This window comes from Photobacterium sp. S4TG1 (genome assembly GCF_036040035.1).
Taxonomy (GTDB): domain Bacteria; phylum Pseudomonadota; class Gammaproteobacteria; order Enterobacterales; family Vibrionaceae; genus Photobacterium.
In genome coordinates this window covers 1-57,671 of sequence record NZ_JAYXUH010000022.1, presented here as the reverse complement: position 1 = coordinate 57,671, position 57,671 = coordinate 1, and the positions used below count along the sequence as shown (strand labels likewise).

48 protein-coding genes and 1 pseudogene (1 of these 49 running past the window's edge) are annotated in these 57,671 nt (G+C 42.1%); 25 read left to right on the top strand and 24 right to left on the bottom strand.

The annotated features are described in order from the left end of the window. Positions 1–335, top strand: partial view of a fumarate reductase subunit FrdC gene (frdC, locus tag VXS03_RS18565; protein ID WP_080158680.1) — the 3' portion only. Its footprint begins 49 nt before the window's first position; 335 of the gene's 384 nt are visible here — the last part of the coding sequence; its start codon lies beyond the left edge, outside the window; its stop codon occupies positions 333–335. Between the two features lie 10 nt (positions 336–345). Then, a complete protein-coding gene (frdD, locus tag VXS03_RS18560; protein ID WP_080158681.1) occupies positions 346–711 on the top strand; it encodes a fumarate reductase subunit FrdD in 366 nt (121 codons plus the stop codon). A gap of 140 nt (positions 712–851) precedes the next feature. Here the strand turns inward: frdD and efp are convergent, their stop codons facing one another. Further along, positions 852–1,418 carry an elongation factor P gene (efp, locus tag VXS03_RS18555; RefSeq protein WP_045038111.1) on the bottom strand — a complete coding sequence of 189 codons (567 nt, stop codon included), beginning with the start codon at positions 1,416–1,418 and terminating at the stop codon, positions 852–854. Between the two features lie 33 nt (positions 1,419–1,451). Here efp and epmB point away from each other — a divergent pair, with 33 nt between their 5' ends. The 3 genes from epmB (at position 1,452) to VXS03_RS18540 (ending at position 4,712) form a co-directional block, all read left to right on the top strand. Beyond that, positions 1,452–2,474: an EF-P beta-lysylation protein EpmB gene (gene epmB, locus VXS03_RS18550; RefSeq protein WP_327765331.1), complete on the top strand. Its 1,023-nt coding sequence runs from the start codon at positions 1,452–1,454 to the stop codon at positions 2,472–2,474. Between the two features lie 461 nt (positions 2,475–2,935). Continuing rightward, entirely contained in the window at positions 2,936–3,838 is a 903-nt protein-coding gene (gene rimK / locus VXS03_RS18545) for a 30S ribosomal protein S6--L-glutamate ligase (RefSeq protein ID WP_107277092.1), read from the top strand. 418 nt (positions 3,839–4,256) lie between these two features. Then, positions 4,257–4,712, top strand: a complete 456-nt coding sequence (locus VXS03_RS18540) for a molecular chaperone GroEL (protein ID WP_327765330.1) — start codon at positions 4,257–4,259, stop codon at positions 4,710–4,712. 927 nt (positions 4,713–5,639) lie between these two features. Here VXS03_RS18540 and groL read toward each other — a convergent pair. Both groL and VXS03_RS18530 read right to left on the bottom strand, forming a co-directional pair. Next, on the bottom strand, positions 5,640–7,283 hold the full coding sequence (gene groL, locus VXS03_RS18535; protein WP_327765329.1) for a chaperonin GroEL: 1,644 nt from the start codon (positions 7,281–7,283) through the stop codon (positions 5,640–5,642). Between the two features lie 42 nt (positions 7,284–7,325). After that, a complete protein-coding gene (locus VXS03_RS18530) occupies positions 7,326–7,616 on the bottom strand; it encodes a co-chaperone GroES (RefSeq protein WP_036788874.1) in 291 nt (96 codons plus the stop codon). Between the two features lie 207 nt (positions 7,617–7,823). Between VXS03_RS18530 and VXS03_RS18525 the strand changes: the two genes are divergently transcribed. Then, a complete protein-coding gene (locus VXS03_RS18525; protein ID WP_327765328.1) occupies positions 7,824–9,188 on the top strand; it encodes an MATE family efflux transporter in 1,365 nt (454 codons plus the stop codon). 71 nt (positions 9,189–9,259) lie between these two features. Here VXS03_RS18525 and VXS03_RS18520 read toward each other — a convergent pair whose 3' ends face one another. Then, on the bottom strand, positions 9,260–9,754 hold the full coding sequence (locus VXS03_RS18520) for an FxsA family protein (RefSeq protein ID WP_327765327.1): 495 nt from the start codon (positions 9,752–9,754) through the stop codon (positions 9,260–9,262). 446 nt (positions 9,755–10,200) lie between these two features. Between VXS03_RS18520 and aspA the strand changes: the two genes are divergently transcribed. The 4 genes from aspA (at position 10,201) to VXS03_RS18500 (ending at position 14,459) form a co-directional block, all read left to right on the top strand. Beyond that, positions 10,201–11,661 (top strand): aspartate ammonia-lyase, encoded by a 1,461-nt coding sequence (aspA, locus tag VXS03_RS18515; RefSeq protein WP_327765326.1) that lies wholly within the window; start codon positions 10,201–10,203, stop codon positions 11,659–11,661. 112 nt (positions 11,662–11,773) lie between these two features. Further along, positions 11,774–13,081, top strand: coding sequence for an anaerobic C4-dicarboxylate transporter (locus tag VXS03_RS18510; protein ID WP_327765325.1), 1,308 nt, complete (start codon positions 11,774–11,776; stop codon positions 13,079–13,081). Positions 13,082–13,200: 119 nt separating this feature from the next. Further along, positions 13,201–13,704: a thioredoxin family protein gene (locus VXS03_RS18505; protein ID WP_327765324.1), complete on the top strand. Its 504-nt coding sequence runs from the start codon at positions 13,201–13,203 to the stop codon at positions 13,702–13,704. Positions 13,705–13,826: 122 nt separating this feature from the next. After that, entirely contained in the window at positions 13,827–14,459 is a 633-nt protein-coding gene (locus tag VXS03_RS18500) for a response regulator transcription factor (protein ID WP_327765323.1), read from the top strand. Positions 14,460–14,545: 86 nt separating this feature from the next. Here VXS03_RS18500 and VXS03_RS18495 read toward each other — a convergent pair. Together VXS03_RS18495 and VXS03_RS18490 are read right to left on the bottom strand one after the other, a co-directional pair. Beyond that, positions 14,546–16,411 (bottom strand): annotated as a pseudogene (locus VXS03_RS18495) (hybrid sensor histidine kinase/response regulator); the annotation flags it as partial. 191 nt (positions 16,412–16,602) lie between these two features. Continuing rightward, the gene (locus VXS03_RS18490) at positions 16,603–17,775 is read right to left on the bottom strand and encodes a 3-phenylpropionate MFS transporter (RefSeq protein WP_327765322.1); all 1,173 of its coding nucleotides are present in this window, start codon (positions 17,773–17,775) and stop codon (positions 16,603–16,605) included. Between the two features lie 357 nt (positions 17,776–18,132). Between VXS03_RS18490 and acs the strand changes: the two genes are divergently transcribed. The 9 genes from acs (at position 18,133) to fis (ending at position 27,331) form a co-directional block, all read left to right on the top strand. Then, positions 18,133–20,082: an acetate--CoA ligase gene (acs, locus tag VXS03_RS18485; RefSeq protein ID WP_327765321.1), complete on the top strand. Its 1,950-nt coding sequence runs from the start codon at positions 18,133–18,135 to the stop codon at positions 20,080–20,082. 513 nt (positions 20,083–20,595) lie between these two features. After that, the gene (aroQ, locus tag VXS03_RS18480; RefSeq protein WP_080158695.1) at positions 20,596–21,048 is read left to right on the top strand and encodes a type II 3-dehydroquinate dehydratase; all 453 of its coding nucleotides are present in this window, start codon (positions 20,596–20,598) and stop codon (positions 21,046–21,048) included. Between the two features lie 26 nt (positions 21,049–21,074). Continuing rightward, entirely contained in the window at positions 21,075–21,536 is a 462-nt protein-coding gene (gene accB / locus VXS03_RS18475; protein ID WP_080158696.1) for an acetyl-CoA carboxylase biotin carboxyl carrier protein, read from the top strand. 15 nt (positions 21,537–21,551) lie between these two features. After that, positions 21,552–22,895 carry an acetyl-CoA carboxylase biotin carboxylase subunit gene (gene accC, locus VXS03_RS18470; protein WP_327765320.1) on the top strand — a complete coding sequence of 448 codons (1,344 nt, stop codon included), beginning with the start codon at positions 21,552–21,554 and terminating at the stop codon, positions 22,893–22,895. Between the two features lie 194 nt (positions 22,896–23,089). Continuing rightward, positions 23,090–23,371 (top strand): YhdT family protein, encoded by a 282-nt coding sequence (locus VXS03_RS18465; RefSeq protein WP_080158698.1) that lies wholly within the window; start codon positions 23,090–23,092, stop codon positions 23,369–23,371. Continuing rightward, complete coding sequence (gene panF / locus VXS03_RS18460) at positions 23,364–24,815, top strand: sodium/pantothenate symporter (protein WP_327765319.1); 1,452 nt, start codon at positions 23,364–23,366, stop codon at positions 24,813–24,815. Before VXS03_RS18465 ends, panF begins: the two co-directional genes overlap by 8 nt. 169 nt (positions 24,816–24,984) lie before the next feature. Next, entirely contained in the window at positions 24,985–25,869 is an 885-nt protein-coding gene (gene prmA / locus VXS03_RS18455) for a 50S ribosomal protein L11 methyltransferase (RefSeq protein ID WP_297476274.1), read from the top strand. Between the two features lie 176 nt (positions 25,870–26,045). Continuing rightward, positions 26,046–27,011, top strand: coding sequence for a tRNA dihydrouridine synthase DusB (dusB, locus tag VXS03_RS18450; RefSeq protein WP_327765339.1), 966 nt, complete (start codon positions 26,046–26,048; stop codon positions 27,009–27,011). 23 nt (positions 27,012–27,034) lie between these two features. Further along, positions 27,035–27,331: a DNA-binding transcriptional regulator Fis gene (gene fis, locus VXS03_RS18445; RefSeq protein WP_005372656.1), complete on the top strand. Its 297-nt coding sequence runs from the start codon at positions 27,035–27,037 to the stop codon at positions 27,329–27,331. 718 nt (positions 27,332–28,049) lie between these two features. Here fis and VXS03_RS18440 read toward each other — a convergent pair. Then, the gene (locus tag VXS03_RS18440; RefSeq protein ID WP_327765318.1) at positions 28,050–29,228 is read right to left on the bottom strand and encodes a MalY/PatB family protein; all 1,179 of its coding nucleotides are present in this window, start codon (positions 29,226–29,228) and stop codon (positions 28,050–28,052) included. Between the two features lie 66 nt (positions 29,229–29,294). Continuing rightward, positions 29,295–30,872, bottom strand: coding sequence for a maltose/glucose-specific PTS transporter subunit IIBC (gene malX, locus VXS03_RS18435; RefSeq protein WP_327765317.1), 1,578 nt, complete (start codon positions 30,870–30,872; stop codon positions 29,295–29,297). Positions 30,873–31,156: 284 nt separating this feature from the next. Here malX and malI point away from each other — a divergent pair, with 284 nt between their 5' ends. Then, positions 31,157–32,185: a Mal regulon transcriptional regulator MalI gene (malI, locus tag VXS03_RS18430; protein ID WP_327765316.1), complete on the top strand. Its 1,029-nt coding sequence runs from the start codon at positions 31,157–31,159 to the stop codon at positions 32,183–32,185. A 70-nt stretch (positions 32,186–32,255) separates the two neighbouring features. On the opposite strand, the gene ppnP is transcribed toward malI, so the two are convergent. Further along, positions 32,256–32,537 carry a pyrimidine/purine nucleoside phosphorylase gene (ppnP, locus tag VXS03_RS18425; protein WP_036788928.1) on the bottom strand — a complete coding sequence of 94 codons (282 nt, stop codon included), beginning with the start codon at positions 32,535–32,537 and terminating at the stop codon, positions 32,256–32,258. Between the two features lie 302 nt (positions 32,538–32,839). Beyond that, positions 32,840–33,310 carry a Zn(2+)-responsive transcriptional regulator gene (gene zntR / locus VXS03_RS18420; protein ID WP_327765315.1) on the bottom strand — a complete coding sequence of 157 codons (471 nt, stop codon included), beginning with the start codon at positions 33,308–33,310 and terminating at the stop codon, positions 32,840–32,842. Between the two features lie 227 nt (positions 33,311–33,537). Here zntR and purH point away from each other — a divergent pair, with 227 nt between their 5' ends. Beyond that, on the top strand, positions 33,538–35,130 hold the full coding sequence (purH, locus tag VXS03_RS18415; RefSeq protein WP_327765314.1) for a bifunctional phosphoribosylaminoimidazolecarboxamide formyltransferase/IMP cyclohydrolase: 1,593 nt from the start codon (positions 33,538–33,540) through the stop codon (positions 35,128–35,130). Between the two features lie 135 nt (positions 35,131–35,265). Next, a complete protein-coding gene (gene purD / locus VXS03_RS18410; RefSeq protein ID WP_327765313.1) occupies positions 35,266–36,552 on the top strand; it encodes a phosphoribosylamine--glycine ligase in 1,287 nt (428 codons plus the stop codon). Positions 36,553–36,635: 83 nt separating this feature from the next. Here the strand turns inward: purD and VXS03_RS18405 are convergent, their stop codons facing one another. Together VXS03_RS18405 and hupA are read right to left on the bottom strand one after the other, a co-directional pair. After that, positions 36,636–37,310 carry a DUF1481 domain-containing protein gene (locus VXS03_RS18405; RefSeq protein ID WP_327765312.1) on the bottom strand — a complete coding sequence of 225 codons (675 nt, stop codon included), beginning with the start codon at positions 37,308–37,310 and terminating at the stop codon, positions 36,636–36,638. 43 nt (positions 37,311–37,353) lie between these two features. Next, a complete protein-coding gene (hupA, locus tag VXS03_RS18400) occupies positions 37,354–37,626 on the bottom strand; it encodes a nucleoid-associated protein HU-alpha (RefSeq protein WP_036788936.1) in 273 nt (90 codons plus the stop codon). Between the two features lie 228 nt (positions 37,627–37,854). Between hupA and VXS03_RS18395 the strand changes: the two genes are divergently transcribed. Next, positions 37,855–38,913 carry a hemolysin family protein gene (locus VXS03_RS18395; RefSeq protein WP_327765311.1) on the top strand — a complete coding sequence of 353 codons (1,059 nt, stop codon included), beginning with the start codon at positions 37,855–37,857 and terminating at the stop codon, positions 38,911–38,913. An 87-nt stretch (positions 38,914–39,000) separates the two neighbouring features. Here VXS03_RS18395 and brnQ read toward each other — a convergent pair whose 3' ends face one another. Together brnQ and VXS03_RS18385 are read right to left on the bottom strand one after the other, a co-directional pair. Then, positions 39,001–40,305: a branched-chain amino acid transport system II carrier protein gene (brnQ, locus tag VXS03_RS18390; RefSeq protein ID WP_327765310.1), complete on the bottom strand. Its 1,305-nt coding sequence runs from the start codon at positions 40,303–40,305 to the stop codon at positions 39,001–39,003. A 582-nt stretch (positions 40,306–40,887) separates the two neighbouring features. After that, complete coding sequence (locus VXS03_RS18385) at positions 40,888–41,478, bottom strand: YjaG family protein (protein ID WP_327765309.1); 591 nt, start codon at positions 41,476–41,478, stop codon at positions 40,888–40,890. A 67-nt stretch (positions 41,479–41,545) separates the two neighbouring features. Between VXS03_RS18385 and VXS03_RS18380 the strand changes: the two genes are divergently transcribed. Then, positions 41,546–42,457 (top strand): D-2-hydroxyacid dehydrogenase, encoded by a 912-nt coding sequence (locus tag VXS03_RS18380; protein WP_327765308.1) that lies wholly within the window; start codon positions 41,546–41,548, stop codon positions 42,455–42,457. 198 nt (positions 42,458–42,655) lie between these two features. Here VXS03_RS18380 and hemE read toward each other — a convergent pair whose 3' ends face one another. Both hemE and nudC read right to left on the bottom strand, forming a co-directional pair. Beyond that, positions 42,656–43,723 (bottom strand): uroporphyrinogen decarboxylase, encoded by a 1,068-nt coding sequence (hemE, locus tag VXS03_RS18375; protein ID WP_327765307.1) that lies wholly within the window; start codon positions 43,721–43,723, stop codon positions 42,656–42,658. A gap of 84 nt (positions 43,724–43,807) precedes the next feature. Beyond that, on the bottom strand, positions 43,808–44,584 hold the full coding sequence (gene nudC / locus VXS03_RS18370; RefSeq protein WP_327765306.1) for an NAD(+) diphosphatase: 777 nt from the start codon (positions 44,582–44,584) through the stop codon (positions 43,808–43,810). A gap of 149 nt (positions 44,585–44,733) precedes the next feature. On the opposite strand from nudC, the gene rsd reads away from it, so the two are divergent. Continuing rightward, positions 44,734–45,213, top strand: coding sequence for a sigma D regulator (gene rsd / locus VXS03_RS18365; RefSeq protein WP_327765305.1), 480 nt, complete (start codon positions 44,734–44,736; stop codon positions 45,211–45,213). Between the two features lie 263 nt (positions 45,214–45,476). Here the strand turns inward: rsd and rpoC are convergent, their stop codons facing one another. The 8 genes from rpoC to secE all read right to left on the bottom strand — a co-directional run bounded on the left by rpoC (position 45,477) and on the right by secE (position 57,419). Further along, complete coding sequence (gene rpoC / locus VXS03_RS18360) at positions 45,477–49,694, bottom strand: DNA-directed RNA polymerase subunit beta' (RefSeq protein ID WP_080158716.1); 4,218 nt, start codon at positions 49,692–49,694, stop codon at positions 45,477–45,479. 101 nt (positions 49,695–49,795) lie between these two features. Continuing rightward, positions 49,796–53,821, bottom strand: a complete 4,026-nt coding sequence (gene rpoB / locus VXS03_RS18355) for a DNA-directed RNA polymerase subunit beta (RefSeq protein ID WP_327765304.1) — start codon at positions 53,819–53,821, stop codon at positions 49,796–49,798. A gap of 229 nt (positions 53,822–54,050) precedes the next feature. Next, positions 54,051–54,416 (bottom strand): 50S ribosomal protein L7/L12, encoded by a 366-nt coding sequence (rplL, locus tag VXS03_RS18350; protein ID WP_065168453.1) that lies wholly within the window; start codon positions 54,414–54,416, stop codon positions 54,051–54,053. A 59-nt stretch (positions 54,417–54,475) separates the two neighbouring features. Further along, positions 54,476–54,970 (bottom strand): 50S ribosomal protein L10, encoded by a 495-nt coding sequence (rplJ, locus tag VXS03_RS18345; protein ID WP_036788959.1) that lies wholly within the window; start codon positions 54,968–54,970, stop codon positions 54,476–54,478. Positions 54,971–55,221: 251 nt separating this feature from the next. Next, on the bottom strand, positions 55,222–55,926 hold the full coding sequence (gene rplA / locus VXS03_RS18340; RefSeq protein WP_327765303.1) for a 50S ribosomal protein L1: 705 nt from the start codon (positions 55,924–55,926) through the stop codon (positions 55,222–55,224). Between the two features lie 4 nt (positions 55,927–55,930). Further along, complete coding sequence (gene rplK / locus VXS03_RS18335) at positions 55,931–56,359, bottom strand: 50S ribosomal protein L11 (protein WP_080158719.1); 429 nt, start codon at positions 56,357–56,359, stop codon at positions 55,931–55,933. Positions 56,360–56,484: 125 nt separating this feature from the next. Beyond that, positions 56,485–57,030, bottom strand: a complete 546-nt coding sequence (gene nusG, locus VXS03_RS18330) for a transcription termination/antitermination protein NusG (protein WP_045038844.1) — start codon at positions 57,028–57,030, stop codon at positions 56,485–56,487. Between the two features lie 11 nt (positions 57,031–57,041). Continuing rightward, positions 57,042–57,419 (bottom strand): preprotein translocase subunit SecE, encoded by a 378-nt coding sequence (gene secE, locus VXS03_RS18325; RefSeq protein ID WP_080158720.1) that lies wholly within the window; start codon positions 57,417–57,419, stop codon positions 57,042–57,044. Between the last annotated feature and the right edge of the window lie 252 nt (positions 57,420–57,671).

Here is a 57,671-nt window from a genome sequence, read left to right as displayed (position 1 = left end):
AAGACAGTTCTTTCTACCGTTTTTACATGCTGCGTGAAGCAACTGTATTACCGCTAATTTTCTTTACTATCTGCTTAACCTTTGGCTTAGGTTGTTTGGTAAAAGGTCCTGAAGCATGGCAAGGTTGGCTAAATTTTATGGCTAACCCAATTGTGATCATTCTAAATATTATTGCGTTAGCGGGAAGCTTATTCCACGCACAAACGTTCTTTAGCATGATGCCGCAAGTGGTGCCAATTCGCATCAAAGGCAAGAAACTCGATAAGAAAATTATCGTTCTTGCACAGTGGGCAGTTGTTGCTGTCATCACTGCCATTGTTTTAGCGCTAGTTTAAGGAGCCGCTCGTGATTAATTTACATCCAAAACGTTCCGATGAGCCAGTATGGTGGAGTTTATTTGGTGCCGGTGGTACTTGGTTTGCAATGATCACGCCAGTCACTATTTTAGTGCTTGGCATCATGGTTCCACTGGGTATTATTAGCCCAGAAGCCGTTAGCTACGATCGTGCTGCAGATTTCGCAACCAGCTTTATTGGCGCATTATTTGTGATTGCAACCCTATCACTCCCAATGTGGCATGGTATGCACCGTCTACATCATGGTATGCATGACCTTAAGTTTCATACCGGTGTTGTAGGTAAAATCGCTTGTTACGCTGCTGCGTTCTTAGTGACTGCACTATCAATCATCTTTGTGTTCATGATTAAATAATCATTGATACCCAAACTAAAAAAGCACCGCTCTTTCGCGGTGCTTTTTTATGGCTGTAATTTAGTCTGCAATCATTCATGATAAATTTTAGCCAACAAAAAAGGCCGCCTAAGCGACCTTCTTTAAAGCTCAATATGAAATTACTTCACACGGCTTACGTATTCACCTGAACGAGTATCAACTTTGATAACTTCGCCAATTGCGATGAATAAAGGAACACGTACTACAGCGCCTGTAGTTAGTGTTGCTGGCTTACCACCAGTACCTTGAGTATCGCCTTTAAGACCAGGATCAGTCTCTGTTACTTCAAGCTCAACAAAGTTTTGAGGAGTAACAACGATAGGGTTACCGTTCCAAAGCGTTAGCGTACACGCATCGTTTTCTACTAACCATTTTGCATTATCACCAACCGCTTTTACATCAGCTGCGATTTGCTCAAATGTTTCATTGTTCATGAAATGGTAGAATTCACCGTCGTTGTATAGGTAATCAAGTTCAGTATCGATTACGTCCGCAGCTTCAACTGATTCGCCTGATTTAAACGTTTTTTCAAGAACTTTACCTGAAATAAGTTTACGGATTCGTACGCGGTTGAACGCTTGACCTTTACCAGGTTTAACAAATTCGTTTTCGATAATGACACACGGTTCATTATCAAGCATAATTTTCATTCCGCTGCGGAATTCATTGGTGCTGAAAGACGCCATTCTAATCCTCTTAACATCTTCGAGTTGTATTTAATGTCGCATATCATACCCCGAAACGTGCCATCTGTTGAGCAAAACTGGCTGAATGATCTAGCTAATGCGATATCTGATCCCTTAAAGCTACTCAATTGGCTTAAAATTGATCCAACACCTTGGCAAAAAGGCCTTGCTGCTAAAAATTTATTCGCGCTTCGTGTTCCTGTAAGTTTTGTCGAAAGAATGGAAGTTGGCAACCCATACGATCCATTGTTGCGCCAAGTACTGCCACTAGAGCAAGAATTTGAAGTTCATAAGGGCTACTCAACCGATCCTCTTGATGAACAAGATAACCCCATTCCAGGGCTATTACACAAATACCATAACCGCGTATTAATGATAGTTAAAGGCGGTTGTGCAGTAAATTGTCGTTATTGTTTTCGACGCCACTTTCCTTATCAAAATAACAAGGGCAATAAAGCGGTATGGCAACAAAGCCTTGATTACATCGCAACCCAACCACAAATTAACGAAGTGATCTTATCCGGTGGTGATCCACTAATGGCAAAAGATCATGAATTAACATGGTTGCTCGAACATATCGCCACTATTCCGCATATTAAACGGTTACGCATTCATAGTCGGTTACCGATAGTTATTCCACATCGCATCACACCAGCACTGTGTGAATTGTTTGCCAGCAGCCGCTTACAAATTATCATGGTGACCCATATTAACCATGCCAATGAAATCAATAATGAGCTAACCTCGGCGATGACACAGCTCAAGCTCGCTAATGTTACCCTGCTAAACCAAAGTGTACTCCTTAAAGGGGTTAATGACTCCGTCACAGCGCTAACAGACCTCAGCGAAGCCTTATTTGACGCAGGAATACTGCCTTATTACTTACACGTACTGGATCACGTACAAGGCGCTGCACACTTCTTTGTCAGTGATCAACAAGCACGCACCCTAATGGCAGGGTTAATTAACAATGTCTCAGGCTATCTAGTTCCTACATTAGCGCGTGAGATTGGTGGTAGAAACAGTAAAACACCGCTTGATCTTTACCTCGAATAATCACTATTAGTGGATATTTTCGCCTCACTAGAGCTAATTTCCCTTATTCTTTCATCTGCTTATTGCTGACTCATCATTACGAGTCAGCAATAACGCCACCTTAATATCAACGCCAATCTATAACGTACAGCTTTTCCCACTAAAAACACCAAAAACATAAACTTACTTTTATGCCTGCCATGAACCTCATAAATTTAACGCGTAAGCTGTTGTTTTATAATGAGTGTGCAGCTTGTACAGCTTTGGAGGTTATATACATCAAAAGCATTTGACCTATAATGTTACTTTTAATGTATTGCTAATTTTTTGCAGATCACCATTAAAAAAAATCATCGTGGCAGATCTCGATTTTTCCTTGATTTACGTGCATAGTCGCGCCTCATACAGCAGCCCTTTATCGTATTAGGCGTTCGCCAAACGTCGTCGCTGCTGCCAACTCGCTCCCTAACATGAGTATCGCAATGAAAATTGGCATTTTGTCACAGGACGCAAACTTATATTCAACCCGCCGTTTGCGTGAGGCTTGTCAACAACGAGGCCATGAAGCGGTTATCATCAATGCCCTTCGCTGTTATATGAATATCAACTCAGTTCAACCTTCAATTCATTTTGAAGGTACTGATCTTATTGGCTTTGATGCCATCATCCCTCGTATTGGCTCAGATATTACCTTTTATGGTTGTGCTGTATTACGTCAATTTGAAATGATGGATGTGTTTTCTGTAAATCAATCTATTGCGATTTCACGCTCTCGTGACAAACTACGTTCATTACAATTATTGAGTCGCCAAGGTGTTGGCATGCCAATTACAGGTTTTGCAAGTAAGCCTGATGATGTATTGGACTTAATTAAAATGGTTGGCGGTGCGCCATTAGTTATCAAACTATTAGAAGGCACTCAAGGCATTGGGGTCGTACTTGCAGAAACTCAAAAAGCAGCAGAAAGTGTTATTGAAGCATTTATGGGCTTAAAAGCTCACATCATGGTTCAAGAATATATAGAAGAAGCTGGCGGTGCAGATATTCGTTGTTTTGTGATTGGCGATAAAGTTATCGCTTCCATGAAACGTCAAGCAGCAGAAGGTGAGTTCCGTTCAAACTTACACCGTGGTGGTAGTGCATCATTAGTTCGCATTACACCCGAAGAACGCAAAACGGCTATTGCTGCAGCAAAAGCTATGGGGCTCAGTGTCGCTGGCGTTGATTTATTACGCTCAAAACGCGGACCACTGATCATGGAGGTAAATTCCTCTCCTGGTCTAGAAGGTATTGAAGCGGCAACAGGCAAAGATATTGCTGGTATGATCATTGATTATATTGAAAAAAATGCAGGTAAGAGCCGTCGTCATCTACAAAATCAATAAATTATAGTCATTATGAATTTAATAAGCAGCCCAGACATGGCTGCTTTTTTATCACCCAGCCAATAATGAACATATTTTTCAAAATAAGACAGCTAAAAGGTGTACATTTTTAACATTTTCTCGCAAAAGAAAATAACCAACATAAGTCATTGATATTAATACAAAAATAACCGTACAGCTTTTTTTGCTTTTTACTCGACGAACTAATGTTTTTGGATTGCCGCGTTACAAATACTCACTCTTGCGATGTTATTCAAAGTAATCCACTTCAATTCCTCCTCAAAAGAGACTGTTATCTATAATAAATGTGATCTTTAAAACACTCAGTAATCAAGGTGTTGATTAGTACTACCTCGTACAATCGAATTACGTTAACGTATAAACCATATAGTGTTCATAAAACAAGAAAGGATAAGTAATGATTGATTATAACTATGCCGTTGAAATGGTAGAAGATGAACAGGCATATAGTATGGGGCAGGTAAATACTAATGATGTTCCAGCAGAAGCGCTTACCACTTACACCCAGCTACTTTCACAATTACTGCAACAGCCAGAACAAGGTAAGCGTTATGCCGGCTTTGGCTTTGAAGGTGCAGAGAAATTAGCATTCAGTGCGTTACAAATTACAGAGCACGATCAAATTGGTGCAGGAATGGTCTATAACCCAGATGATAATGGTGACAATTTTGTTTTAATTGGCCGTGTCTTCTTTAGCATCAAAGAAAGCAAGGTTTCATTCAACATGGAGCCAAATGCTGATGATGTGCTAGTACAAGGTGATGTTGATTTACGAGGTTACATTCAATCATTTGTAATTTGCTTTATGGCTGCATGGGTCGCTTTAAATCAAGAACACCTACCTAACGAGTAAAAGCTATCTTTGCTAGCGTACATATTTAGATTGCCTCTGTTTATGACAGGGGCTTTTTTATGCCGATAAGATTGACTGTCACCGTAGAGCGAATGCCAACTGGTACGTACAGCAATGTTGTATAATATCAGCTTTTTTGTGCACATTTTTAAACACTCCAGCCCAACAACATTGCCAACCATTAAATCATTGATTATAAACAATAAAATATCCGTACAGCTTTTCGCGCTTTTTACTGTGTCAGCTATGCTTTAGACTATTGTTTTAACTTAGTCGATATTACCTCTCTGCGAAGTATTATATTTACCCCACCTTTAACCAATACTATGAAATTTTAAAGTAACGTTGTACCGCTCACCTAAGGATCAATTAGACCACTAAAAGTAGTACATAAAGCAAATTACCATTTAAAGATAAATTTATATACATTCAATCAAAAGGATCTATTTAGTAAAAAATAAAACAGATTATTAAATAGATGTAAAATTAACTTAAATAACAAAAAACAATAAAAAGACTCTATATATAGACAAAGCTGTACTTTCATTTGTTTTGTTTTTTATCCATATATTTACTCCAATCGAGATTCGTTTTAATTTATTAAAGACTTATCTCTATAGTAAATAAATATAATTACTCCAACCATTAGAAAACGATCACATTTTATTCAAAAAAACAGCTAATAGATGTACTTATTTTAAAGGTGTTACACAACGGATTTATCAAGGCTTAAGTTATTGTTTTTATTTAACTTTATTTTTGTGCAGCTTTTCAAGGAATATTCCCAGCGAACGGTACACATAAGATAGGTAACAATAAATAAAAGAAGACAAAATAATGGCAATAAAAAAGCCGAGCTATGCTCGACTTTTTATGGCGCAAATTTTTATAACAAAGAGATCTTAATCTCTCTCGTTATAAATGAATTTACATCATACCGCCCATGCCACCCATACCGCCCATACCACCCATATCAGGCATTGCAGGAGCATCAGAAGCTTTATCAGTGATCATTGCTTCTGTGGTGATCATAAGACCTGCTACAGAGGCTGCAAACTGAAGTGCAGAACGCGTTACTTTTGTTGGATCAAGAATACCCATCTCAATCATATCGCCGTATTCACCCGTTGCAGCGTTGTAACCATAGTTACCTTCACCTGCACGAACGTTATTAGCAACAACAGATTCTTCATCACCCGCATTCTTCACGATTTGACGAAGTGGTGCTTCCATTGCACGAAGTGCTACGCGGATACCCACATTTTGCTCTTCGTTATCACCAACAAGGTTAACAACTTTAGATGCAGCGCGAATAAGTGCTACACCACCACCGGCAACCACACCTTCTTCAACAGCAGCACGAGTTGCATGTAATGCATCTTCTACGCGATCTTTCTTCTCTTTCATTTCAACTTCAGTTGCTGCACCAACTTTGATAACAGCTACGCCGCCAGCAAGTTTAGCGACACGCTCTTGAAGTTTTTCTTTGTCGTAGTCAGAGGTTGCATCTTCGATTTGTTGACGAATTTGTGCAACACGACCTTGAATCATGGTTTCTTCACCAGCACCATCAATGATAGTAGTGGTTTCTTTAGTAATAGTAATACGCTTAGCTTGACCAAGATCTTCTAGTTGAACTTTCTCAAGCTCTAGACCAATCTCTTCAGAGATAACAGTACCAGATGTTAGTACCGCGATATCTTGTAGCATTGCTTTACGACGATCGCCAAAGCCAGGCGCTTTAACAGCAGCAACTTTTACGATACCGCGCATATTATTCACAACCAATGTTGCTAGCGCTTCGCCTTCAACGTCTTCTGCAACAATAAGTAGTGGACGAGAAGCTTTCGCTACGCCCTCTAATGCAGGAAGAAGTTCACGAATATTTGAAACTTTCTTATCAACCAATAGGATGAATGGGCTTTCTAAATCTACAGAGCCCGCTTCTTGGTTGTTAATGAAATATGGAGATAGGTAACCGCGGTCAAACTGCATACCTTCAACAACGTCTAATTCGTCTTGAAGTGCTTGACCTTCTTCAACCGTAATAACACCATCACGGCCTACTTTTTCCATTGCTTCTGCAATAAGGTTACCAACAGTTGTGTCAGAGTTTGCAGAGATTGTACCTACTTGCGCAATAGCTTTAGTATCAGCACAAGGAACAGATAATGCTTTTAGTTCTTCAACCGCAGCAACGACAGCTTTATCGATACCACGTTTAAGATCCATTGGGTTCATACCCGCAGCAACGGCTTTTAGACCTTCAGCAATAATTGCTTGAGCAAGTACTGTTGCTGTTGTTGTACCGTCACCCGCCGCGTCATTCGCTTGCGAAGCCACTTCTTTAACCATTTGTGCGCCCATGTTCTGGAACTTATCTTCAAGTTCAATTTCACGCGCTACAGATACACCATCTTTAGTGATAGTGGGTGCACCAAATGATTTATCAAGCACAACATTGCGACCTTTAGGCCCTAATGTTACTTTTACCGCATCAGCTAGAATGTTGACACCTTCTAGCATTTTAATTCGTGCGTCGTTACCAAACTTAACGTCTTTAGCAGCCATCTTGGGATTTCCTTTCTTAATTCTTAATTTAATGTGATCGGATTATTCAACGATTGCCATAATGTCATTTTCAGACATGATAAGAACTTCTTTACCGTCAATTTTTTCAGTCTTAGTGCCGTAGCCTTCTGCAAAAATAACCACGTCGCCCACTTGTACATCTAGTGGTTGTACGGTGCCATTTTCTAGAATGCGACCTTTACCTACAGCAAGGATTTTACCGCGAGTAGATTTTTCAGCCGCAGAACCAGTTAACACGATGCCACCGGCAGACTTAGATTCAACTTCTTGGCGTTCAACGATAACTCGGTCGTGTAAAGGACGAATGTTCATTGGTCGTCTCTCCTGATAATTAAGGTAATGTCCATGATTTGAAGCCAACAAGCACTCACTTGTATGACTTTCTATATGGTTAAGATGTTGGGTCTAATTTCTAAATCCCAAGGTTAAAGACGCTTTTTTTTGTTATTTATTTGAGAAATTTTGCCCGATCACACACTTTGCATTAGGGTATGCAGGCATCCTTATTTTGAGACCATTATGGCAACATTACCCAAGTCAGATAAACATGGATTATTATCGGCCCCCATTCATGATGCATTACGTCGTTTAACGGTGCCAATGGTGTTTGGCATGATCGCGATTTTAATGTTTAACTTAGTTGATACTTTCTTTATTTCACGATTAGGCACTAATGCTCTAGCAGCCGTCAGTTTTACCTTTCCCGTCACCTTTGGTTTGAACTGTATCACCATGGGAATGAACGTTGGCATATCAACCAGTATTGGACGCATGCTTGGTCAAGGTGATAATCACAGTGCCGCACGTATAACAACGCATGGACTATTATTGAGTCTGTTATTAATGATCATTGGATCTATTATTGGCTTGCTCACCATTAAACCGTTATTTACTTTAATGGGTGCGTCAGCTGAGTTATTGCCCATTATCGAACAATATATGACAGTGTGGTACATCGCGATTCCATTACTGGTGATCCCGATGGCTGGCAATAGTGCTATTCGTGCCACTGGCGATGCCAAAAGTCCGGCTAAGATCATGGTGATCGCGGGGGTCATGAACGGCTTATTAGATCCATTATTGATCTTTGGCTATGGCCCTTTTCCAGCATTAGGTGTAAAAGGCGCAGCCATTGCCAGCGGTATAAGTTGGATATTTGCCCTTATAGCTTCGCTACATCTGCTTTATAACCGCGAAAAATTACTGATTGTTCCTCAGTGGCGTAGATTAAAAAGCGATTGGCAACAAATCCTGCACATCGGTGTACCTGCTGGTTTATCGACAGCCCTAAATCCACTTTCTGGTGCCTTATTAATGGCGATGCTAGCAAGCCAAAGCACAGCTTCGGTGGCCGCTTATGGCGCGGCAATGCGAGTTGAATCATTATTAGTAATAGTGATGATGGCACTTAGCTCTGCATTAATGCCTTTTATGGCGCAAAACTTAGGTGCACAAAAACCACAGCGAGCATTTAGTGCACTATTTACGGCTATGCACTTTGCTATTGGCTTTCAATTATTGGTCTTTATTGCCATGGTTCCACTGAGCATGCCACTGGCAGCTCTCTTTTCAAAAGACATCACGGTCCAAAATCAGTTGTGGCATTACTTATTAGTCGTGCCCGCAAGTTATGGATTACAGGCAATTTGTACCTTGTTAATTAGCGCTCTCAACGCATTACATAAAACCATTAATGCTCTATGCTGGAATCTATTACGCCTATTTGTATTATTAGTACCTATCGCATGGATCGGCAGCCATCTTTATGGCACCAAAGGGCTCTTTCTTGGTATTGCTATCGCTAACATGATCAGCGGCATCGGTGCTTATTTATATGCTCGAAAACTACGTAAAAAACAGCTATCACTCGTCGAATTAATATGAATAGCATGAATAAAAAAAGCAGCCGAGGCTGCTTTTTTATTTCTGTTCTTTTTGTTTCTTTAATGTTGCAGTTACGGTAATCGATGATTGGAATTGTTATTGCTATGATTATCTTTACGCTCATATTCACCATCAAATACATCACCATTAGCTGCATCATCAGAATGACGGTGATGTGAAAAACCACCACCAAAATGAGTAAAATTACTTTTTAACGTAATTTTTTGCATCAAGATTTGTGCAACTTTAGCCCGTGACGGTGGTAACAATAAGATTAAACCTAACGCATCCGTCATAAATCCAGGCGTTAATAATAAAACGCCCGCAACCGCAAGTAACATCCCTTCGATAATTTCTTGAGTTGGCATTTCACCTTGTTGCAACTTGCTTTGAACCAAGGTTAATGTAGCAATACCTTGGCTTCTCACTAACGATGCACCAATCACCGCAGTAAAAAAAACGATCGCAATCGTAGGCCATAAGCCCAATAAACCGCCCACTTGAATAAATAAGCCAATTTCAACCATTGGCACCACAATAAACAGTAACATTAATAGTGGAAACACACTCTGCCCCTTATCTTTAAATGGTTTTATGCTGATGCTCTGCTATGAACATTACCTGATTATCCATTTAATTACTCATTACAAATTTTATTGGCCAATTCAAATGTGTTAACAAATAAAAAAAATACAATTTGAGTTGGCTCCAAAAAACACAAAGCCATACCTACAATTCATTCACATCTTGTCATTTTTATTCATTTTACGTGTAAAACAACGTGCTACTGTTAACAGAAAGTGTGAAAGAGATCGCGTTTCCGTGCAAAGATTAACAAGCCCTCGTAAAAAGTGATCTGGATTATGTTTTTAGCGGTTGAGGGGAGTATTATCGGCATCAATTAAGGTGTCAGGTATGATCATCTCGCCACAACTTTGCGACAATGGATTATCGCTACAACTGTTGGCTTACTTATTGATTTTAATTATGAAGTTTTGCAAAGGGCTATATTATGTCTCAGATGATTGATCTTGAAAAAAATGAAGCAACAATCAATGTCGCAACTCGTATAGAAGAAGATCTACTTGGCGAACGCCATGTTCCTGCAGATGCTTACTGGGGTATTCATACTCTACGCGCAATTGAGAACTTCAATATTTCGAACACAACAATTTCTGATGTTCCTGAATTTGTACGTGGTATGGTTTTCACCAAAAAAGCAGCAGCAATGGCCAACAAAGAGCTTGGCGCTATTCCTTCTGATATTGGTAACTACATTGTTCAAGCCTGTGATCTTATCCTTGAAAGCGGCCGTTGCATGGATCAATTCCCATCAGACGTTTTCCAAGGTGGCGCTGGCACATCTGTTAACATGAACACCAACGAAGTTATTGCTAACCTTGCACTTGAAATCATGGGTGAAGAGAAAGGTCGTTACGACATCGTTAACCCAAATGATCACGTCAATAAATCACAATCAACTAACTGTGCTTACCCAACAGGTTTCCGTGTTGCGGTTTATAACAGCATCATCAGCATGTTAGAAGCATTAGATTACTTAAAAACAGCATTTGACGTTAAAGCAACTGAATTTGCTAATGTATTGAAAATGGGCCGTACTCAACTTCAAGACGCCGTTCCTATGACGGTTGGTCAAGAATTCCATGCTTATGGTGTATTACTAAAAGAAGAAATTAAAAACCTTCAATACACAGCGCAGCTACTACTTGAAGTTAACCTTGGTGCAACAGCAATCGGTACTGGCCTAAACGCTGCAACAGGTTACCAACAGCTATCAGTGCAACGTCTTGCTGAAATTACAGGTCTACCTGTTGTTGCTGCAGAAGATTTGATCGAAGCAACATCAGATTGTGGCGCTTACGTAATGGTTCACGGCGCACTAAAACGTACAGCTGTTAAATTATCTAAAATTTGTAACGACTTACGTTTACTTTCTTCAGGCCCACGTACAGGTCTAAACGAAATTAACCTACCTGAAATGCAAGCTGGTTCTTCTATCATGCCAGCTAAAGTAAACCCAGTTATCCCTGAAGTAGTTAACCAAGTTTGCTTTAAAGTTATTGGTAATGACACCACTATCACTTTTGCAGCAGAAGCAGGTCAATTACAGTTAAACGTAATGGAACCAGTTATTGGCCAAGCGATTTTCGAATCAATCAGCTTACTTAAAAATGCATGTATCAACCTACGTGATAAGTGCATCGAAGGTATTACAGTTAACAAAGAAGTCTGTGAAAGCTACGTCTTTAATTCAATCGGTATCGTGACTTACTTAAACCCATTCATTGGCCACCACGAAGGTGACATTGTTGGTAAGATTTGTGCCGAAACAGGTAAAAGTGTACGTGAAGTCGTGCTTGAGCGTGGATTGCTGACTGAAGAGCAATTAGATGATATCTTCTCTATCGAGAACTTAATGCATCCTCAATATAAAGCGAAACGTTATAACTAAACACGTTAGCACCTGAGAATACCAGCGGATTGTCACTTGATTATCCGCTTTTTTTTTGCAAACAAATCCTCTTTTTGATTTTATCTTTTAAACTTTGGACAGGAAAAATTCTATGACTGGAATTGAACTCTTGGTCGTTCTGGGCTTTATTTATTTAGGCTCCAGAATTGGCGGTATCGGTATTGGTTTTGCCGGCGGTGCTGGTGTGTTGGTGTTATCACTCGTTTTTGGTATGCCTACCAGTGAATCATTAATCCCTATCGACGTTATTCTTATTATTATGTCAGTCATCACCGCTATTGCAGCAATGCAAGTTGCCGGTGGTATGGACTGGCTAGTAGAGCTTGCAGAAAACTTCCTTCGTAAACATCCTAAACGTATTACATTCTATGCTCCTATTGTTACTTATTTAATGACAGTGTTAGCGGGTACTGGACACACGGCTTTCTCAACACTTCCTGTTATTGCTGAAGTGGCTAAAGGCCAAGGCATTCGCCCTTCTCGCCCCCTTTCTATTGCGGTTATTGCCTCACAAATAGCGATCACAGCTTCACCAATTTCAGCGGCTGTGGTGTTTTTCTCTGGTATTTTAGAGCCAGTAGGCGTGAGCTACATTACGCTGCTTGCTATTTGTATTCCAACAACCTTCATTGCTTGTATGGTTGGCGCTTTTGTCGCTAACTTTATGGGTTGTGAACTAAAAGACGATCCTGTTTATCAAGATCGTTTAGCCAAAGGCTTAGTTAATATTGAGCAAAAAGGTAAACGTGAGATAAAACCAACAGCACGTAAAGCGACCTATATTTTTATTACCGCGATTGTACTTGTTGTATGTTATGCCGCAGCTATCTCTCACTCTATTGGTTTAATTACTGATCCAACACTGGGCCGTAACGAAGCAATTATTGCCGTAATGTTAACGTCTGCTGCTGCAACAGTATGGATCACTAAAATTGATGCCGCTGAAATTCCATCAGCCCCAACATTCCGTTCAGGTATGACTGCATGTATTTGCGTACTTGGTGTTGCATGGCTAGGTGCAACGTTCGTTAATGCGCATGTTGATGGCATTAAAGAAGTGGCTGGTTCATTACTAAGTAGCCACCCTTGGATGCTTGCATTGATTCTATTCTTTGCTTCAATGTTACTTTATTCACAAGGTGCAACTACTACCGCATTAATGCCTGCAGCTCTTGCTATTGGCGTGGCACCACTAACCATGGTAGCTTCCTTTGCGGCTGTTAGTGCATTATTTGTATTACCGACTTACCCAACGCTATTAGCTGCGGTAGAAATGGATGATACCGGTTCAACGAGAATTGGTAATTTAGTCTTTAACCATCCATTCTTCGTTCCTGGCGTCGTTACTATTGCAACATCCGTTGCGTTAGGCTTCTTATTTGGTAGCTTTATTTTATAATTAGTAACCAATATTCAATAATTAAAAAGCTGCTCTTGAGCAGCTTTTTTTGATTGTGACTCTATAATTATTAAACCTTAGATAGCAGCGTCATAAATACAAATAACAAGGATGTCGTAATGATGACAATAAAAATAAAGTACACCTTGGTATGTTTGATACTAATATTTACGGCCACCATAAGTGGTTACTTACTTTTATTTCAGCCTTCACCACAAGCACTCACCTTTACTCCCGTCAATTCAATTTCAGAATTGAAACGCGCCCTGAAAACAGCAGCGAAACAACAACGCCCGGTACTACTCGACGTCTACGCCGAATGGTGCTCTCCCTGCATAGCTTTAACTCAACAAACCTTTCCTGCAGCAAAGGTAATTCCTCAACTCAAAAAATTCATACGCTTAAAAGCCAATGTTACGGCTAATACCAGTGCTGATATTGCACTAATGCATCATCTTAGCGTGATTGGTTTTCCTAGTTTATTATTCTGGGACACGCAAGGAAATCCATTGCCACAAGTTAGAATAAGCGGTTTTATTAATGCCGACGATTTTAATCGCCATTTACAACAAGCGGTCATTTTCCCCGCTGTATCGTCAGGCTCACAAAATAATGCGCAATGACAAATCAAATTACAAAATCGAGGACTCAAGCGCGATCAAGATCCGATCTCAACTCTGAGAAAATTGCACCCTTGTTACCGAAATGTTAGCGTAAAACACTAATAACAATAATAGGCTCAACTATGGACGTTCAATACACCATTGTTATCGCTGATGATCACCCATTATTTCGTAATGCTCTCTTGCAATCGATTCATATGGGGATCAGTAATACCCATCTATTAGAAGCTGACTCTCAAAATTCTTTATTTTCACTATTAGAAAAAACAAAAGATATCGACTTACTGTTACTCGATCTCAAGATGCCAGGCTCTAATGGCATGTCTGGCCTCATTCAGTTACGGCAACAGTACCCAGAGCTGGCAATTGTGGTTATTTCTGCCAGTGAGGAAAAGGAAGTTGTGCAGCAAGTTTATAATCATGGGGCATTTGGTTTTATTCCTAAATCTAGTGATATGCATGTCTTATTAAATGCCTTAAAACAAATTATTAATGGCGAACCTTATTTTCCAACAACATTTAATGACACTCACCAACAGCTACCAACTAAAATTGCAGCATTAACACCACAACAATATAAAGTGTTAATTATGCTGACGGAAGGTTTACTCAATAAACAAATTGCCTCTGATCTCAATGTCTCAGAAGCTACGATAAAAGCACATTTAACGGCTATATTTCGTAAGCTTGACGTTAAAAATCGCACTCAAGCAGTGATCTTATTACAACAATTAGAAATCAATTCACTCGCTTAATAGTCTTTATAAACTCTCACTAACAACTTCCCTTATCAACATGCCAAATGACGCTCTAATTTGAGCGTCATTATCTTTATTTATCATTAACACTCAACGCGATTACTCGTTAGGCACTGGTTTAATATCGCTCGTAATTTAAGTGGCTTAACAGGCTTACTTAAAAAACTAAATCCTTGCTGGTTAATCAATGTTTGTTTTTCAGTTAATCGATCTGCGCTAATTAAAACGCCTTTAAAAGGGAAATTAAGTTGGGATCGACACCGCTGTAAAATGTCCAATCCTGTTTGTTGTTTTGCAAGGTGGTAATCACTGATAATAACCTCAGGTTGCCAACCATCAGCTAATAATTGTTCAGTCTGGGTTTTATCTTCAGCAACGCGTACCTCACAATGCCATAATGCTAATAACGTCATCATCGCTTCTAAAATCTCAGGCTCATTATCAATACAAAGTACTTTCAATCCATCTAATGACGAGCTCGATGCTGGCGGTGATATCATTGCAGATAGAGGCAATATTGATGATGTGGTTCGTGGTACAGATAAGGAAAAAACAGTGCCTTGTTGCGGCCATGAACGTAGCCCTAATGGATGATGTAACACACGAGAGATACCGCGTGCAATTGCCAGCCCTAACCCTAAACCATGTTCTGCGCCAGTCCTATCCATACGTGTAAATTCATCAAAAATATTAACTTGCTTTTCACGCTCAATTCCTGGGCCATTATCCCAAACTTCAATGACAATACACGATCCCTGACGACGTACACCTAACAATACGCGGCCTTTAGGATTATAACGAAAAGCATTAGTTAAAAAGTTTTGTAAGGCTCGTCGCAATAATTTACTGTCTGAAAGGATCACGGCTTCACTCATCACCACGCGAAAATCAATCTGCTGTTGTTGGGCTAACACTCCAAATTCAGCTTGTAATACACTTAAGACATCACTGACTCGCAATGGCACAATATGGGCTTCCAGCTTACCGGCTTCTAGCCGCGAAACATCTAACAGATCACCAATCAAATCTTCCGCTGCGCTTAGCGCACTGGTGATATGAGCCGCGAGACGAGCGCTATGAGGATCAGAGCTCACCTCAACTAATGATGATGAAAATAATCGAGCAGCATTAAGCGGCTGCATTAAATCATGGCTGACTGCAGCTAAAAATCGGCTTTTAGAATGTGCTTGAGATTCCGCCTGTTGCGTTGCAATAATCAATTGCTGATTTAATTGTTCTAATTGTTGCGTCCGTTTTTTTACTCGCGCTTCTAAAGTCTCATTTGATTCTTTTAAAGCCATTTCAGCTTGGCGAAACACCGTAATATCACTGAAACTCATCACAAAGCCACCACTAGGCATCGGGTTACCTTGCACTTCTATCACTTGACCATTAGCCCGAACTCGAGACGAAGTATGTGGTGTTCTTTGTTGTAGGTGTTGAATTCGCTTAGCAACATGCAGCTCCAAATCACCACTACCACACAAACCTTGGCTAGCGTTATGCCGAATCACGTCAGCAATCGGACGTCCCACTTGAATTAAGCCAATCGGAAATGAAAATAACTCAAGGTAACGTTTATTCCATGCCACCAGCCGTAATTGGTTATCAACCACAGCGATACCCTGACTAATATGTTCAATTGCGCCTTGTAATAAACCGCGACTAAAATCAAATATTTCAGATGCTTCATCAACAATGGTTGCCACATCCTCTAATTGCATGTCACGACCTTGCAATGCAGAAGTAAGTACTAACTTTGCAGATAACTCACCAAATACAGAGGCGAGAACTTGTTCTGTATATGAAATTATTGCAGGCGATGCTTGCTGTTCAGCAACAAGCTGACATTGTTGCTGCTTGGAAAATTGAGCAAAAGCGTGTTGAATGCGTTTATGTCCAACAAACCTTGCTGCTAATAGTTCAAGTTCCCCGATGGTAATTTGTGCATCCATTCTCAAGCTTCCTTTATCATCCTAATTCCACTGTAACGGAGATATTGACCTTGGCTCAATTGAGGTCGATCACAAAAATGACGCTAAGGGTTATTTTCATCAACCACCCCTCGTTTTGACCGTAAAAAAAGCGTGACCATCAATGGTCACGCTTAAGTTGAATCTTTAAATTGTAGTTGAGGGGATTAACTCATTTGCGGTGTGAGTGTTTGCGGTTGCTCGTCAGGCAATGGTAAACGAATAAAGAATACTGGCACCGCCATTGCAGCCATGATCCAGAATACATCGGCCCCCCACCCTCCATAAATCCAACCACTAATTGACGTTAATACTGCCATCACCGCCCCAAGTGGAATCGCGTTATATAATGATTGTAGCGCTACCATATGATTGCTTGGTGAACGTCCAATATATCGAATAGCTGCTAGATGAGCGGCAGCAAACGTCACACTGTGTAATGACTGCACTGCAAACATTGCCCATTGATCAGTAATGGTCGCAGTTAACCCCCAACGCACCAATACACCCACAGCAGCTAAACGGAACATATTATTAATCGACCAGTTAGCAAATAAGCGCTTACTTACAAGGAACATTCCGACTTCAGCGGCAACACTAAAACTCCATAAATAGCCAATCACCGATTCATTAAAGCCTATTTTCTGCCAATAAATCGAACTAAAACCATAATATGCTGCATGGCTACCCTGCAATAATGCTGCAATTAGCATTAATTTAATCACTGAACTATCACGTAAAATCTGCATTAACGCAGGACGTGTTTGCTGATGGCTATCAACATCAACAGGCGTTACCGTTGGGTTACGTGCTGCCATTATTTGTGCGAAACCTAAGCCAGCTAAAGCAACCCAAGGGATAATATCTGCGCCATAACGTTGAGCTAAAATTCCCACAGCAGTAGAGCCAGCAATAAACGCAATTGAGCCCCATAAGCGGGTGCGACCATAATCTAAATGGCCCTCTTTGGCATAGTGGTTTGTTATCGCATCTGAAATAGGAACGATTGGACCGGCGGATAAATTAAATAGCACTGTAACCGCAGTCAGAGCCCAGAGGTTACCACCACACACAATATAAATAATACAGGCCACCAGCCCTAATAACGTAAAGCCACGTAATGCCGGAATTAAATGTTCGACTTTATGAATCCTTGGGGTGATCACTAAATTAGCAATACAACGCACGGCAAAACCTAAACCAAGCAGTAGACCAATATCAGAATCATCGACCCCTATATGTTTAAACCAAATCGCCCAAAAAGGTAAATAAACCCCATAAGAAAAGAAAAATCCCAATAGATATTGGGATGTCCAGCCATAAGGCTTACTTTTAAACATAATAGATCTCAAAATGTGGTAGATGAAAAACTGCTCTATTATGCCGTAAATCGACCATGACGCCGTAATGCTTCAGTGATGTTTACACTAAAATAACAAATATTCGCAACCTATTTGCGACGACGATCACACTCAAGATTAATGCCATTATTCAACCAATAGCATCACCAGCGCACAAAATACAATGTAACCCACATGCAACAATATAAGCCCGACCAATAACGCGGTGATCTCATCCTAAAGTCTAATTGTCGTCCTCCCTATAATCCTCCACTTTAACCTTTAATATCGCTTAAAACGGTGGCAGTTCAATATCACAGCAATCCCCCAATAGGGAAGAACTCAAGGAGAACAGGGATGAGTGAGGTTCATATTTATCCAGTTGATAATGCAATAGCGAATAACGCCCATATCAACGCTGACCAATATCGTGAGATGTACCAACAATCAACCATAAATCCTCAAGGCTTCTGGCGTCAACATGGTCAAATCATTGATTGGATCACGCCATACACTAAGGTGAAAAACACCTCATTTGATAGCGGTCATGTCAGCATAAAATGGTTTGAAGATGGTGAACTTAACGTTTCAGCCAATTGTATTGATCGCCATCTTGCTGATCGTGGCGATCAAGCGGCGATTATTTGGGAAGGCGATGATCCTAATGATGATGCCACCCTAACCTATAATGATCTTTACCAACAAGTCTGCCAATTTGCTAACGCCCTTAAAAGCCAAGGGGTACGTAAAGGTGATGTTGTATGCCTTTACATGCCAATGATCGCAGAAGCTGCGGTTGCCATGCTGGCATGTACTCGTATTGGCGCAGTACATACTATTGTCTTTGGTGGTTTTTCCCCTGAAGCCCTCGCTGGTCGTATTATTGATTCTAATGCAAAAGTTGTGATCACCGCTGATGAAGGGGTGCGTGGTGGGCGAGCCGTTCCTTTAAAACAAAATGTTGATGATGCTCTCGCTAATCCATTAGTTACCAGCGTTGAAAAAGTAGTGGTCTTTCAACGCACTGGTGGTGGTATTGAATGGCACAATGAACGTGATGTGTGGTGGCATCAAGCAACAGCTGTCGCTTCTAATCACTGCGCACCAGAACCAATGAATGCAGAGGATCCGCTATTTATTCTCTATACATCAGGTTCAACAGGTAAACCTAAAGGCGTGTTGCACACCACTGGTGGCTATCTGGTTTATGCCACCATGACCTTTAAATATGTTTTTGACTACCAACCCGGTGAAGTCTATTGGTGTACTGCCGATGTTGGCTGGATCACAGGTCACAGCTATTTGGTTTATGGCCCTCTCGCCAATGGCGCGACCACGGTTTTATTTGAAGGTGTACCGAATTATCCATCCACTAGCCGAATGAGTGAAGTGGTTGATAAACATCAAGTCAACATCCTCTATACTGCCCCTACTGCAATTCGCGCGTTAATGGCAAAAGGTGATGAAGCGATTACAGGAACCCACCGTTCATCATTACGGATCATGGGATCTGTCGGTGAGCCAATTAACCCAGAAGCATGGGAATGGTATCACCGTACCATTGGTGATAGCCGTTGCCCGATTGTTGACACCTGGTGGCAAACAGAAACTGGCGGCATTCTTATCAGCCCACTACCTGGTGCAACGACACTTAAACCCGGCTCAGCAACGCGACCATTTTTTGGTGTACAACCAGCATTAGTTGATAACGTCGGTAATATCCTTGACGGTGCGACTGACGGTAACCTTGTAATGACCGATTCATGGCCGGGACAAATGCGTACATTATGGGGTGATCACGAACGGTTTGAACAAACCTACTTCTCAACCTTTCCCGGAATGTATTTCTCTGGTGATGGCGCTCGACGTGATGAAGATGGTTACTATTGGATCACAGGTCGAGTTGATGATGTGCTAAATATTTCAGGTCACCGTATGGGAACCGCTGAGATTGAATCGGCTTTAGTCGCTTTTGATAAAATAGCAGAAGCGGCGATCGTCGGTGTCCCTCATGCGATTAAAGGCCAAGCGATTTATGCATATATCACTCTTAATGATGGTGAATATCCAAGTGCTGAATTACATAAACAAGTTAAAGATTGGGTACGTAAAGAAATAGGGCCAATTGCTACTCCTGATTTTCTTCACTGGACAGATTCATTACCTAAAACTCGCTCTGGTAAAATTATGCGCCGAATTCTACGCAAAATAGCAACCGGAGATACTAGATCTCTAGGGGATACATCAACACTCGCAGATCCAAGTGTGGTTGATAAACTGATAGCAGAAAAACAACAATTATTCTAAATCGTGCTTATCCCTAAAAAAGCAATCTAACTAAGATCAAAAGACCGCAACTGTGGTCTTTTTTTATGCAGTTATTAATGATAATTTAAATCGAATTCAGCTTAGGATAAGCTAGTTAACGCTAAAATATCGCGTTAACCTATTCGATATTGATAATATTTTTTAAAAAAGCCTCATTAAATAAGCTTATTAATGATCTTTTTTAAGCCCAATTATCACACCGTAATAATAACTGACGAAAACACAGTTTTATTACTAAATTCTTGCACTTAGTTACGTTACATTGACGTAGGATAAACGTATTAACATCTACTAACATTCTTACAACGGCTTACACCTGTTCGCGCAAAAAGTGGTGATTAGACCAGTATTTTGCTGCGATTTGCGTTGAATTCTCTATAATTGGTTCACAATTAATGTTTGGTAGTAAAAAAACGGACACATGGAAGTCAACTTGTAGATAGCCACAAGTTGTTCGAGTTTAACCTCATAAACAAGTGATGAGACCTCAAGATGCCAACCATTAAACGAATTTTACTGATTAATGGACCCAACCTAAATTTATTAGGTCTGCGTGAGCCTGAACATTATGGCCAGCAAACACTCACGCAACTGGTTCAGAAATTAACGACCAAAGCCGTCGATTTAGGCGTGGCATTAGAACACATTCAATCAAATGCGGAACACGAGTTAATTGATGCGATTCACCAAGCCTACGCTAACGTGGATTTCATTATTATAAACCCAGCAGCTTTCACTCACACTAGCGTTGCTATTCGTGATGCCTTACTTGGGGTTGCTATTCCGTTTATTGAAGTACATTTATCTAACGTTCACGCACGTGAACCTTTTCGTCATCACTCTTACTTATCGGATAAAGCGGTAGGCGTGATTTGTGGCCTTGGCCCTGACGGTTATGAATTCGCCCTACAGGCAGCGATTAATCGCCTGCATGCAGATAGCTAACTGAACAATATATAAAGAGAAAAATAATGGACATTCGTAAAATTAAGAAGCTAATTGAACTGGTTGAAGAATCTGGTATTGCAGAGCTAGAGATTTCTGAAGGTGAAGAATCTGTTCGAATCAGTCGTAGTGTTCCCGTCACTGCTATGCCACAACAATATGCTGTTGCTCCTATGGCGGCACCTGTTCAAGCAGCACCTGTAGCAGAAGCTCCTGCATCATTCCAAGCACCAGAAGCACCTGTTGTTGCACCTGGTCATAAAGTGCTTTCACCAATGGTAGGTACTTTCTACCGTGCACCAAGCCCAGAAGCAAAGAACTTCATTGAAGTCGGTCAATCAATCAACATTGGCGATACACTATGTATCGTTGAAGCAATGAAGATGATGAACCAAATTCAAGCAGACAAAGCAGGTAAAATCGTTGCAATTCTTGCTCAAGAAGGCGATGCAATTGAATTCGATCAACCGCTTGTAATCATCGAGTAATCGAGGCTCCTGGCTATGTTAGATAAATTAGTAATCGCGAACCGAGGTGAAATTGCACTTCGAATTCTTCGCGCATGTAAAGAATTAGGTATTAAGACGGTTGCGGTTCACTCAACGGCTGACCGCGATCTTAAGCACGTACTATTAGCAGATGAATCTGTTTGTATTGGTCCTGCTCGTGGTATTGATAGCTACCTTAATATTCCTCGCATTATCAGTGCGGCAGAAATCACTGGCGCAGTAGCGATTCACCCAGGTTACGGTTTCCTATCTGAAAATGCAGATTTTGCTGAACAAGTAGAACGTTCAGGTTTTATTTTCGTTGGCCCTAAAGCAGAAACTATTCGTCTAATGGGTGATAAAGTTTCAGCAATTAACGCCATGAAAAAAGCCGGTGTACCTTGTGTTCCAGGTTCTGACGGTCCACTTGATGACGATGAAGCGAAAAACAAATCTTTCGCTAAGCGTATTGGTTACCCAGTTATCATTAAAGCCTCTGGCGGCGGCGGTGGTCGTGGTATGCGCGTAGTTCGTTCTGAAAAAGAACTGACTGAAGCGATTGCGATGACTCGTGCAGAAGCAAAATCTTGCTTTAATAATGACATGGTTTACATGGAAAAATACCTTGAAAACCCACGTCATATCGAAGTTCAAGTTCTTGCTGACGGCCAAGGTGGCGCAATTCACTTAGGCGAACGTGACTGTTCAATGCAACGTCGCCACCAAAAAGTAGTTGAAGAAGCACCTGCACCAGGCATCACTGAAGAAATGCGTAAATACATCGGTGAACGTTGTACACGTGCATGTTTAGAAATCAATTACCGTGGCGCAGGTACATTTGAGTTCCTATATGAAAACGGTGAATTCTACTTTATTGAAATGAACACCCGTATTCAGGTTGAACACCCAGTGACTGAAATGGTAACCGGTGTTGATCTAATTAAAGAGCAATTACGTATTGCGGCAGGTCAGCCATTATCATTTAGCCAAAAAGATATTCAAATTCGTGGCCACGCGGTTGAATGTCGAATTAACGCAGAAGATCCTGAGCGCTTCTTACCTTGCCCTGGTACGATCACACGTTTCCACTCTCCAGGTGGTATGGGGATTCGTTGGGAGTCTCACATCTATACTGGTTATACTGTACCGCCTTACTATGATTCAATGATTGGTAAGTTAATCGCTTATGGTGAAAACCGTGATGTGGCTATCTCACGTATGCGTAACGCATTAGGTGAAATGATCATTGATGGTATTAAAACCAATATTCCACTTCAGCAAGAAATTATGGCTGATGAGAACTTCCAAAAAGGTGGCGCTAACATCCACTACCTTGAGAAGAAGCTTGGTTTACAATAAGACTTGATATGACATCAAAAGGCTGCCTAAGGGTGGCCTTTTTTATTGTTAACGTAACCATCCCTTATTGGTTAGCGTTCTAGGCGTGGCATAAACCCCTATCTTTTGCCACAATAGCCCCCTTTTTTGACCGCTACCACTGATCCTCACCCTTCAGTAGTAGATTCTTTATCAATAATAACTGGAGAAACCGCATGAAAACGCTTTCTGCCCGCTACCGCCAAGCACATAAAGAAGCGTACTGGGCGATAGGACTCGCGTTAGCTTATTTTCTTTGGTGGTATGTTTCCGCCTATGGGTTTGCCCCCGCTATCAATGATCTCAGTATGCCAACCCTTTATTTTGGTTTCCCATTGTGGTTTTTACTGTCATGCATTGTCGGCCCAATTGTTTTTACCATCCTGTGTGCCTTGATGGTGAAATTTATTTACCGTGATCTCCCTCTTGAAATAACAGACGATAAACCACATGAATAGCCAACTTATCATTCCTTTAGTACTGTATTTAGCCGCTGTTTTTGGCGTTGCGCTCTATACTCGCCGTTTTCAAGGTAAAGGTAACTTCTTAACTGAATACCTCGTCGGTGGCCGCAGTATGGGCGGTTTTGTTCTCGCAATGACCCTAGCGGCAACCTATGCCAGTGCTAGTACTTTTATTGGTGGGCCAGGAGCTGCTTATAAAATGGGCCTTGGCTGGGTATTACTCGCCATGATCCAACTGCCTGCGGCATGGTTAACATTAGGTGTACTTGGTAAAAAGTTTGCCATAGAGTCTCGCCGTCATAATGCGTTAACCCTCAATGACATTTTATATTCTCGCTACCAACATAAAGGCGTGGTGATTTTCGCCTCTTTATCATTATTATTAGCCTTCTTTGGCACCATGGTAGTGCAATTTGTTGGTGGAGCACGCTTACTACAAACCGTCACAGGGCTGTCTTATACCCATGGTTTAATGCTATTTGCGATCACCGTTGGGCTCTATACCACCATTGGTGGCTTTCGCGCAGTCGTCATGACCGATACCATTCAAGGGATCATGATGATCATCGGTACGATCGCGCTTCTGGTCGGGATCGTTCACACTGGCGGCAGTATTGGCGCACTAGTGACTAAATTACACGATATTGATCCAGCCTTGGTCTCACCTTATGGACCTAATCATTTTTTAAGCCAGCCTTTTATGCTTAGCTTTTGGATTCTCGTCTGTTTTGGCGTAATTGGTTTACCTCATGCCGCAGTACGCTGTATGTCTTACAAAGACAGCCGCTCACTGCATAAGGGCATGGTAATCAGTACGATTATGGTTGCCCTACTGATGTTCGGTATGCACTTAGCTGGTGCATTAGGTCGAGCTATCGTGCCTGATATCGCTAGCCCTGACCAAATTATGCCAACCTTGATGGTGACAGTGCTACCACCAGCGGTTGCCGGAATTTTTTTAGCAGGACCAATGGCTGCGATTATGTCGACCATTGACTCACAATTAATTCAAGCATCTGCAACCTTACTTAAAGACTTATATATTAATTATATCAATCCTAAGATAGCTGAAGGTGAAGCGGCTGAAACTAAGCTTCCTAAGTTATCACTATGGGTAACGGGTATTTTTTCAGCCTTGGTGTTTGTGGCGGCAATGAATCCACCCAATATGATCATTTGGCTCAATCTATTGGCTTTTGGCAGCTTACAAGCGGTATTCCTATGGCCGTTAGTACTGGGACTATATTGGGAAAAAGCCTCTGCAACGGGCGCTTTTGCATCAATGATTGTTGGACTAACCACCTACTTAGGACTGTCATTAGGTAAGCCTGATATGGGGGGAATGCACGCTATCGTTCCTACCTTAATTATTGGTTTACTGGCATTTATCATCGGTAGTTATGTTCGTCCGAACAAATTGAAACCAGCAGAGATTTAACGATATTTCAGCGATAATGACACTAACATCGCCGCAAATTAACGAGGGAGAGCCAACAGGCTCTCTCTTTTTTTATCGATTGTTTAGCATCTGCTAATGGGGATTGGTGAAATTTCATGCTAAACTGCGCCCCCTATGTTCAAGTAGTCACAAAATAAGCGAAGAAACCATGCCTTGGATTCAAATTAAACTGAACGCTACTGCAGAGAATGCAGAAGCAATTGGCGACATGCTAATGGAAGAGACTGGTGCTCTATCCGCCACTTTCCTTGACGCACAAGACACGCCAGTTTTCGAGCCAATGCCAGGCGAAACCCGCCTATGGGGCGATACTGATGTGATTGGTTTGTATGATGCTGAAGCCGACATGGATTTCGTGCTGAACATGCTAAAAAACAGTGCTCTTATTGCTGATGATTTTGCATATAAAATCGAGCAGTTAGAAGATAAAGACTGGGAACGTGAATGGATGGATAACTTCCACCCAATGCGTTTTGGTCGTCGTTTATGGATTTGTCCAAGCTGGCGTGAAGCTCCAGAACCAGAAGCCGTCAATGTACTGTTAGACCCAGGTTTGGCATTTGGTACAGGTACTCACCCAACCACATCATTGTGTCTTGAGTGGCTAGATGGTCAAGATCTAACGGGTAAAACCATCATCGACTTTGGTTGTGGTTCAGGTATTTTAGCGATTGCAGCACTGAAATTAGGCGCAGCAAAAGTTATCGGTATTGATATCGATCCACAAGCTATTTTAGCCTCACGTGATAATGCTGAACGCAATGGTGTTTCAGATAATCTAGAGCTATATCTGCCACAAGATCAACCACAAGGTATTCAAGCAGATGTGGTAGTTGCTAACATTCTAGCCGGCCCATTGCGTGAATTATCACCAGTGATTAAGAGTTTGGTTAAAAATGGTGGTGACCTAGCAATTTCAGGTGTGCTTGAAAGCCAAGCTGAAGATGTTGCGACTTACTACAGCGATGAAATCACATTAGATCCAGTAATGGCACGCGAAGAGTGGTGTCGTATCTCGGGTCATAAAGCATAAAAATTACGGTAATTGGTTGCTGCTGTTGATTATTATTAATTAATTTAACGGGTCAATTGATTGAAAATCATGCGATTTTGACAAACAAAATCATCATGCTCAATTATTGGCCTTTTCAGCAGCGTAAAAAATGCGTAAAATGCGCGCCCTTACTGGCACAGTCAGGTAGAGACATTTTGCATATCGGTCCATATCAACTTAAAAACCAACTGATAGTCGCGCCAATGGCGGGTGTGACCGATCGGCCATTTCGTGAATTATGCCTTCGCTACGGCGCAGGTATGGCTATTAGCGAGATGATGTCGTCAAATCCAGATTTATGGAAGACGTCTAAATCGCTCAATCGAATGGTTCATGAAGGTGAATCAGGGATTCGTTCGGTTCAGATCGCAGGTGCTGATCCAAAATTGATGGCCGAAGCTGCGCAATTCAGTGTTGAAAACGGTGCGCAAATCATCGATATCAACATGGGATGCCCAGCTAAGAAAGTAAATAAACGATTAGCAGGTTCTGCGCTATTGCAGTATCCCAATCTTATCGAAGATATTCTTCGTGCAGTCGTGGACGCAGTAGATGTTCCCGTGACGCTTAAAACCCGTACCGGCTGGGATCTGGACAACAGGAACTGTGTCAACATAGCCAAACTCGCCGAACAATGCGGCATACAGGCTCTCGCCCTTCACGGACGTACCAAAGCTTGTATGTACAAAGGTGAAGCGGAATATGACTACATTAGAGCGGTGAAACAAGCCATCTCGATCCCAGTTATCGCTAACGGTGATATCGATAGCCCGGAGAAAGCACGCTTTGTACTCGATTATACGGGTGCCGATGCTCTAATGATTGGCCGACCTGCACAAGGAAAGCCGTGGATTTTTAGAGAAATCCACCATTACTTAACAACCGGTGAACACCTCGCTGCGCCGTCAATTGACGAAATCAGCGAAATTATGTTGGGGCATGTTAAGGCACTTCACCAATTTTATGGTGATTACCTAGGATTACGCATTGCACGTAAACACGTGTCTTGGTACTTGAAAGAACATGCACCTGCAGGTGATTTCCGCCGGACCTTCAACGCACTCGAGGATGCTCAACAGCAAATCGATGCGCTGCAAGGCTACTTCGAAAACGTTGCATAAATACTAGAAGAGCTTACAGAATTATGTTCGAACAAAATCTGACTTCCGAAGCGTTAACAGTAACAACTGTAACTTCACAAGACCAAATCACACAGAAACCATTACGTGATTCAGTGAAGGCATCCCTTAAAAACTACCTTGCTCAATTAAATGGTCAGGAAGTCGACGATCTGTACGAGCTTGTGCTTGCAGAAGTTGAACAACCACTACTAGACACTATCATGCAGTACACTCGCGGTAACCAAACTCGCGCTGCAACCATGATGGGTATTAACCGTGGTACGCTACGTAAGAAGCTTAAAAAATACGGCATGAACTAAACCACACAGGTTTAATTCTTATAAAAAAGCCCATTTCATCGTGATGATGAAATGGGCTTTTTCATTATTGAGAGAAAAAACACTAATCATGTTTAATGTCTGATTTATTCAAGCATGCATATTTAAAAAATGCTTGCATATGGTCGCATTGGCGGCACTGGATAATACGTCGAATAAAAAGGCGCTGGTAAAATTTGCGATGTATTCTTTCAATGTCATATGATTGACAATTATTGCATTGGTTCATTCCTATCCCCTTAATATCGCAATATACAACAAAGAGCATAATTCAAACACAACACAAAATAAACTAATTACATAATAATAAATAACACACAATAAATAATCTGCGTACGACTTAAAATAAATCAGACCCAAAATTTAGTTATCTGATTTATTTAAAAACGTATACTTAAAGACTTTATGGATATGACCGCATTCATTACAAATGGTGACACGTTTAATAAACAAACGTTGGAAAAATTTTCGATGTTTTCTGTCAATATCATAAGACTGACACTTATTACATTTGCGCATAATTAATCTTCACTTAATACATAAAGTGCGTCAAATTATACCTTAATAACCATTGTAAGTATTCGGGCTGCATATAGAAGTGCGGCCAATTATACATTACTGAGCCCCGCTCCATTACCGTCGTGTCACCATATTATAAAATGCCACCGCCTTCGGTAACGTTAAAGATCAACCATCAATATTAATACTCGACTAATTGATGTAATGCAGCCACTAGCGCTTGTACCCCGATTTCAACCTTACTACGTGGACATCCAACATTTAAACGTACATGCCCAATACCTTCCACACCATAAGTATCACCACGCATAATCGCAACGCGGTACTCATTAATTAATAAATGCTGTAATGCATCCATATCAACATTAAGAGGACGCAAATCAATCCACGCTAAATAGGTTCCTTGTGGTACTTGATAATTAAGCTCAGGAAACGCCTGTTCAAGTTGCTGTGCCACATACTGTAAGTTTGCTTGCAGATACTCTTTTAAACTCCCTAGCCATTCCTCACCTTCGTTATAGGCCGCAATGTGTCCAATAATCCCTAAAATAGCGGGTGACGATAAACCGTGTGCCGCTTTCAATTGGGTTAAGTAACATTCACAAGCTTGAGAATCGGCAATAACTGCATAAGCTCCGGTTAGTGCAGGAATATTAAAAGACTTAGAGCCAGAAGAGACGAGAGCCCAATGACTGTCAGTAGCCACGGCCGGCCATGGAATATATTGATTAAATGCCATGTCCATATGGATATCATCAGAAATAACTTTTACATGATGATACTGACAAATCTGCGCCATACGAGTAAGTTCAGCGCGTGTCCATACTCGCCCTGTCGGATTTTGAGGACTACACAATAACAACACTTTACATTCAACTCGTGCAGCTTGTGCCTCAAACTGTAGCCAATCGATCTCATAATACCCATTAGCCGTTTTTAATAGCGGGCTGGTTAGCAATTGTCGTTGATTAGCGTTAAGCATATTAGCAAACGCATCATAAGCAGGAGTATGGACCAACACACCATCACCCTCATTTGTCCATTGCTGTACCAATTGCGAAATAATATAGATTACCGATGGTCCATAGACGATATGATCAGAATTTATTTCAGTATCATAACGACGAGAAAACCACCCTGTAATAGCAGATTTAAAATCATGATGATTCCAACGACTATAACCAAAAACACCGTGAGCCAACCGAGTTGCTAATGCTTGCTGAATACAAGGCGCAACAGCAAAATCCATATCAGAAATCGTAAAGGGTAATAAATCATCACTACCAAACCGATCAGCAACATAATCCCATTGAGTACAATAAGTACCATAGCGATTCACAGGCGTAGAAAAATCAAACATAACAGCCTCGCAGATAACCTCAAACAATATCAAAAAAAAGCGGAGCGTTAAGCTCCGCTCGTTACGTTATGCGCTAGCAGGTAGCAGTCCTTGAATTTCGTTTTTAACCATATGAACCTGAGGTCCAATCACCACTTGTAAGTTATGTTCATCAAGCTTAACCACCCCTAAAGCACCATTAGCCTTTAGAACAGCATCATTAACTAAACTCATGTCATTAACAGATAAACGTAATCGAGTAATACAGTTATCCAGTGACACTAAATTATCAGCCCCACCTAGTGCCGCTAAAATTATATCGCCTTTGTAACCCGTGGTTTTTTCACCCGTTACAGCAAAGGCTAATGCTTCTTTGGTTTCAACTTCACGCCCAGGTGTTTTAAGATTGAAACGTGTAATGGCAAACCGGAACACGCTGTAATAAACCACAAACCAAATTGCAGCAACTAACGGCACTAAATACCACTTTGTTGCTGTGCCTTGTAACACACCGAAGATTAAGAAGTCGATAATATTGCCATCAGTATTACCAATAGTGACCCCAAGTAAGCCCATCACCATAAAGCCGACTCCCGTTAAAATTGCATGCACGACATACAGCGCAGGGGCAACAAACAAGAATAAAAATTCTAATGGTTCAGTGATACCACCAATAATACAAGCAATCACACCGGATAATAATAATGCTTTAACCTTGCTACGATTCTCAAGACGCGCACAATGGTACATAGCTAAAGCCGCGCCAGGTAAACCCCCTAAAAAGACCGGCATTTTACCTTGTGATAAAAACGCAGTTGCAGAGCCAGAGAAGCCTTGAGAAGTTGGGCATGCTAGTTCTGAATAGAAAATATTCAGCGCACCACTGACCGTTTTTCCACACACCTCTAACGATCCCCCTGCCTCAGTGAAACGTACCAAAGCAACTAAAACATGGTGTAAACCAAAAGGTAATAATAGACGCTCTCCGGTACCAAAAAGAAACGGACCGAACGGACCCGCATGAGAAATCAAGTTACCAATACCAGTAATACCCATCGCAAAATATGGCCATACCACAGGCACGATTAGGCCAACCACACCTAAGACTAAGGTTGAAATAATGGGAACAAAACGCGCCCCACCAAAGAAAGCTAATGCATCAGGCATCTTATAGGTATAAAAACGTGCATGCAGTTTAGCAACGATAATACCGACAATAACCGCCCCCAAAATACCGGTATCAATCGATTCAACCCCAAGAATAGATTTAACGCCATACGCTTTTTCTGCCGCTGGATCACCAATAACACCCGCAACAGTTAAATAGAAATTGATCGAGAGATTTAATGCGGAATAACCAACAAAGCCAGCAAAAGCAGCCACACCTTTTTCTTCACGCGCCAACCCTAGAGGAATCGCAACAGCAAACATTATCGGTAAATAAATAAAAGCCACTAAGCCAATTTTCGTCATCCACATGAACAATAATTGTAAAATGGTATTATCTAAAAAAGGCATGCTTTCTTTTACAGCGGTACTCGAGAGTGAACTACCGATCCCTAATAAAATCCCCGAGAACGCCAATAATGCGACAGGAAGCATGAAGGTTTTGCCTAAGCTTTGAAAAAATTCCCACAGCGTCGTTTTTGGTGCAGATTTAGCCATAATGAGTCACTCACTACCGAAACAGTCAACGTCAATAATAAAGAGGTAAATCGTTTTATCTCTTTATTGAAAAAAAACGTCGACAAAGATGAGATCAAGACTTCTGCCAACGCTTTTGATAAATTACGTAATCAATGATAAAACGTTTTACCTATTTTTATCGCTAACAAGATCACGGAAATATAGCGTGTTAGCACCCATTTCCAAATTTGTGATGCTGTTAGAATAATCACTATCAATCTAACGTTTTCAAATGCAACAACATGAATAGGATACATTCACTGATGGCGAGTAAGACACCCAAAATAAAAATAACTGATGTCGCAGCCTATGCTGATGTATCTGTCTCTACCGTCTCATTAGTGCTCAGTAATAAAGGTCGAATATCAACCGCAACCATTGATAAAGTGAATCAAGCCGTCGCTGATTTAGGCTATGTTCGTAATACTGCGGCGGCAAATTTACGCACCTCTCACTCCAATTTGATCGGATTGGTATTAGCCGATATTACCGATCCTTTTTATACAGAGATTACCGCAGGTATTAGTGAGGTATTAGAACAACAAGGGTATTTATTATTTTTAGCGCAATCGAATCATAATCCGCAAAAACTAATCCAATGTGTACAATCGATGATTCAGCAAGGTGTCGCAGGTATCGCTTTTAGCCCTGAAAGAGAAGCGACCGCAACGGTTATTACGATGGCACAACAAGCAGGGATCCCTGCCATCTGTTTAGCACGAGCAACAGTGAATAACGACGTTGATTATATCGCGCCAGATAATCACCAAGCTGCTGTTATTGCCAGTCAATATTTAATTAAGCAAGGCCATCGTCACATCGCTTATGTGGGAGGATCTGGGGAGTCTTTAACGCGTGCTGAACGCTTAGGGGGCTTTGGTAGTACATTGATCCAATATGGATTGCCATTTAAAAATGAATGGATCATTGAAGCAGAAAATCAACAATTACATGCAGCAACAACGGTACAGCAGTTATTAACTCAGCATCCCAAAATCACGGCAATTTTATGTCATAGCCCAACAGTCGCATTAGGAGCAATATATGGTGTTAAACGTTGTGGGAAAAGTGTTGGAAAAGATAATTATATTGATCAACAAGTCGCTATAATTAGTTTTGATGATATTGCGGAAGCAACATTAAGCCAACCTTCTTTGACTGTTGTTAGCTCACCTATCAGAAATATTGGTTATCAAGCAGGTCAGCGTTTACTAACACGAATGAAAACAAATGATAGTGCAGTTCAACATTTAATCCTCACCCCACAGCTTATCTGCCGCGATTCTGCCTAATAATTGCAACCAATAAAAAAGCTTCGTCATAACGAAGCTTTCTTTATTCACAAGTTAGCAATGCTGTAACTTATAGGTAATCACATAAATAGGCGGTGGTTTTGGTTACTTTGACATGGAATGCACTATCACCAGGTACTTCAAAATCATCACCAGCACCATAGGTTTCCCAATCAACATGACCCGGAAGTTTTACGGTAAGCTCACCTTTTACGACAGTCATACGCTCAGGAGCTGCGGTTGAAAAAGTATATTCACCTGCAACCATCACACCTACACTGGCATGATCACCGGCAGATTCAAAGCCAACAGATTTCACTTGGCCATCAAAATATTCATTCACTTTTAACATTGAATTTCCTTATTGCTAAACAGGTAAAGCAAATTTTATAAGCTCTGAAACTATCACAATTTTAAATGAACCACTAACGAAAAATACTCGTCAAAAATATGACATATTGAGTCTATTTTCACTGCGCCCTAAACTAACTCATACGGCACTATCGCTGATCGTTCTTTACTTGGAATAGTTGACATAAAAAACAGATAACCATCGAGCCCTTATCGTTACTACCTTGCGAGAACTAAAGCTGAACAAGCAACTCATGATGTAACTAACGATGCTATCTGTCATATCAAAGACTCTACCAGCAATTAATGATCACAATGACATTGCCCTAAATGACAAAACTCAGGCTTTACTTCAGGGTTTGCCATATCATCACAATCATTCAATGCGCCAAGAATTGAACAGTGACTGGCATCATCATTACTATGTCCACAACATGCGTCGTTGATCTTTTTTAATGCGCCACGGATCCGTTGAAGTTCAGCGATTTTACTATCGACTTCATCTAATTTAGCCTGCGTGATCGCTTTAACCTCAGCACAGCTATGTTGACTGGCTTCAAGTCGAATATCCAGTAGTTCACAAATTTCACCTAAGCTCAAACCGATCGCTTTAGCGCGCAAAATAAATTTCACCCGCGATAGATCGCCCTCACTATAAAGACGATAACCACTATCACTTCGGCCGGCAGGTTCAATCAAACCATTCTTTTCATAAAAACGTAATGTATCACTACTGACATTACATAATTTTGCTAACTGCCCTATTAAATACATACTAAACGTCCTTTCAACTAACTTGGTATTTCAGTGATCGCACCCAAATAGCAAACGTTTGCGCAATGTCGATATTCATGTAGAATAGGCATCAGATTGATACATATCGTTTACTCATTTTTAGCTTGGCTCGATTTTAGCCGAGGATATTTTCCAACGCCAATCTAATCCCTGCCGATTGGTATTGGAAAATAACCTATTCACTGTGTATTAGAGAGATGGTAGCAATGGAAAACGTTCGTCCTATTCGCCGTGCGCTGCTCAGCGTATCAGACAAAACTGGTATTGTTGAATTCGCTCACGCCCTCGCCAATCGCGGCGTAGAGATTTTATCTACAGGTGGTACCGCTCGTTTACTTGCAGAACAAAACATTGCAGTTACTGAGGTTTCTGATTATACAGGCTTTCCTGAAATGATGGATGGCCGAGTTAAAACCTTACACCCAAAAGTACACGGTGGCGTATTAGGCCGTCGTGGTCTTGATGATGCTATCATGGCGCAACACGGCATTAATCCCATTGATATGGTCGTGGTTAACCTTTACCCGTTCGCTGAAACCGTTGCTAACCCTAATTGCAGTTTAGAAGATGCGGTAGAAAATATTGATATTGGCGGACCAACCATGGTGCGCTCAGCGGCTAAAAACCATAAAGATGTCACGATTGTGGTTAATGCTGATGATTATGATCGTGTCCTTACAGAAATGAGTGCCAATAACGGCTCATTAACTCAGGCTACACGGTTTGATTTAGCTATTGCTGCGTTTGAACATACTGCCGCTTACGACGGTATGATAGCCAACTACTTCGGTACTATGGTGCCTTCTTACGGCGATAACAAAGAAGGAGATCAAGAGTCAACGTTCCCCCGCACTTTCAATCAACAGTTTGAGAAAAAACAAGACATGCGCTACGGGGAAAATAGCCACCAAGCCGCCGCATTCTATGTTGAAGCACACCCGCAAGAAACATCAGTTGCCACTGCGATTCAGCTACAAGGTAAGGCGCTGTCATACAACAATATCGCAGATACCGATGCCGCACTTGAGTGTGTCAAAGAATTTGATCTGCCTGCTTGTGTGATTGTAAAACATGCTAATCCGTGTGGTGTCGCACTCGGTAGTAACTTACTAGAAGCTTACGATCGCGCTTACAAAACCGATCCAACCTCTGCCTTTGGTGGCATCATTGCTTTTAACCGTGAACTTGATGCAGCAACCGCACAAGCCATTGTTGATCGCCAATTTGTAGAAGTGATCATCGCGCCCAAAGTCTCACCACAAGCAACGACAATTATCGCAGCCAAGAAAAACTTACGTTTACTTGAGTGTGGCGAATGGTCAACTAAAACCATCGGCTTTGATATGAAGCGTGTGAATGGCGGCTTACTGGTTCAAGATCGCGATCAAGGCATGGTATCTGAAAAAGATCTTACCGTGGTCTCTCAACGCCAACCAACAACAGATGAACTGCGTGATGCACTATTTTGCTGGAAAGTCGCAAAATATGTTAAATCGAACGCGATTGTCTATGCCAAAGGCAATATGACCATCGGCGTCGGCGCAGGTCAAATGAGTCGCGTTTATTCTGCCAAAATTGCAGGCATTAAAGCCGCTGACGAAAACCTAGAAGTTGCGGGCAGCGTGATGGCATCAGATGCATTCTTCCCATTCCGTGATGGTATTGATGCCGCAGCAGAAGCAGGCATTACCTGTGTTATTCAACCTGGTGGTTCTATGCGTGATGATGAAGTCATTGCAGCAGCAGATGAACACGGCATGGCAATGGTGTTTACTGGTATGCGTCATTTTCGCCATTAATGCTTCATAGCCAATAAATATATTTGGGCTCTCAATTAAGGGCCTGAATATATTTACGTTAATGTAATACCGTAGCTCCTCATCAACGACAACATTTTAACGTTTAATTTTAGCGCAGCACTCAAAGGGAAAATGATGAAAGTACTAATTATTGGTAATGGCGGCCGTGAACATGCTTTGGGTTGGAAAGTGGCACAAAACCCAGCGGTTGAAAAAATCTTTATCGCTCCAGGCAATGCTGGCACTGCACTTGAACCAAAATTAGAAAATGTCGACATTGGGGTTGAAGACATTACCGCATTAGTTGAGTTTGCTCAAAATAACCAGATTGAACTCACCATTGTTGGCCCAGAAGCACCACTGGTTATAGGTGTCGTTGATGCATTTCGCTTGGCAGGGTTAGCTATTTTTGGCCCCACTCAAGCAGCAGCTCAACTTGAAGGTTCAAAAGCGTTCACCAAAGACTTCCTTGCTCGCCATCATATTCCTACCGCCGATTACCAAAACTTTACCGAAATCGAGCCCGCTCTCGCTTATCTCAAACAAAAAGGCGCACCAATCGTAGTTAAAGCCGATGGTCTCGCTGCGGGAAAAGGCGTAATTGTTGCGATGACAGAACAAGAAGCAGAAGCCGCAGTACGCGATATGCTGGCGGGTAATGCGTTTGGTGAAGCAGGACATCGTGTGGTTATTGAAGAATTCCTTGATGGCGAAGAAGCCAGCTTCATTGTCATGGTCGATGGTAAAAATGTCTTACCTATGGCGACTAGCCAAGATCATAAACGCGTCGGTAATGGCGATACAGGCCCCAATACTGGTGGCATGGGAGCTTACTCACCAGCGCCTGTTGTTACGCAACAAATTCATGATCGCGTCATGAAAGAAGTGATTTACCCAACAGTTGAAGGTATGGCAGCAGAAGGCGCCCCTTACACTGGCTTTCTTTACGCCGGTTTGATGGTAATGGCCGACGGTACCCCCAAAGTGATTGAATATAACTGCCGTTTTGGCGATCCAGAAACGCAACCGATTATGCTACGTATGCAATCAGATTTGGTTGAGCTTTGCTTAGCTGCCATTGATGGCAAACTTGATAGCGTTGAGTCAAAATGGGATCCACGCGCAGCTATCGGAATCGTACTGGCGGCTGGCGGTTATCCTGCTGATTACTATAAAGGCGATATTATTCGTGGTTTACCTCAACAAGAATATACAGGAGAAAAAATCTTCCATGCAGGTACCACCAATAATACTCACGCTGACGTCATCACCAATGGTGGTCGAGTATTATGTGCAACAGCAATGGGTGACACAGTTTTTGCGGCTCAACAGCGTGCTTATGCATTAGCGCAACAAATCTCATGGAATGGCATGTTCTACCGTGATGATATTGGCTATCGTGCCATTAATCGCGAACAATAATTCTCAGACTTCACTTCTAAAAAAACGCGCTCACAAGGCGCGTTTTTTATGCCAAATATGTACCAAGCAAAAATAGCGACCAATTAGTCTTTTAATAAATTCGGGGCCACCAGGCACTGTTGCTGTCGACGTTGCAATAACACATCATCAACAATTAACTGCTGCTGTTGTAATTGTCCCCTGACGGCCATATACCCCTGACCTGATAATTTTTCAGCCGACGATTGAGCAATAACCTCGACTGGTTGTTGCTGCTGACAAGGAATGAATTGCTGTTGTTGCCAATGCCCTTGTACCCACGTTTGCTGATGATCAGACAGTTGTTCGACTGTCGCCGCTAATGCTTGTGCTTGTTGACGTAATTTATTAATTTTCTCATTGGATAACGGAATAATATTTTGCCCTTGTTGATAGCGTTGAAATACCGCTAAACCATGGCTATCAAACCGTAATTGCAGCTGAAAAGGAATTAAGCTGCCATCGATATGTTGCTGACCTTGTTGATAGAGCTCAAACAGCTGTCCTGAACGCCAACGATAGTTAGCTTGATATTGCCCTAGATTTGGAGAGAAAACACGCTCACTGAGCGTTATGGGCTGATCGGGGCGAAAGGTATACCAATAAAAATGAGGACCATCAGTTGCCATTTGAGCAACAGTGACGGTTTTTGGCGTAATTACTGCATTTTCAGCTATGTCGCTTGCCGCACAGCCTGTAAATAAAAATACAACCGCCAGAGAAAGCGTTATACGTTTCATAAAAAAAACGCCAGTCGCAAATGCAAACTGGCGCCATTTTCAATTACTTTAACGCGTCTTTAAGTGCCTTGCCCGCTACAAACGCCGGAACGTTAGCAGCAGCAATTTGAATTTCCGCACCAGTTTGAGGGTTACGGCCAGTGCGAGCTGCACGATGATTCACTTTAAATGTACCAAAGCCAATTAGTTGAACCTGGTCGCCATCTTTAAGCGCATCAGTAACGCCTTCAAGAGTAGCTTCCAATGCTAACTTTGCTTGTGCTTTCGACAAATCTGCTTTTTCTGCGATCAGGTCAATCAGTTGGGTCTTGTTCATTAGGTTTCCCTTCTAAGGTTTTGGGCTTAATACCGCCCAACTCTAATTCAAAAGAAGCCTGTGTGGCAAAGGTTTGTCGGCTTTTATCTGTCTAAATGGAGACTCTTTAACCATAAACTGAGCTAAAGTTCACAAAATGTTACTAATAACATTCAAAAAAGAGTTGTTTTTATTTCCACCAGCCCCGATTAATATAGCCGAAATTCGCTGATTAATTGACAGGTTGATATGGTACTGCTTACGATTTACATCTCTGTAGCAATAGGGGTGTCGTTTATTTGTTCCGTTTTAGAAGCGGTTTTATTGAGTATTTCGCCGGGATATATCGGCACTTTACGTCAACAAAACCACCCCGCAGCAGCTAAACTTGCCGCACTCAAAGATAATATAGATCGACCCTTAGCCTCAATCCTAACCCTAAACACCGTAGCCCATACCGTAGGCGCTGCAACCGCAGGCGCACAAGCAACTGTTGTCTTTGGCAGCGAGTGGCTAGGGGTATTCTCTGGTGCGCTTACCGTAGGTATTTTATTACTGTCAGAAATCATTCCTAAAACGATTGGTGCTACTTACTGGCGTCAATTAGCGCCAACCAGTGCCATTTTATTACGCTGGATGGTGGTAATATTAATGCCTCTAGTATGGATATCCGAACAAATCACCCGTCGTTTAGCACACGGTCACGTCCAACCTAAACTACGTGATGAATTATCAGCCATGGCAATGCTAGCCCACGAATCAGGCGAATTGGGTGCTGGCGAATCTAAAATTCTCACCAATCTGTTGCAATTTAAAGATGTCAGCGTCACTAAGATCATGACTCCGCGTCCGGTATTATTCCGTGTCAATGCGGAGCAAACCATCAACGAATTTTTAACTAAGCATAAAGATAGCCCATTCTCACGCCCATTAGTGTTCAGTGAGCAAAGCGACAATATCGTCGGATTTGTGCATCGTTTAGAATTATTTGCAGAAAGCCAAGCAGGTAAAGGTGGTCAAGAACTGGGAGCATTAATGCGTCCCCTGCCTGTGATAATGAATAATGTCAGTGTTCCAAAAGCATTTGAACGCTTAATGAAAGAACGTTCACAGTTAATTCTTATTGTTGATGAATATGGCACCGTACAAGGCCTTGTGACTCTGGAAGATATTTTTGAAAGTTTAGTCGGCGAAGAAATTGTTGACGAAGCAGATAAAAATACCGACATGCAACAACTGGCTTATCAACGTTGGGATAAGTGGAAGAAAAAACATAAGATGATTGAAAATAATGATGATGATATTTAAGACACATCATTAATACTAACTACAAAAAAGGGACCATAAACGGTCCCTTTTTATTGTTCAGATTTCAGAATAATCACAAGGTATTGATCAGTTATTATCCACACAATAACTATAACCACTCATACGACTGACGATCCAGCCAAGCATCAATACCAATACTGTTGGTAAAACCCAACCTGCATAATAATGGTACAGTGGTAAATGTACATTTAACGCATTATCAACAGCTGTTGGCATCACCCCAAGAATATGAGCAGCATCAACACAACCAAATACCGCAGCCGTTGCTACCACAGTTAATACCGCCGCTTGAGATAACTGGTGACGTAACGGTGCGATCATTAACAACGCAATAGCAATTGGATGTAATGCCACCACAACAGGTAAGGTCACTTCTAATAGCTGCGCTAAACCAACATTCGCAATTAGGCCTGATAGCACCATAATTACCCATACACTTTTAGAGTAAGTTACTTTACTAAAACTGCGGCTATAAAATTCACTGCCTGCCGTTGTCACACCAATCGCGGTCGTCAAACAAGCTAGCACCAATACCGACCCTAAAATAATGGTACCAAAAGCGCCAAAATGTAAGTTAGTAAATGCCGTTAAAATTTCACCGCCATTTGCAAAACCTGTGCCTAAATCAGCACTGGTCACGCCAATATATGCCAGCGACAAATACACTAATGCCATTGCAGATGCATACATAATAGCGGCAATAAAAGTATATTTTGCGATAGCTTTAGGACACTTAACCCCCATCCCTTCAATCGCTCTAAAGATAACCCAGCCAAAACCAATTGAGCCAAGTGCATCCATGGTCATGTAGCCCTGTGTCATTCCTTCAGCCATTGCGCCAGTCGCATACGGCCCAGAAGCAACATGTACTTCACCAGAGGGGTACAACAATGCAACCACCGCCATAATCGTTAAAATAGTCAACAATACAGGTGTTAACCATTTCCCTAAGCTATCAACTAACTTTCCGGGATATAACGAAAATAAAATTGCCGCGAAACAAAACACAATAGAAAATGGAATTAAGCCACTATCACCAATAAATGGCGCCAAACTAAATTGATAAGCAACGGTAATAGTACGAGGAATAATAAAGGCTGGACCGATAACAATAAATAGCATAACCCAAAAGCCGGTTGCTAATGGTTTAGGCAACGCAGCGGTTAAATTATCAGAACCGCGTACCCAAGCCACAATCACTAATGCTATTGCAGGTAAGCCAACGCCTGTTAATAAAAAGCCCGCCATACCGCTAAGAAAATTATCTCCAGCTTGGTAACCTAAATAAGGAGGAAAAATTAAATTTCCCGCGCCTAAATACATGGCGAAAGTCATGAAGCCTAAGGCGGCGATATTACGTGCACTTAACATAGTATTCCTTGGTAATTACTTTGCAGCTTGGAGAAAGCGAGATGGGATGTTACGTAGTAGATCCTGCTAGCTTGCTCACAAGCTGACAGAAAAATAGGTATGGCCTGTCAGCCTTGAATAAGATTCAAAGAGAGCAGGAGGAGCGAAGTCGCCATTGATTTGCAAATAGCAACGATAGTTGGACTGAAGCAAGATATAACAACAGTTACAGTAGAATGCTTCATATTTGCCTCCTTCTAACTAACAGACCACGAATGGCGTAACTGAAGTGCTACGCAATGGTTATGTTATAAACGCCAACGGGCTACGATTACAATAGCCAAAACAAAATAAGTGGAATGGCGTAAACTTTATCCGCCAAGTAGTCATATTCACTGCTTTTAAAGCTTTAATTTAGAATAAATCACCAAACCAAATTAAACAATTTTTTAACATTAAACGGCGATTGTCTAATTATCACATCACAAACACCATTTATTCATTACAGTTCAAATAATAATTAACCTAAATCACACTAAAAAAATAACACTGAATAAAAAAAAAGAAGCCCATAGGCTTCTTTTTTTATTTCGCTAATAACGATTAATTACATTCAATACCAATATTACTAATTGGCTCATCACGTAACTCAGCACGTAAATCTTTAATCAAATCGATATCGCGACGCTCTGCTTCTTTTAGCGCGCGGAAAATTTCCCACTGAGTATCCCACTCTGCGCATACAGCTTCATTTTGTTTTTGATTATCGTTAGTAATTTCAATACCTGTTTGCGCCGACTCTAAATCTGCCACGGTTTCAGCAGATAAAGCACTTAACTTAACGACTGTTTCCAGCATCAAATCACGATCTAACATTGCATGCAGAAGATCGGCTAATGCAACACAAGCATCAATCGCAGGACGCACAGCGTACAGATCATAATCGTTTTCACTTGGTACCATGTCTTCTAACTTTTCAAGCTGGCTTTCAAAGTTAATTTTGGCATTTTTAACCGTGAGGATCTCCCACACGCTATCTAAGATCACTCGGTAACGTTGACCATCAGTAAACTGTGTTTCAGCACAGAAAAAAGCGTAATTCGGATACATACGCTCACATAACGACACCATAAAAGTCAGATGTTGCCAAGGTTCTAATTTTTCTAAACGTAACTGGATTGGATTCTTAAGCATGGGATAATCTACAGTAGTGATTTAGGTTGAAGTTTACTTGATAAACGAATGCTACAAAAGGAAAAGCATGATCAAAGTTAAGATCGTCTCTCGTCAGCAGCAACGTTATGTGCAATTACTCACTAACGCGCAGCTACCACAACTAGAAATAACGGAAGATCCACAACAAGCAACCATTTTGCTGGCTGATCCTCCTTTAATTGCCCCCCATTTAGCAAAATATCCACATTTACAATGGCTACAATCCACTTATGCTGGCATTGACGCGCTGATTAAACTCGAAATTAAGCAAAATTATCAACTGACCAATATTCGCGGGATCTTTGGTCCTTTGATCACCGAATATATTTTAGGTCACATTCTCAACCACCAGCGTCATTTCCATCAATATAAAGTGCAACAACAGCAATCACATTGGCAATCACATCCTTATCAATCCATGGTAGGTAAAACCATGGTGATTATCGGCACAGGCACTATCGGGCAACACTTAGCAAAGGTTGGAACAGTACTTGGCTGCCATATCATTGGCGTTAACCGCAGTGGTACCGCTGCCAGCGCTGATTTTCAGCAAACCTATGCCATTACCAACTTAAACACCGCTTTGACTCAAGCCGATTATGTCATTTCAATTTTACCCGCGACCACAGGCACAGATGATCTTTTTGATCAAGATAGCTTTAGTCACTGCAAAAATGCGCTATTTTTCAACGTAGGTCGAGGTAATGCTGTTAATGAACAAGCACTAATAATGGCACTTGAGCAACAACATATCACTCATGCTTTTATTGATGTATTCAAAACAGAACCCCTCAGGCCTGATCACCTTTTTTGGCACCACCCAAAGATCACCATTACGCCGCACATTGCAGCAGAAAGCTTTCCAGAACAAGTATTTACTATCTTTAAAGATAACTACTTCCGTTTTCAACAACAGCAAGAACTCAACTATCTTATTGATTTTAAAAGAGGTTATTAATGGATTAGACCACTAACTATTAATATTATCAGTAGTTTACATTCACATAACAATGACGATCCTAGTAAGATCCTACTTGCTTTATATGTATTTTTTAAACGTCTTAAAATAATGACAAAAAAAACCACACCCAAATGGTGTGGTTTTTATCAACCTAAGCTTCAATACACCGCTTACAGCGTACTTCTAAAGCAAGAATTATTTATGGTATGGCTTTGATAGCTCATGCACCGCATCAACAAACACACCCGCGTTTTCAGGTGGCACATCAAGATGAATGCCATGGCCTAAGTTAAATACGTGACCGGTACCTGTATCACCAAAACCATCTAAGATAGTCGCGACTTCTTGACGAATACGTTCAGGTTGAGCATAAAGTACCGATGGATCCATATTACCCTGAAGGGCAACTTTATCACCCACACGACGCTTCGCATCGCGAATATCAATTGTCCAATCTAAACCAATCGCATCACAACCCGTTGCTGCAATTTGCTCTAACCACATGCCACCATTTTTAGTAAACAGCGTTACAGGTACACGACGGCCATCATTCTCACGAATTAAGCCATCAACAATTTTATGCATGTAACGTAATGAGAACTCATTGTAATCGCGAGGCGTTAATACGCCACCCCATGTGTCAAACACCATAACAGCCTGTGCGCCAGCTTTGATTTGAGCATTTAAGTACTCAATTACACTGTCCGCCAGTTTATCTAGTAATAAATGAAGAGTTTGAGGTTCTGCATACATCATCTTTTTGATCTTAGTGAAAGCTTTAGAGCTACCACCTTCAACCATATATGTCGCTAGTGTCCACGGGCTACCAGAGAAGCCAATTAATGGTACTTCACCTTGCAAATCATGACGAATTTGGCGTACTGCATTCATCACATATTGCAATTCACCTTCAGGATCTGGTACACCAATACGTTCAACATCAGCTTTACAGGTAATTGGGTGACTAAATTTAGGCCCTTCACCTGCTTCAAAATACAATCCCAATCCCATTGCATCAGGAATGGTTAAAATATCAGAAAATAAAATTGCCGCATCCAATGGAAAACGCTTCAAAGGTTGAAGGGTTACTTCACTGGCTAATTCAGCATTTTTACATAGCGACATGAAGTCACCAGCAACACCACGCGTTGCACGATACTCAGGTAAGTAACGTCCAGCCTGACGCATCATCCATACTGGTGTGCAATCTACAGGCTGCTTTAGCAACGCACGTAGATAGCGGTCATTCTTTAATTCGCTCATTTGAGACTCCACGGGTTAATTCTGCGTCATATTGTAGCACTCATTAATCTTAACAACCGAGTGCAATTGCTTATCCCGCATTTATTAATGCGTATCGTTTTCATTATTAATCATCAAAGCAGTATCAATAAGCCGTCGTGCAATGGTGCCCAATGGTGCAACCTCAGGTAATTGGTCAGCACTCGCCCACATTGCATCAGTCAATTCTTCGTAGTCAGGTTTGATCTCGCCACCAGCATAATCAGCAATAAACCCTAACATCAAATTGGACGGAAACGCCCATGGCTGACTATCAAAATAACGAATATTTTTAACGCTAATCCCTGTCTCTTCAAATACTTCACGTGCGACGCACTGCTCTGCTGTTTCACCCGGCTCAATAAATCCCGCGATAACAGTATACATACCTGTTTTATGCCGAGGATGCTGTGCGAGCAACAATTGATTATCTTTGCGAACTGCAACAATGATACAAGGCGAAACCCGTGGATAATGCACACTATCACAACTTGAGCAATGCATCGCAAGCACGTTAGAATCTAATTGTAGCTGATGACCACAATGACAACAAAAACGCTGACTGTGCTGCATATACGCTAATTGTATCGCTCTACCAGCCAAAGCAAATAACACACTATCACCTGTTAGCAAGCATCTTAAATTAAAGAAATCAGCCTCATCAAAGCCACTTTCTTCAACTAACCAATACACAGGTACTGCATTAAAATACCCCACAATACGTTTAGTTATTGTGCTACAAATAAGCTGCTCACTTGTGCATAAAGGCAAACACCCATTTTGTAACAGCAACTTGCCATTTCTAATTACACACCAATAAGCCATATTCTCATTTTTTAACATTTTTATTACTTTCATCCTTGCAGCAGCGTAAATTTACTGGCAATCTAATCTTGAAACGGAATATTTATCCGAAACCATATCTCTTATATCAAGAGCCGGATCGCATAAGCATCGATATTAAGATGCTGATAGATCATGAGGATGTGCTCATGCTTAGTAAATTTGAACAAGTTAAAAAAGAATGGGGCGGCCATAACGATGTTATTGATCAATGGCTAATGATGCGCCAGCAACTTTTGATCGATTACTGTAAGCTAATCGGCATCACACCCAATGATGAAAATCGTCACCTACCTACCGCGTCCAAATTATGTTTATTTAGCGAAGATCTCGTTGATTATATTTCAGCGGGTCACTTCAAGATTTACGATAACGTAATGGCACGCTGGCATCAAACAGGCTTTTCACCAACAGACGAAATGTCTGCCCTCTACGCAAAAATCACGCTAACGACTGAACCATTATTAAACTTTAATGATAGCTATGGTGCTATCAATGATAATGATCCATTAGATTCCCTTGATGACGATTTATCACAACTTGGTGAATTAATGGAATCTCGCTTTGCGCTAGAAGATAAATTAATTGAATTAATCAGTGATAGCCTCGCTTGTCCTCCTGGTGCTTAACCACTAGCACCAATAGCCAATATCACACATTATTGTGGCAGTGACCTTGCTGCCACCTATTCCTCGCACCTCGCACCTCGCACCTCGCACCTCGCACCTCGCACCTCGCACCTCGCACCTCGCACCTCGCACCTCGCACCTCGCACCTCGCACCTCGGGATCATTTTCCCCACTTTCTAACTCAACCCCAAACTAAATCTTAAATCGCAGCCAATAAAAAAGGCACCCCGAAGGATGCCTTTTAGAATCAGTCACGATAAGAATTAATTCTCGTCGTTAAGACCTGCATTCAATAGTGCCGCTAAGTCTTGAGAGGCTTGCTCTGCATCAACTTGTGGTGCTACTGGCTCCAGTTCAACATTACGTTGATTCTGACGACGTTGGTGGTAAGAGAAACCAGTACCCGCTGGGATCAAACGACCCACGATTACGTTTTCTTTCAGACCACGAAGCTCATCACGCTTACCAGAAACAGCTGCTTCTGTTAGTACGCGTGTTGTTTCCTGGAACGATGCTGCTGAGATGAATGACTCAGTCGCAAGCGATGCTTTAGTGATACCAAGTAAGTCGCGAGAGAAGCTTACTAGTGTCTTACCTTCAGCTTCTAGCTGACGGTTAGCAATCGTTACGCGAGAGAATTCAACTTGCTCGCCTTCTAGGAAATCAGAGTCACCAGCAACAGTGATAGTTACCTTACGTAGCATTTGACGAATGATAGTCTCAATGTGCTTATCATTAATCTTAACGCCTTGTAGACGGTAAACTTCCTGAACTTCGTTAACGATGTATTCTGCTACTGCGTGAACACCACGTAGACGTAGAATATCGTGCGGAGTTTCTGGACCATCGGCAATTACGTCACCCTTCTCAACTTTTTCACCTTCGAAAACGTTAAGTTGGCGATGCTTCAGGATCATCTCTTCGTACGGTTGACCTTCACTTGGAGTGATGATCAAGCGACGCTTACCTTTAGTTTCTTTACCGAATGATACTGCACCGGTAATTTCTGCCAAGATAGCTGGTTCTTTAGGCTTACGAGCTTCAAACAAGTCAGCAACGCGTGGTAGACCACCCGTGATATCCTTGTTACCGCTAGATTTTTGCGGAATACGTGATAACGTATCACCGATGCCAACCATAGCGCCATCGTCAAGCTGAACAATCGCCTTACCAGGTAGGAAGTATTGAGCTGGCATCTCTGTACCAGGGATCATTACATCGTTACCATCTGCATCAACAAGTTTGATAGCTGGACGCATATCTTTACCTGCTGCTGGACGTGCTGCTGGATCAGTTACTTCGCTTGAAGATAGACCGGTTAGATCATCTGTTTGACGAGAAACTGTTACGCCATCAATCATATCAACGAACTGGATACGACCAGCCACTTCAGTGATGATTGGCATGGTGTGAGCTTCCCAGTTTGCTACTGTTTCACCAGCAACAACCTCAGCGCCATCACCTTTAGTTAGCAACGTACCGTAAGACAGTTTGTAGTTCTCTTTTGTACGACCAAGCTTATCAATGATGCTTAGCTCAGATGCACGAGAAGTAATTACAAGCTTACCAGCGTTGTTAGTTACGAACTTCGCATTATGCAGTTTCATAGAACCCGTAGTTTTCACTACGATCTTATTATCTGCAGCTGCTGCTGATGCCGCACCACCGATGTGGAACGTACGCATTGTTAGCTGTGTACCAGGTTCACCGATAGACTGCGCCGCAACAACACCTACTGCTTCACCTGAGTTGATCAGGTGACCACGAGCAAGGTCTCGACCGTAACAGAACTTACAACAACCGAAGTCGTTTTCACACGTTACAACAGAACGTACTTTAACTTGGTCAACAGAGTTCGCTTCTAGAATCTCACACCACTTCTCATCAAGAAGTGTATTACGTGGTGCTAGAACTTCTTCTGTACCAGGAATAAAGACATCTTCAGCAACAACACGACCAAGAACACGATCGCCTAGTTGTTCCTTAACATCACCACCCTCGATAAGAGGCATCATGGTGATACCAGCGTGAGTACCACAGTCATCTGCTGTGATTACCACGTCTTGCGCAACGTCTACTAGACGACGCGTTAGATAACCTGAGTTCGCTGTCTTAAGTGCGGTATCCGCAAGACCCTTACGAGCACCGTGTGTAGAGATAAAGTACTGTAGTACGTTTAGACCTTCACGGAAGTTCGCAGTGATCGGCGTTTCGATGATTGAGCCATCCGGCTTAGCCATCAGACCACGCATACCCGCCAACTGACGAATCTGTGCAGCAGAACCACGCGCACCAGAATCGGCCATCATGTATACACTGTTGAACGATTTCTGTTGTTCTTCAACGCCGTCACGGTTAATAACGGTATCAAAAGACAAGTTATCCATCATCGCTTTAGCAACTTGTTCGTTGGCTGTAGCCCAGATATCGATAACTTTGTTGTAACGTTCACCAGCAGTCACAAGACCTGACTGGAACTGCTCTTGAATTTCAGCAACTTCTGCTTCTGCTTCTGCGATCTTAGTGTACTTAGCCGCAGGTACAACCATATCGTCGATACCAACAGACACACCAGAAAGTGCCGCGTAAGCAAAACCTGTGTACATAATTTGGTCAGCAAAGATAACAGTATCTTTCATGCCCAATTTACGGTAACAAGTGTTAAGAAGCTTAGAAATTTGCTTCTTACCAAGTGCTTCAGTGTTAACAAGGCTAAATGGCAAACCTTTAGGAACGATAGGCCATAGCATTGCACGACCAACAGTAGTATCAACTAAGCCAGTATTCTCGACAAAGTTACCCTGCTCATCTTTCACAAATTCAGTGATACGCACTTTAACGCGAGCGTGAAGCTCTGCCGTCTTAGTACGGTATGCTTTCTCAGCTTCTGCTGGTCCAGCAAGGTACATGCCTTCACCTTTCGCGTTGATACGATCACGCGTCATGTAGTAAAGACCCAATACAACGTCCTGAGAAGGTACGATGATCGGATCACCAGATGCTGGTGAAAGGATGTTGTTGGTAGACATCATTAGAGCACGTGCTTCAAGCTGTGCTTCAAGAGTCAGTGGCAAGTGAACCGCCATCTGGTCACCATCGAAGTCGGCGTTGTATGCCGCACAAACTAGTGGGTGAAGCTGAATCGCTTTACCTTCGATTAGTGTTGGTTCAAATGCCTGAATACCTAGACGGTGCAATGTTGGTGCACGGTTAAGCATTACTGGATGCTCACGAATAACTTCGTCTAGGATATCCCAAACGATCGCTTCTTCGCGCTCAACCATCTTCTTAGCAGCTTTGATAGTAGTCGCAAGACCACGAGTCTCTAGCTTGCCATAGATGAATGGCTTAAATAGCTCTAGTGCCATCTTCTTAGGAAGACCACACTGGTGCAAGCGTAGGTATGGACCTACTGTGATAACAGAACGACCTGAGTAGTCAACACGCTTACCAAGCAAGTTCTGACGGAAACGACCCTGCTTACCTTTGATCATGTCAGCCAAAGATTTCAGAGGACGCTTGTTAGAGCCTGTGATAGCGCGGCCACGACGACCGTTATCTAGCAATGCATCAACAGATTCCTGCAGCATACGCTTTTCGTTACGTACGATGATATCAGGAGCAGCCAGGTCAAGTAGACGCTTCAGACGGTTGTTACGGTTAATAACACGACGGTAAAGATCGTTAAGATCTGAAGTCGCGAAACGGCCGCCGTCTAGTGGTACCAACGGACGAAGATCCGGCGGTAATACTGGCAGTACAGACAGGATCATCCACTCAGGATTGTTTCCAGACTGTAGGAATGCTTCAACCAATTTAAGACGCTTGGTTAATTTCTTACGCTTGGTTTCAGAGTTAGTTTCTTCTAGCTCTTCACGCATGTTTTCGATTTCAGCATTTAGGTCCATATTGCCTAAAAGTGCTTTAACCGCTTCTGCGCCCATTTTAGCGTCGAACTCGTCGCCCCATTCTTCAAGTGCATCCAAGTACTGCTCTTCAGAAAGCAGCTGGCTACGCTCAAGGTTGGTCATACCAGGTTCGATAACTACGTATGATTCAAAGTAAAGTACACGTTCGATATCACGTAGAGGCATGTCCATTAACAGACCGATACGAGATGGTAGTGACTTTAAGAACCAGATGTGGGCAACAGGTGAAGCAAGCTCAATGTGACCCATACGCTCACGGCGTACTTTAGTCTGAGTAACTTCAACACCACATTTTTCACAAATCACACCACGGTGCTTCAAGCGCTTGTACTTGCCACAAAGACACTCGTAGTCTTTTACCGGGCCAAAGATACGTGCACAGAAAAGACCGTCACGCTCAGGCTTGAAGGTACGATAGTTGATTGTTTCTGGCTTTTTAACTTCACCAAAAGACCATGAACGAATCATGTCAGGTGAAGCTAGACCGATTTTGATAGCATCAAATTCTTCGGTCTTATGTTGTGCTTTCAGAAACTTAAGTAAGTCTTTCACATTCGGCTCCTGTGAGGAGTTGACCCATAAAGGCGCCAGGACTACTGGCGCCTTCATATTTATACCGGAGTAACTAATAAGTATAGGTGACTAACCTAATCTTATTCGTCTTCCAGCTCGATGTTGATACCCAACGAGCGGATTTCTTTCAACAATACGTTGAATGATTCCGGCATACCAGGTTCCATACGATGATCACCGTCAACGATGTTTTTATACATCTTCGTACGGCCGTTAACGTCATCTGACTTAACGGTTAGCATTTCTTGAAGGGTGTAAGCTGCGCCATATGCTTCAAGCGCCCATACTTCCATCTCACCGAAACGCTGACCACCGAACTGAGCTTTACCACCCAGCGGCTGCTGAGTAACAAGGCTGTAAGAACCGGTAGAACGGGCGTGCATCTTGTCATCAACCAAGTGGTTCAGTTTAAGCATGTACATGTAACCAACAGTTACAGGACGCTCAAATGCATCACCAGTACGGCCATCAAACAACTTCAGCTGACCAGACGTTGGTAGATCACCTAACTGTAGCAATTCTTTAATTGATGATTCAGGTGCGCCATCAAATACAGGAGTTGCAATAGGTAGACCTTTACGAAGGTTTTGTACAAGTGTACGTACTTCGTCGTCTGATAGTTCAGCAATGTCAACCTTCTGGCGAGTATCACCAAGATTGTAAACACGTTGTAGGAAGTTACGGAACTTATGTAACTCCTGCTGTTCTTTCAGCATGTCGTTAAGTTTGTCACCGATACCTTTCGCCGCAAGACCTAAGTGAGTCTCGAGGATCTGACCGATGTTCATACGTGACGGTACACCCAATGGGTTTAGTACGATATCAACAGTCTGACCTTTTTCATCGTAAGGCATGTCTTCAACAGGGTTGATCTTAGAGATTACACCCTTGTTACCGTGACGACCTGCCATCTTATCACCAGGTTGAATGCGACGACGAACAGCTAGGTATACTTTAACAATCTTAAGTACGCCAGGTGCTAGGTCATCACCCTGAGTGATTTTACGACGTTTAGTTTCAAACTTCTTATCGAACTCAGCTTTCAGTTCATCATACTGTTCTGCAAGCTGTTCCAATTGGTTTTGTAAAGTTTCGTCGTCAAGCGTTTGTGCAAACAACGTATCGCGGTTCATTGAAGAAATCTTATCTTCGCCGTAACCTGCAGATAGTAGAAGCGTACGAACACGAGCAAGAAGACCACCCTCAAGGATCTGGAATTCTTCTGTGATATCTTTCTTCGCTTCTTTCAGCTGCATCTCTTCAATTTCAAGAGCACGCTTGTCTTTCTCAACGCCATCACGAGTAAATACTTGTACGTCAATGATCGTACCAGTAACACTACCAGGAACACGTAGAGATGAGTCTTTAACGTCAGAAGCTTTTTCACCGAAGATAGCTCGTAGAAGCTTCTCTTCAGGCGTCAGTTGTGTTTCACCTTTAGGGGTTACTTTACCAACTAGGATGTCACCACCCTTCACTTCTGCACCGATGTAAACGATACCTGATTCGTCCAACTTAGAAAGCGCTGCTTCACCCACGTTAGGAATGTCGGCAGTGATTTCTTCAGAACCCAACTTCGTATCACGTGCCACACAAGAAAGCTCTTGAATGTGGATAGTAGTGAAACGATCTTCCTGAACTACACGCTCAGAAACTAAGATGGAGTCTTCGAAGTTGTAACCGTTCCAAGGCATGAACGCGATACGCATGTTTTGACCAAGCGCAAGCTCACCAAGGTCTGTTGAAGGACCATCAGCAAGAACATCACCACGTGCTACTGGCTCGCCAGGTAGTACAGTTGGACGCTGGTTAATACATGTGTTCTGGTTAGAACGGGTGTACTTAGTCAAGTTGTAGATATCGATACCTGCTTCACCAGGAATCAATTCGTCTTCGTTAACTTTGATAACGATACGAGAAGCATCTACAGACTGAACTTGGCCGCCACGTTTAGCAACAGCAGTTACACCTGAATCAACACCGATTTGACGCTCGATACCAGTACCAACTAACGGCTTATCAGCACGGATAGTAGGTACAGCCTGACGTTGCATGTTCGCACCCATAAGGGCACGGTTAGCATCATCGTGTTCTAGGAACGGGATTAGGGATGCCGCCACAGATACAACCTGGTTGGTTGCAACGTCCATGTATTGAACATGGTCACGTGGGTGCAGACCTGAATCGCCTTTCTGACGAGCAGTGATCAATTCGTCAGCAAAAGAACCATCTTCGTTAAGCGCGGCGTTTGCCTGTGCAATAACGTATAGGCCTTCTTCAATTGCTGATAAGTATTCGATTTGATCCGAAACTTTTCCGTCTACAACTTTACGGTAAGGTGTTTCCAAGAAACCGTAAGGGTTACAACGCGCAAATACAGATAGCGAGTTGATTAGACCGATGTTTGGACCTTCAGGAGTTTCGATAGGACATAGACGACCGTAGTGAGTCGCGTGTACGTCTCGAACCTCAAAGCCAGCACGTTCACGAGTCAGACCACCTGGACCAAGCGCCGAGATACGACGTTTGTGAGTAACTTCTGACAACGGGTTGTTCTGGTCCATAAACTGTGACAATTGAGAAGAGCCAAAGAACTCTTTCACTGCCGCAGAAATAGGCTTCGCGTTGATTAAGTCTTGAGGCATGATTGCATCAAGATCGCCTAAACTTAGACGCTCTTTAACAGCACGCTCAACACGAACTAGACCTACACGGAATTGGTTTTCAGCCATTTCGCCCACAGAGCGAATACGACGGTTACCAAGGTGGTCGATATCATCAACCTCGCCTTTACCGTTACGGATATCGATCAACTTCTTCATCACTTCAATGATGTCGTCGTTGCTCAGGATACCAGGACCAGTTATTTCTTCACGAAGAAGAGAACTGTTGAACTTCATACGACCAACAGCAGAAAGATCGTAACGATCTTCTGAGAAGAACAAGCTTTCAAATAATTGATCAGCTGCTTCGCGTGTTGGTGGCTCGCCAGGGCGCATCATACGGTAGATTTCTACCAATGCACTTAGACGGTCAGTACTGTTATCAACACGTAGTGTCTCTGACATGTACGGACCATGGTCTAAATCGTTCGTAAATAGAACTTCAATAGACTTATGACCAGCCTGAGATAGAAGTGCTAATGCTTCCAAGCTTAATTCTTGGTTAGCCGTAACAATCAGTTCGCCAGTTTCTTCGTTGATGTAATCACGTGCAGCGATTTTACCAACGATATATTCAACAGGTACTTCGATGCTATCAATGCCATCTTTCGCCAATTGACGAATATGACGAGCAGTGATACGACGACCTTGCTCTACGTAAACAGTACCGTTTGCTTCGATATCAAAGCTTGCAGTTTCACCACGTAGACGATCAGGTACTAACTCCATAACTAGAGACTTGCCGCGTACTTCGAAATTAATCTTATCGAAGAACATGTCAAGAATCTGTTCAGTTGTGTAGTTAAGTGCGCGAAGGATAATAGACGCAGGTAATTTACGACGACGGTCGATACGTACGAATAGATTATCCTTAGGATCGAACTCGAAATCCAACCATGAACCACGGTAAGGGATAACACGAGCGTTATATAACACTTTACCTGAGGAGTGGGTTTTACCCTTATCGCTGTCAAAGAATACACCAGGACTACGGTGCAGCTGAGATACGATAACCCTCTCGGTACCGTTAATAACGAATGTACCGTTATCTGTCATGAGCGGAATTTCGCCCATGTAAACTTCTTGTTCTTTAATGTCTTTTACGGTGCCAGCCGGCGCATCTCGATCATACATGACCAGACGTAGCTTCACGCGTAGTGGAGCAGAATAAGTTACGCCACGAATTTGACATTCTTTGACATCGAAGACCGGCTCACCGAGACGATAGCTAACGTATTGCAGCTCGGAATTGCCATTATAGCTCTGGATTGGAAAAACAGAGCGAAAGGCAGCTTCTAGACCGTAATGCCCTTCTGGATCCTGCTCGATAAATTTTTGGAAAGAATCAAGCTGGATCGATAGCAAGTATGGTGCATCCAACACTTGTGGACGCTTACCAAAATCCTTACGGATACGCTTTTTCTCGGTATAAGAGTAAACCATAGGTTCCTCAGATCGCTGATAAGTGATCCAAACTACCCCATATCACATGCGGGGGTAGTGACTAATCGTTGTTTTTATAGTAGGAATATTCTAATGAAACTAGAATATTTTTTACGCAGACAGTGGATACAAAACAAGGTAAAAATACCACCGGTCTATAGCGCAAAAAGGCCGGTGGCATTTTTGCCACCAGCCAATAGCCATAAAAGGCTATGAAATCAAATAATAATTATTTAACTTCAACAGAAGCACCAGCTTCTTCTAATTGAGCTTTAAGAGCTTCAGCTTCAGCTTTATCTACGCCTTCTTTAACAGCAGCAGGAGCGCCGTCAACTACAGCTTTAGCTTCTTTAAGACCAAGACCAGTTGCGCCACGTACAGCTTTGATAACTTGTACTTTGTTAGCGCCAGCAGCTGTTAGGATTACGTCAAATTCAGTTTGCTCTTCAGCTGCGTCTGCAGCTGCGCCGCCTGCAACTACTGCAGCAGCAGCAGTAACACCGAATTTCTCTTCCATAGCTTCGATAAGCTCAACAACTTGCATTACAGACATTTCTGCAACTGCGTCTAGGATTTGCTCGTTAGTGATAGACATAACAATTCTCTTTTAAAGTCAACAATAAGTATAAATAGTAATCAGATAAAGCGCGGCAATTAAGCTGCAGCTTCTTCTTTCTGATCACGTACAGCCGCGATAGTACGTACAAGTTTACCAGCAGACGCTTCTTTCATGCACATCATTAGGCGTGCGATAGCTTCGTCGTAAGTTGGTAGAGTTGCTAGTACATCAGCGTTGGCAATAGCGCCTTCGAATGCAGCAGCTTTGATCTCGAAGCTTTTATTCTCTTTAGCGAAGTCTTTGAAAAGACGCGCTGCAGCACCTGGGTGCTCATTAGAGAAGCCGATTAGTGAAGGACCAACGAAAACGTCTTGTAGACATTCGAAGTTAGTACCTTCAACTGCACGACGTGCTAATGTGTTACGAACAACTCTTAGGTAAACACCAGCTTCACGAGCTTGTTTACGTAGAGTTGTCATTGCACACACACTAACACCGCGAGAGTCAGCAACAACTGCAGACAGGGCACCATTGGCAGCTTCGTTGACTTCAGCAACAATTGCTTTTTTGTCTTGAAGATTTAATGCCATTGGATTTGCTCCTGGATAATTTCTGGGTAACCCCAGTATTTACACCACTCACTGCCGGTTGACAGGAGAGTTTTACGGCGCAGATCCAAAAAAGACTTACATCAATCATGTTCTGGCACCGTCTACGTAGGTAAATTAAGTTCCGAAAAACACCTACGGTCTTTGACGGAGGTTAATTGAAAACAATCAACCTCAGCCACGAATTCGGAAGCGACAAATTATACACTAACTTATCGCTTCTGCAAATTAGTTTACGCTACGTTAGCTTTCAGAGAGTTCTGATCTAACGCTACACCTGCACCCATAGTGGTAGAGATGCTTACTTTCTTAATGAAAGTACCTTTCGCTGAAGACGGCTTAGCGCGCTTCAGTGCAACTAGAAGAGCTTCTAAGTTCTCTTGTAGTTGAGCGGCATCAAAGTTCACCTTACCGATAGTAGTGTGAATGATACCATTTTTGTCGTTACGGTAACGAACCTGACCAGCTTTAGCATTTTTAACTGCTTCAGCAACGTTAGGAGTTACAGTACCAACTTTAGGGTTTGGCATAAGACCACGTGGACCAAGAATGGTACCAAGTTGACCTACAACGCGCATTGCATCAGGAGATGCGATAACAACGTCAAAGTTCATTTCGCCTTTCTTAACAAGAGCAGCTAGATCTTCCATACCTACAAGCTCAGCGCCAGCTTCTTTAGCAGCTTCAGCGTTTGCGCCTTGTGTAAATACAGCAACACGGATGTCACGGCCAGTACCGTTAGGTAGTACAGTTGCACCACGAACGTTTTGGTCTGATTTACGTGCATCGATGCCAAGGTTAACAGCAACGTCAACACTTTCAACGAATTTAGCAGTAGCTAGTTCTTTAAGAAGAGCAACAGCCTCTGTGATGTCGTATTCACGAGTAGCATCTACTTTGTCGCGGATAACGCGCATGCGCTTAGTCAGTTTAGCCATTATCTTAACCCTCTACCACTAGGCCCATTGAACGAGCAGTACCAGCAATTGAACGCTTCATAGCTTCAATGTCAGCACCAGTCATGTCTGCAGCTTTAGTCTCAGCGATCTCTTGGATCTGAGCTTCAGTTACAGTACCCACTTTGTCAGTGTTCGGACGGCCAGAACCAGACTTAAGACCAGCAGCTTTAAGCAGAAGAACTGCAGCAGGTGGTGTCTTAGTGATGAACGTGAAAGAACGGTCACTGTAAACAGTGATAACAACTGGAGTCGGAAGACCTTTCTCTACTGAGTCAGTCTTAGCGTTAAACGCCTTACAGAATTCCATGATGTTTACACCATGTTGACCAAGAGCTGGACCAACTGGTGGACTTGGATTCGCTGCACCAGCTGCAACTTGCAGCTTAATGTAAGCTTCTACTTTTTTAGCCATTGCTATATACCTAATTTTGGGTTCAAACGTCTATTTTTAAACAAATAGACTCCCCGTCTAACGAAAGGGCGCGAAATTATAGCCTAATTCCACGCCCCTGACAATACGAGTTGAACAGAATTTGATCAGTTCTTTTCGATTTGACCGAACTCTAATTCTACTGGTGTTGCACGACCGAAAATTGATACAGAAACCTTAACACGGCTCTTATCATAATCTACTGATTCAATCGTACCATTAAAGTCAGCAAATGGACCATCTGTCACACGTACCACTTCACCAGGCTCAAATACTGTTTTATGTACTGGAGATTCACTAGCTTGTTGTAAACGGTTTAAGATCGCATCTGCTTCTTTATCAGAAATCGGAGCTGGACGATCAGAAGTACCACCAATGAACCCCATTACACGAGGGATACTACGTACAAGGTGCCACGTTTCATCGTTCATCACCATTTGTACAAGTACATAGCCAGGGAAGAACTTACGTTCACTCTTACGGCGTTGACCGGCACGCATTTCTACCACTTCTTCCGTCGGTACTAAAACCTCGTCAAAGTGCTCTTCCATACCATGAATTTTGATATGTTCACGTAGTGATTGCGCTACACGGCCTTCAAAACCTGAAAAAGCCTGTACTACATACCAACGTTTCTTTGGAGCTTCGATCATGAATTCTTACCTCACGCGCCAGTAACTAGGCGCACTAAACGGACCATAATGCCATCAATACCCCAAAGGGCTAATGCCATTACGACAGTGACTGCTAGAACAATAAAGGTTGTCTGCGTAGCTTCCTGACGAGTAGGCCACACTACTTTGCGGACTTCCATGCGTGACTCACGTGCAAACGTAATCACGGATTTACCTTTAGCTGTTAGTGCGGCAAAAATACCAGCAATAACCACAAGGGCTACCACGGCAGAAGAGCGCAGAACAACAGAAACATCACTGTATAGGTAATTACCAACCACAGCAGCAGCTAGCAAAGCAAAAACCACGACCCATTTCAGGCCATCCATTTTGCTTTCGCTTTCTTGGTTTTCGGCATTCGCTTTCATACAACCAACCTGTAACTAGTCTTAATCATCTAGACGAAAATGACCCCGCGAGGGCGAGGTCAGGATGAAGAAAAAGGTCTAAGCCTTTAATAACATTATTAAAAACTTCATCTTTACGAAATTTCACTTCTACACTTTGGACAAAAAACACGCAGTTTCAAGTTGAAGTGTAGAAAAAGGGCATCAAATGATGCCCTTTTTAGTGCTCTATCGTCAAATTTAATTCAACGATATTAGCGTAACTTATGCAAC

What these genes read in the sequence shown, in the direction of transcription:
- VXS03_RS18395 (WP_327765311.1), top strand. Translation starts at nt 37,855, where the DNA reads ATGGTACTGCTTACGATTTACATCTCTGTAGCAATAGGGGTGTCGTTT.
- rplK (WP_080158719.1), bottom strand. Translation starts at nt 56,359, where the DNA reads ATGGCTAAAAAAGTAGAAGCTTACATTAAGCTGCAAGTTGCAGCTGGT.
- VXS03_RS18465 (WP_080158698.1), top strand. Translation starts at nt 23,090, where the DNA reads ATGAAAACGCTTTCTGCCCGCTACCGCCAAGCACATAAAGAAGCGTAC.
- accC (WP_327765320.1), top strand. Translation starts at nt 21,552, where the DNA reads ATGTTAGATAAATTAGTAATCGCGAACCGAGGTGAAATTGCACTTCGA.
- efp (WP_045038111.1), bottom strand. Translation starts at nt 1,418, where the DNA reads ATGGCGTCTTTCAGCACCAATGAATTCCGCAGCGGAATGAAAATTATG.
- VXS03_RS18385 (WP_327765309.1), bottom strand. Translation starts at nt 41,478, where the DNA reads ATGCTTAAGAATCCAATCCAGTTACGTTTAGAAAAATTAGAACCTTGG.
- VXS03_RS18510 (WP_327765325.1), top strand. Translation starts at nt 11,774, where the DNA reads ATGACTGGAATTGAACTCTTGGTCGTTCTGGGCTTTATTTATTTAGGC.
- aroQ (WP_080158695.1), top strand. Translation starts at nt 20,596, where the DNA reads ATGCCAACCATTAAACGAATTTTACTGATTAATGGACCCAACCTAAAT.
- accB (WP_080158696.1), top strand. Translation starts at nt 21,075, where the DNA reads ATGGACATTCGTAAAATTAAGAAGCTAATTGAACTGGTTGAAGAATCT.
- nusG (WP_045038844.1), bottom strand. Translation starts at nt 57,030, where the DNA reads ATGATCGAAGCTCCAAAGAAACGTTGGTATGTAGTACAGGCTTTTTCA.
- groL (WP_327765329.1), bottom strand. Translation starts at nt 7,283, where the DNA reads ATGGCTGCTAAAGACGTTAAGTTTGGTAACGACGCACGAATTAAAATG.
- malI (WP_327765316.1), top strand. Translation starts at nt 31,157, where the DNA reads ATGGCGAGTAAGACACCCAAAATAAAAATAACTGATGTCGCAGCCTAT.
- hupA (WP_036788936.1), bottom strand. Translation starts at nt 37,626, where the DNA reads ATGAACAAGACCCAACTGATTGACCTGATCGCAGAAAAAGCAGATTTG.
- VXS03_RS18530 (WP_036788874.1), bottom strand. Translation starts at nt 7,616, where the DNA reads ATGAACATTCGTCCTTTACACGACCGAGTTATCGTTGAACGCCAAGAA.
- acs (WP_327765321.1), top strand. Translation starts at nt 18,133, where the DNA reads ATGAGTGAGGTTCATATTTATCCAGTTGATAATGCAATAGCGAATAAC.
- VXS03_RS18440 (WP_327765318.1), bottom strand. Translation starts at nt 29,228, where the DNA reads ATGTTTGATTTTTCTACGCCTGTGAATCGCTATGGTACTTATTGTACT.
- epmB (WP_327765331.1), top strand. Translation starts at nt 1,452, where the DNA reads ATGTCGCATATCATACCCCGAAACGTGCCATCTGTTGAGCAAAACTGG.
- VXS03_RS18540 (WP_327765330.1), top strand. Translation starts at nt 4,257, where the DNA reads ATGATTGATTATAACTATGCCGTTGAAATGGTAGAAGATGAACAGGCA.
- VXS03_RS18500 (WP_327765323.1), top strand. Translation starts at nt 13,827, where the DNA reads ATGGACGTTCAATACACCATTGTTATCGCTGATGATCACCCATTATTT.
- fis (WP_005372656.1), top strand. Translation starts at nt 27,035, where the DNA reads ATGTTCGAACAAAATCTGACTTCCGAAGCGTTAACAGTAACAACTGTA.
- rpoB (WP_327765304.1), bottom strand. Translation starts at nt 53,821, where the DNA reads ATGGTTTACTCTTATACCGAGAAAAAGCGTATCCGTAAGGATTTTGGT.
- hemE (WP_327765307.1), bottom strand. Translation starts at nt 43,723, where the DNA reads ATGAGCGAATTAAAGAATGACCGCTATCTACGTGCGTTGCTAAAGCAG.
- ppnP (WP_036788928.1), bottom strand. Translation starts at nt 32,537, where the DNA reads ATGTTAAAAGTGAATGAATATTTTGATGGCCAAGTGAAATCTGTTGGC.
- purH (WP_327765314.1), top strand. Translation starts at nt 33,538, where the DNA reads ATGGAAAACGTTCGTCCTATTCGCCGTGCGCTGCTCAGCGTATCAGAC.
- prmA (WP_297476274.1), top strand. Translation starts at nt 24,985, where the DNA reads ATGCCTTGGATTCAAATTAAACTGAACGCTACTGCAGAGAATGCAGAA.
- VXS03_RS18405 (WP_327765312.1), bottom strand. Translation starts at nt 37,310, where the DNA reads ATGAAACGTATAACGCTTTCTCTGGCGGTTGTATTTTTATTTACAGGC.
- aspA (WP_327765326.1), top strand. Translation starts at nt 10,201, where the DNA reads ATGTCTCAGATGATTGATCTTGAAAAAAATGAAGCAACAATCAATGTC.
- rplA (WP_327765303.1), bottom strand. Translation starts at nt 55,926, where the DNA reads ATGGCTAAACTGACTAAGCGCATGCGCGTTATCCGCGACAAAGTAGAT.
- rplL (WP_065168453.1), bottom strand. Translation starts at nt 54,416, where the DNA reads ATGTCTATCACTAACGAGCAAATCCTAGACGCAGTTGCAGAAATGTCT.
- nudC (WP_327765306.1), bottom strand. Translation starts at nt 44,584, where the DNA reads ATGTTAAAAAATGAGAATATGGCTTATTGGTGTGTAATTAGAAATGGC.
- rsd (WP_327765305.1), top strand. Translation starts at nt 44,734, where the DNA reads ATGCTTAGTAAATTTGAACAAGTTAAAAAAGAATGGGGCGGCCATAAC.
- VXS03_RS18505 (WP_327765324.1), top strand. Translation starts at nt 13,201, where the DNA reads ATGATGACAATAAAAATAAAGTACACCTTGGTATGTTTGATACTAATA.
- panF (WP_327765319.1), top strand. Translation starts at nt 23,364, where the DNA reads ATGAATAGCCAACTTATCATTCCTTTAGTACTGTATTTAGCCGCTGTT.
- secE (WP_080158720.1), bottom strand. Translation starts at nt 57,419, where the DNA reads ATGAAAGCGAATGCCGAAAACCAAGAAAGCGAAAGCAAAATGGATGGC.
- VXS03_RS18380 (WP_327765308.1), top strand. Translation starts at nt 41,546, where the DNA reads ATGATCAAAGTTAAGATCGTCTCTCGTCAGCAGCAACGTTATGTGCAA.
- VXS03_RS18525 (WP_327765328.1), top strand. Translation starts at nt 7,824, where the DNA reads ATGGCAACATTACCCAAGTCAGATAAACATGGATTATTATCGGCCCCC.
- brnQ (WP_327765310.1), bottom strand. Translation starts at nt 40,305, where the DNA reads ATGTTAAGTGCACGTAATATCGCCGCCTTAGGCTTCATGACTTTCGCC.
- zntR (WP_327765315.1), bottom strand. Translation starts at nt 33,310, where the DNA reads ATGTATTTAATAGGGCAGTTAGCAAAATTATGTAATGTCAGTAGTGAT.
- purD (WP_327765313.1), top strand. Translation starts at nt 35,266, where the DNA reads ATGAAAGTACTAATTATTGGTAATGGCGGCCGTGAACATGCTTTGGGT.
- rimK (WP_107277092.1), top strand. Translation starts at nt 2,936, where the DNA reads ATGAAAATTGGCATTTTGTCACAGGACGCAAACTTATATTCAACCCGC.
- malX (WP_327765317.1), bottom strand. Translation starts at nt 30,872, where the DNA reads ATGGCTAAATCTGCACCAAAAACGACGCTGTGGGAATTTTTTCAAAGC.
- VXS03_RS18490 (WP_327765322.1), bottom strand. Translation starts at nt 17,775, where the DNA reads ATGTTTAAAAGTAAGCCTTATGGCTGGACATCCCAATATCTATTGGGA.
- rplJ (WP_036788959.1), bottom strand. Translation starts at nt 54,970, where the DNA reads ATGGCATTAAATCTTCAAGACAAAAAAGCAATTGTTGCTGAAGTCAAC.